The organism is Streptomyces sp. H27-H5, from assembly GCF_026627505.1.
In the GTDB taxonomy this organism is placed as follows: Bacteria; Actinomycetota; Actinomycetes; order Streptomycetales; family Streptomycetaceae; genus Streptomyces.
Genome location: NZ_JAPNLK010000067.1, coordinates 1 through 46,051, shown reverse-complemented (window position 1 = coordinate 46,051; position 46,051 = coordinate 1). Strand labels below are relative to the sequence as shown.

Annotated in this window: 40 protein-coding genes and 3 pseudogenes; 24 read left to right on the top strand and 19 right to left on the bottom strand. The window is 73.5% G+C overall.

Annotated elements, in window-relative coordinates; translation table 11 throughout:
* Positions 1 to 122 precede the first annotated feature (122 nt).
* The 9 genes and pseudogenes from OTB19_RS28900 to OTB19_RS28860 form a co-directional block, all read right to left on the bottom strand.
* Complete coding sequence (locus OTB19_RS28900) at positions 123 to 1,877, bottom strand: carbohydrate binding domain-containing protein (protein ID WP_267801467.1); 1,755 nt, start codon at positions 1,875 to 1,877, stop codon at positions 123 to 125.
* A 151-nt stretch (positions 1,878 to 2,028) separates the two neighbouring features.
* Positions 2,029 to 3,441, bottom strand: coding sequence for a VWA domain-containing protein (locus tag OTB19_RS28895; protein ID WP_267801466.1), 1,413 nt, complete (start codon positions 3,439 to 3,441; stop codon positions 2,029 to 2,031).
* A gap of 62 nt (positions 3,442 to 3,503) precedes the next feature.
* Positions 3,504 to 4,334, bottom strand: coding sequence for a hypothetical protein (locus OTB19_RS28890; protein ID WP_267801465.1), 831 nt, complete (start codon positions 4,332 to 4,334; stop codon positions 3,504 to 3,506).
* A 242-nt stretch (positions 4,335 to 4,576) separates the two neighbouring features.
* Positions 4,577 to 4,807: pseudogene (locus tag OTB19_RS28885) on the bottom strand (SCO5918 family protein); the annotation flags it as partial.
* A gap of 55 nt (positions 4,808 to 4,862) precedes the next feature.
* Positions 4,863 to 5,198 carry a hypothetical protein gene (locus OTB19_RS28880; protein ID WP_385641667.1) on the bottom strand — a complete coding sequence of 112 codons (336 nt, stop codon included), beginning with the start codon at positions 5,196 to 5,198 and terminating at the stop codon, positions 4,863 to 4,865.
* A 57-nt stretch (positions 5,199 to 5,255) separates the two neighbouring features.
* Positions 5,256 to 6,866, bottom strand: a complete 1,611-nt coding sequence (locus tag OTB19_RS28875; RefSeq protein WP_267801462.1) for a DEAD/DEAH box helicase — start codon at positions 6,864 to 6,866, stop codon at positions 5,256 to 5,258.
* 358 nt (positions 6,867 to 7,224) lie between these two features.
* On the bottom strand, positions 7,225 to 7,428 hold the full coding sequence (locus OTB19_RS28870; protein ID WP_030228921.1) for a cold-shock protein: 204 nt from the start codon (positions 7,426 to 7,428) through the stop codon (positions 7,225 to 7,227).
* Positions 7,429 to 7,726: 298 nt separating this feature from the next.
* Positions 7,727 to 8,065, bottom strand: a complete 339-nt coding sequence (locus tag OTB19_RS28865) for a MerR family transcriptional regulator (RefSeq protein ID WP_267801461.1) — start codon at positions 8,063 to 8,065, stop codon at positions 7,727 to 7,729.
* A 204-nt stretch (positions 8,066 to 8,269) separates the two neighbouring features.
* Positions 8,270 to 8,998: an NADPH-dependent F420 reductase gene (locus tag OTB19_RS28860; RefSeq protein WP_324289646.1), complete on the bottom strand. Its 729-nt coding sequence runs from the start codon at positions 8,996 to 8,998 to the stop codon at positions 8,270 to 8,272.
* A gap of 630 nt (positions 8,999 to 9,628) precedes the next feature.
* Between OTB19_RS28860 and OTB19_RS28855 the strand changes: the two genes are divergently transcribed.
* From OTB19_RS28855 to OTB19_RS28810, 10 genes are all read left to right on the top strand, one after another.
* Entirely contained in the window at positions 9,629 to 11,230 is a 1,602-nt protein-coding gene (locus OTB19_RS28855) for a BTAD domain-containing putative transcriptional regulator (RefSeq protein WP_420716929.1), read from the top strand.
* 113 nt (positions 11,231 to 11,343) lie between these two features.
* Complete coding sequence (locus OTB19_RS28850; RefSeq protein WP_267801457.1) at positions 11,344 to 13,566, top strand: TOMM precursor leader peptide-binding protein; 2,223 nt, start codon at positions 11,344 to 11,346, stop codon at positions 13,564 to 13,566.
* Positions 13,556 to 15,508 (top strand): TOMM precursor leader peptide-binding protein, encoded by a 1,953-nt coding sequence (locus OTB19_RS28845; protein WP_267801455.1) that lies wholly within the window; start codon positions 13,556 to 13,558, stop codon positions 15,506 to 15,508. Before OTB19_RS28850 ends, OTB19_RS28845 begins: the two co-directional genes overlap by 11 nt.
* A 57-nt stretch (positions 15,509 to 15,565) precedes the next feature.
* Positions 15,566 to 17,149 (top strand): SagB family peptide dehydrogenase, encoded by a 1,584-nt coding sequence (locus OTB19_RS28840; RefSeq protein WP_267801453.1) that lies wholly within the window; start codon positions 15,566 to 15,568, stop codon positions 17,147 to 17,149.
* Between the two features lie 55 nt (positions 17,150 to 17,204).
* Positions 17,205 to 20,018: a lantibiotic dehydratase gene (locus OTB19_RS28835; protein ID WP_267801451.1), complete on the top strand. Its 2,814-nt coding sequence runs from the start codon at positions 17,205 to 17,207 to the stop codon at positions 20,016 to 20,018.
* Positions 20,006 to 21,067, top strand: a complete 1,062-nt coding sequence (locus OTB19_RS28830) for a lantibiotic dehydratase C-terminal domain-containing protein (RefSeq protein WP_267801450.1) — start codon at positions 20,006 to 20,008, stop codon at positions 21,065 to 21,067. Before OTB19_RS28835 ends, OTB19_RS28830 begins: the two co-directional genes overlap by 13 nt.
* On the top strand, positions 21,064 to 22,188 hold the full coding sequence (locus OTB19_RS28825) for a peptidase M50 (RefSeq protein ID WP_267801449.1): 1,125 nt from the start codon (positions 21,064 to 21,066) through the stop codon (positions 22,186 to 22,188). Before OTB19_RS28830 ends, OTB19_RS28825 begins: the two co-directional genes overlap by 4 nt.
* 111 nt (positions 22,189 to 22,299) lie before the next feature.
* The gene (locus tag OTB19_RS28820) at positions 22,300 to 23,247 is read left to right on the top strand and encodes an ABC transporter ATP-binding protein (RefSeq protein WP_267801448.1); all 948 of its coding nucleotides are present in this window, start codon (positions 22,300 to 22,302) and stop codon (positions 23,245 to 23,247) included.
* Positions 23,244 to 23,999 carry an ABC transporter permease gene (locus OTB19_RS28815; protein WP_266953228.1) on the top strand — a complete coding sequence of 252 codons (756 nt, stop codon included), beginning with the start codon at positions 23,244 to 23,246 and terminating at the stop codon, positions 23,997 to 23,999. The genes OTB19_RS28820 and OTB19_RS28815 overlap by 4 nt, the downstream gene beginning before the upstream one ends.
* The gene (locus tag OTB19_RS28810; RefSeq protein ID WP_267801447.1) at positions 23,996 to 26,002 is read left to right on the top strand and encodes a TOMM precursor leader peptide-binding protein; all 2,007 of its coding nucleotides are present in this window, start codon (positions 23,996 to 23,998) and stop codon (positions 26,000 to 26,002) included. The genes OTB19_RS28815 and OTB19_RS28810 overlap by 4 nt, the downstream gene beginning before the upstream one ends.
* Before the next feature lie 100 nt (positions 26,003 to 26,102).
* Here the strand turns inward: OTB19_RS28810 and OTB19_RS28805 are convergent, their stop codons facing one another.
* On the bottom strand, positions 26,103 to 26,276 hold the full coding sequence (locus OTB19_RS28805; RefSeq protein WP_007268044.1) for a thiazolylpeptide-type bacteriocin: 174 nt from the start codon (positions 26,274 to 26,276) through the stop codon (positions 26,103 to 26,105).
* Between the two features lie 168 nt (positions 26,277 to 26,444).
* Here OTB19_RS28805 and OTB19_RS28800 point away from each other — a divergent pair, with 168 nt between their 5' ends.
* Positions 26,445 to 27,704, top strand: a complete 1,260-nt coding sequence (locus OTB19_RS28800) for an amidohydrolase (protein ID WP_267801441.1) — start codon at positions 26,445 to 26,447, stop codon at positions 27,702 to 27,704.
* Positions 27,705 to 27,841: 137 nt separating this feature from the next.
* A complete protein-coding gene (locus OTB19_RS28795; RefSeq protein WP_267801440.1) occupies positions 27,842 to 28,333 on the top strand; it encodes a hypothetical protein in 492 nt (163 codons plus the stop codon).
* Positions 28,334 to 28,392: 59 nt separating this feature from the next.
* Here OTB19_RS28795 and OTB19_RS28790 read toward each other — a convergent pair whose 3' ends face one another.
* The 3 genes and pseudogenes from OTB19_RS28790 to OTB19_RS28780 all read right to left on the bottom strand — a co-directional run bounded on the left by OTB19_RS28790 (position 28,393) and on the right by OTB19_RS28780 (position 30,783).
* Entirely contained in the window at positions 28,393 to 29,754 is a 1,362-nt protein-coding gene (locus tag OTB19_RS28790; RefSeq protein ID WP_267801439.1) for an FAD-dependent oxidoreductase, read from the bottom strand.
* Between the two features lie 162 nt (positions 29,755 to 29,916).
* Positions 29,917 to 30,246 (bottom strand): annotated as a pseudogene (locus OTB19_RS28785) (hypothetical protein); the annotation flags it as partial.
* 3 nt (positions 30,247 to 30,249) lie between these two features.
* Positions 30,250 to 30,783 (bottom strand): GNAT family N-acetyltransferase, encoded by a 534-nt coding sequence (locus OTB19_RS28780; RefSeq protein ID WP_267801438.1) that lies wholly within the window; start codon positions 30,781 to 30,783, stop codon positions 30,250 to 30,252.
* Between the two features lie 153 nt (positions 30,784 to 30,936).
* Between OTB19_RS28780 and OTB19_RS28775 the strand changes: the two are divergent.
* Positions 30,937 to 31,966, top strand: a pseudogene (locus tag OTB19_RS28775) (molybdopterin-dependent oxidoreductase).
* 19 nt (positions 31,967 to 31,985) lie between these two features.
* On the opposite strand, the gene OTB19_RS28770 reads toward OTB19_RS28775, so the two are convergent.
* Positions 31,986 to 33,149 carry an alpha/beta hydrolase family protein gene (locus tag OTB19_RS28770; RefSeq protein WP_267801436.1) on the bottom strand — a complete coding sequence of 388 codons (1,164 nt, stop codon included), beginning with the start codon at positions 33,147 to 33,149 and terminating at the stop codon, positions 31,986 to 31,988.
* Positions 33,150 to 33,262: 113 nt separating this feature from the next.
* On the bottom strand, positions 33,263 to 33,535 hold the full coding sequence (locus OTB19_RS28765) for a hypothetical protein (protein ID WP_267801434.1): 273 nt from the start codon (positions 33,533 to 33,535) through the stop codon (positions 33,263 to 33,265).
* A gap of 60 nt (positions 33,536 to 33,595) precedes the next feature.
* Between OTB19_RS28765 and OTB19_RS28760 the strand changes: the two genes are divergently transcribed.
* On the top strand, positions 33,596 to 33,784 hold the full coding sequence (locus OTB19_RS28760; RefSeq protein ID WP_267801432.1) for a hypothetical protein: 189 nt from the start codon (positions 33,596 to 33,598) through the stop codon (positions 33,782 to 33,784).
* A 146-nt stretch (positions 33,785 to 33,930) separates the two neighbouring features.
* Here OTB19_RS28760 and OTB19_RS28755 read toward each other — a convergent pair whose 3' ends face one another.
* Both OTB19_RS28755 and OTB19_RS28750 read right to left on the bottom strand, forming a co-directional pair.
* Positions 33,931 to 34,998 (bottom strand): GNAT family N-acetyltransferase, encoded by a 1,068-nt coding sequence (locus tag OTB19_RS28755; protein ID WP_267801431.1) that lies wholly within the window; start codon positions 34,996 to 34,998, stop codon positions 33,931 to 33,933.
* A gap of 56 nt (positions 34,999 to 35,054) precedes the next feature.
* Positions 35,055 to 35,567, bottom strand: coding sequence for a hypothetical protein (locus OTB19_RS28750; RefSeq protein ID WP_267801430.1), 513 nt, complete (start codon positions 35,565 to 35,567; stop codon positions 35,055 to 35,057).
* A 226-nt stretch (positions 35,568 to 35,793) separates the two neighbouring features.
* Between OTB19_RS28750 and OTB19_RS28745 the strand changes: the two genes are divergently transcribed.
* The 4 genes from OTB19_RS28745 to OTB19_RS28730 all read left to right on the top strand — a co-directional run bounded on the left by OTB19_RS28745 (position 35,794) and on the right by OTB19_RS28730 (position 39,838).
* Positions 35,794 to 36,363: an HPP family protein gene (locus OTB19_RS28745; RefSeq protein ID WP_267801428.1), complete on the top strand. Its 570-nt coding sequence runs from the start codon at positions 35,794 to 35,796 to the stop codon at positions 36,361 to 36,363.
* A 152-nt stretch (positions 36,364 to 36,515) separates the two neighbouring features.
* The gene (locus OTB19_RS28740) at positions 36,516 to 37,265 is read left to right on the top strand and encodes a VOC family protein (protein WP_267801469.1); all 750 of its coding nucleotides are present in this window, start codon (positions 36,516 to 36,518) and stop codon (positions 37,263 to 37,265) included.
* Positions 37,266 to 37,321: 56 nt separating this feature from the next.
* Complete coding sequence (locus OTB19_RS28735; RefSeq protein ID WP_267801427.1) at positions 37,322 to 38,365, top strand: PHP domain-containing protein; 1,044 nt, start codon at positions 37,322 to 37,324, stop codon at positions 38,363 to 38,365.
* A gap of 111 nt (positions 38,366 to 38,476) precedes the next feature.
* Complete coding sequence (locus OTB19_RS28730; RefSeq protein WP_267801426.1) at positions 38,477 to 39,838, top strand: NAD(P)/FAD-dependent oxidoreductase; 1,362 nt, start codon at positions 38,477 to 38,479, stop codon at positions 39,836 to 39,838.
* 5 nt (positions 39,839 to 39,843) lie between these two features.
* On the opposite strand, the gene OTB19_RS28725 is transcribed toward OTB19_RS28730, so the two are convergent.
* Positions 39,844 to 40,713 (bottom strand): UbiA family prenyltransferase, encoded by an 870-nt coding sequence (locus OTB19_RS28725; protein WP_267801425.1) that lies wholly within the window; start codon positions 40,711 to 40,713, stop codon positions 39,844 to 39,846.
* Between the two features lie 79 nt (positions 40,714 to 40,792).
* Here OTB19_RS28725 and OTB19_RS28720 point away from each other — a divergent pair, with 79 nt between their 5' ends.
* Genes OTB19_RS28720 through OTB19_RS28710 form a run of 3 tightly spaced genes read left to right on the top strand, consistent with a single transcriptional unit; the run spans position 40,793 to position 43,429 of the window.
* Positions 40,793 to 41,854, top strand: a complete 1,062-nt coding sequence (locus tag OTB19_RS28720) for a type III polyketide synthase (RefSeq protein ID WP_267801424.1) — start codon at positions 40,793 to 40,795, stop codon at positions 41,852 to 41,854.
* A gap of 13 nt (positions 41,855 to 41,867) precedes the next feature.
* A complete protein-coding gene (locus tag OTB19_RS28715) occupies positions 41,868 to 42,407 on the top strand; it encodes an isoprenylcysteine carboxyl methyltransferase family protein (protein ID WP_267801468.1) in 540 nt (179 codons plus the stop codon).
* Entirely contained in the window at positions 42,404 to 43,429 is a 1,026-nt protein-coding gene (locus tag OTB19_RS28710) for an NAD(P)/FAD-dependent oxidoreductase (RefSeq protein WP_267801423.1), read from the top strand. The genes OTB19_RS28715 and OTB19_RS28710 overlap by 4 nt, the downstream gene beginning before the upstream one ends.
* Before the next feature lie 231 nt (positions 43,430 to 43,660).
* On the opposite strand, the gene OTB19_RS28705 is transcribed toward OTB19_RS28710, so the two are convergent.
* On the bottom strand, positions 43,661 to 44,623 hold the full coding sequence (locus OTB19_RS28705; RefSeq protein ID WP_267801422.1) for a hypothetical protein: 963 nt from the start codon (positions 44,621 to 44,623) through the stop codon (positions 43,661 to 43,663).
* 183 nt (positions 44,624 to 44,806) lie between these two features.
* Between OTB19_RS28705 and OTB19_RS28700 the strand changes: the two genes are divergently transcribed.
* The 3 genes from OTB19_RS28700 to OTB19_RS28690 all read left to right on the top strand — a co-directional run bounded on the left by OTB19_RS28700 (position 44,807) and on the right by OTB19_RS28690 (position 45,928).
* Entirely contained in the window at positions 44,807 to 45,124 is a 318-nt protein-coding gene (locus OTB19_RS28700; protein WP_267801420.1) for a hypothetical protein, read from the top strand.
* Between the two features lie 89 nt (positions 45,125 to 45,213).
* Positions 45,214 to 45,402: a DUF6381 family protein gene (locus tag OTB19_RS28695; protein WP_266953183.1), complete on the top strand. Its 189-nt coding sequence runs from the start codon at positions 45,214 to 45,216 to the stop codon at positions 45,400 to 45,402.
* A gap of 16 nt (positions 45,403 to 45,418) precedes the next feature.
* Positions 45,419 to 45,928, top strand: coding sequence for a mycothiol transferase (locus tag OTB19_RS28690; RefSeq protein ID WP_267801418.1), 510 nt, complete (start codon positions 45,419 to 45,421; stop codon positions 45,926 to 45,928).
* Positions 45,929 to 46,051 lie beyond the last annotated feature (123 nt).

The following is a 46,051-nucleotide window of genomic DNA, read 5'->3' as shown; positions in this document are numbered from 1 at the left end:
CGCCAAGATGGACGACTACATGATCAAACGGAACGAGACCGCCCGCCCCTTCAAGTGGACCTACGCCGCCAGCCCCCTCCAGGAAGCCTGAACCCCCCTCCACGAACTTTCGCGGAGCAGCACTAGTAGACGGAGAGGTCGTCGCCGTACACCGCGCCCTGCCCGTACCAGCCGTGCAGGTAGACGGTCACGGTGCCGGACGCGCCGGTCGTGAAGGGGACGGTCAGCTTGGACCACCCGGCGGAGCCGGTCCACGCGCTGCCGGTGGCCCCGCCGCGTACGCCCAGGTAGGCGTAGCCGCCCTGGACCCACCCGCCGAGCGTGTACGCCGTGTTCGGCGCGAGGGTGAGGGTCTGCGCACACTCCCCCGTCTGCCCGGCGGTGGGCGAGGCCTTCAGCGCGTACGAGCCCCCGTGCGCGGGGACGTTGACCACCGCCCCGCCGCTCTGGCAGCTCCACGGCGCGAGCGCTCCGCTCTCGAAGCCGCCGTTGACCAACGCCCCCGCGCCACCGCCCGGCCCGGACACCGTGAGGGTGAAGGGGGCCGAGCGGGTGAGTCCGCCGCCGGTCGCGGTGACGGTCAGGGCGTACGTTCCGGGGGCCGCCGCGGCGGCGGCGGTGACCGTGACCACGGCCGATCCGCCTGTGGTGACGGAGCCCGGGGCGAGGGTGGCCGTCACCCCGGCGGGCGCTGCGGCGACCGTCAGCGCGAGGGGCCGCGCGGTTCCCGAGGTGAGGGTCGTGGCCACGGTCGCGGTGGTCGTGCCGCCGGGGGCGACCGAGGCCGAGCCCGGGGTCACCGAGACGGAGAAGTCGTCGACGACCGGCCCGCCGCCGCCGGTGAACGGGGCGAAGGTGTGGCTGAAGTACCAGGGGCCCTGGACGATGCCGGAGCAGGTGTCGGAGCCTCCCGTCCCGGGGCAGCCGCCGTTGTCGCGCTGGAGCGCCCAGAAGGACAGGGTGTTGAGGCCCTTCGCGGTCGCCCAGTCGTAGACCACCTTCGCGTCGGCGGTGGTGAAGGTCTCGGCGGGTCCGTAGTCGTCGATGCCGGGCATCTCGGTGACGCCGATCATGCCCCAAAGCTGGGCGGGGGTCTTGGTCGGGTACAGAGCGGCGAGTTGGCCCTGGAGACCGGTGGCGGCGGTCTTGGTGTCCTCGGCCATGGCGTGGCCGGCGCCGTCGTAGTAGTCGAAGGTCATCAGGTTGACCACGTCCACCCGGGCGCCGGCGGTCTTGGCGCTCTTGAGCACGGCCAGGCCGCTGCTCGCCAGTCCGCTCGTGGTGGTGGGCAGGGTGTACGAGACCTGGAGCGGGCGGCCGTTCGCGGCGGCCCAGTCCTGGAGTTTCCTGATCGCCTGGTTGCGGCGGTCGATGCCGGCCTTGTTGGTCAACGAGTTGTCCTCGATGTCCATGTCCAGGCGGGAGACGTCGTAGGTCGTGACGACCTTCTGGTAGGCGGCGGCGATCGCGTCCACGTCCGTGCAGCTGTCGGCGATCTCGGTGCCGCCGTTGTCGGCCGCGTACCCGCCGAAGGAGGGGATGACATCTCCGCCGCGGGAGCGGATCGTGGCGAAGTCGGCGCCGAAGACGGAGCCCGAGATCGGGCTGCCCGTGTCGCCGTTCCAGTACGGGGTGCAGGATCCCTTGGCCTCGGTCTGGACGAAGGCCATGGTCAGGTACCTGGCGCCGGACTTGAGCGCGAGGTCGGCGGGGCTGTCGGAGGAGTACGCCTCGAAGTACGGGGCGAAGACGTGCGCGGGCAGTGGGGTCGCGGCGTGGGCGGTGCCTTCGACCACCCCGACCACGAGTCCGGCGGAGGCGACCAGGGTGGTCAGGGCGGCCAGTAAGGAGTGAACGGGCCTGGAACGACGTCTCATCGATGCTCCCGGTGGGGCGCGAGCGAACGGGCGGACGCCTCATGATTGGTCTGGACCAACACCGGGTCAAGGGTCCAGACCATTTCTTGAACCGGACAACATACTTGCCGGCGAAGGGCTCATCCGAGTCGACCGGCCCGGTCCGCACGGGTCAGCGCAGGATGCCCGCCTGTCCGGCGGCCCGGATCCACGACGGGAACTCCGACAGCAACTTGTCGTACAGCTCGGCGTCCGAGATCGCGTCGATGTCGTCCACCGCGAAGAACCCGACGTTGTCGACCCGCCGGCCGGGCATGTCGTCGAAGCGCTCCAGCACGCCGAAGCCGGCCCGGCCCAGGCCGACGAACTGCCAGAACACCGGCTCCTCGACGGCCGCGCGCAGTTCCTGTTCGATCTCGTTGTTGCGGTACACGCCGCCGTCCGAGAAGAACAGCACGAGGGTGGGCACGGGCACCACGGTCGCGCGTACGTAGGCGCGCACCTCCGCGATGACCTTCTGCTCCTCGTTCTGGAACCCGACCGCGCGCATGTCGACCTGCCCGCCGGTCAGGCCCTTCGGGGGCTTCTTTCGGCCGAACAGGCTCATCTGGCCGACGCGGACGTGCAGGCGGATCCACTCCGGGAGTTCACCGATGGTCAGGTCGGGCAGCCGTGCGGGGTTGGTGGCGAAGGTCCACGCCTGCATCTCGCCGTCGTCGTCGAGCTGCGCGGCGACGGCGGCCATCCGCTCCACGACGCCGGCCACCGTGCCGCGCGAGTAGAGCGTGGACATCGAACCGGACGCGTCGAGGACGAGGATGACACGGGCGGTCACTCCCGCCGCCCCGTTCTTCGTCAGGCTGACGGCGACCTGCTGCTTGCGCAGCGACAGGAGCTTGCGCATCTCGACGGGGAGCCGCTCCTCGCCCTTGACCAACCGGACGGCGGGCGCGCCGGCGGAGGCCTGCACGGGAGCGGGGGCGGCGGCCGGCGCGGGTACGGGGGCCGGGGTGAAGGCGGGCGTGGGCGGCGCCGTCGACGCGGGTACCGGGGCCGGCACCGGGGCCGGGGTGTCGTCCACCGTGATGCCGTAGTCGGTCGCCAATCCCGCCAGGCCGCTCGCGTATCCCTGGCCCACGGCCCGGAACTTCCACGCGCCCGCCCGCCGGTACAGCTCGCCGCTCACGTACGCGGTCTCCGTGCCCGCCGTCATGTCGAAGCGGGCCAACTCCGCTCCGGACACGGCGTCGAGCAGCCGCAGGTGCAGCCCGGGCACCTGCCCGAAGCTGCCCCCGTCGGCGGAGGCGCACAGCACGACGCGCTCGATCCCCGGCTCCAGCGCGGCCAGGTCCACCTGGAGGGAGTCGGCGCCGGGTTGCTTGCCCAGGTGCCGGACGGCGTCCGAGGAGTGGCGCGGCTGGTTGTAGAAGACGAAGTCGCCGTCGGAGCGGACCCGCCCGTCGCCGGAGAGCAGCAGGGCGGACGCGTCGACGTCCGGGACCCCGGGACCGGCCGACCAGCAGAGCACGGCCCTGACGGACGACGCCGGGACCGGCAGATTGGCGCCTTTACTCAGTGAAGTCACAGCGGACAGTCTGCCCGCCGCTCCGGCGGTCCCGGAAGTACGTGCCCGGCGAGGCTCCCGGGTCAGGGGCGGCGGGTGGTGTGGGGAAGGGAGAAGTGCCCCGGCCGTTCACGGTCCCGCGAGGTGTCCGACGGGGCGTCCGTGTCGATGGCGTCGACCACGACCGGGGAGGAGCCGGTGGGGCCGGTGGCGGTGGCGCGCAGGCGGTAGTGCTCGGTGCGGACGGCGTCGCGGGCCAGCGGGGCGCCCCCCGAAAGGAGGGCGTAGGGCTTGAAGTCGTTCGCGACGCGCAGTTCCGCGGGGCGCCAGGTGCCGGTGGCGGGGTCCCGGTGCTCCAGGACGAAGGCCCGGGCGGGACCGGGGGTGTCCCCGGGCTCCGGCACGAGGCTCTCCATCTGGAAGGTGAGCAGCAGGTGCCGGTACGCCTGGGTGTTGCCGTTGTTCAGGGTGACCGTGAACTCCTGCGCGGGACCGCCGCGGACCAGGTCGAGGCGGCCGCCCCGGGTGGCCACGTCCATGGACAGCGGGGTCGCGGGAGCCGGGCGCGCGGGCGCCGCCGTGCGCGTCGGGGCGGGCACCGGGCTCGGGGACGAGGACGCCGGTGCGCCCGGCGCCGGGGCCCCGGTGGTCGAGGGCTCGGTGGTCGAGGGCTCGGCGGAGACGGAGGGAGAGGCGGAGGCAGCGGCGGACGGCGTGACGGCGCCGGCGGAGGGATCGGGGCGGGTCGAGGCGGCCGGGGCCGGCCCGCAGCCCGCGAGGGCCGCCGCCATCAGTACCGAGACGACGAGCGGGCGCGCCCGGGCGGCGGATCGGCGTCCGCCCTCGCGTCCACCCCGGCGTCCGTCCTCCCTGTCGTCGCTGTTCTCGCGCCTGTTGTCGCGTCCGGCGTGCATGGCGGCCCTCCTGCGGCTCCCGATTGAGGGAGGAACCTAGCAAGGTCGCGGACCGCCGCGGCCGGGCTGCGATGACGCTTCGGTCACGGTTGTGGTCCGGTCCGACGCCACCGGGCGGTACGAGCCGGACCCACCCGGACAGCGGGTGCCGAACCGGACGCGCCGGCCCGGCCCGGACACGACGATGTCCCGGACCCGGCGCGACGCCGGACCCGGGACATCTCGAGGATCTAAGCCGTTTCCACCGTGCGACAGACGAAGCCCAGGCGGGTCAGCGCGCGGGTCACCTCGTCCGCCGTGAAGTCGCGACGGTCCTGGCGGGTGATCATTTCGCCGACCTGCTTGACCGGGTACGTGCGGCGGCCGATGACCACGGCCTCCCCGGTGACGGGCTCGGCCTTGATCCCCTTCATGGACTCCAGGACCTCGGCCTTGGTGAGCTCGAAGGGGAAACGGGCGATGACGCAACGCATGATGCCTCCGCGGGGACGGGAAGGTGAACGCCGGACCGGACGGCCGCGAAGGCGGTCAGGACGTGAGGGCGAGGACGCCCAGGGTGTAACCGTGCTCGTCGATCACCGGCGACATGTCCAGGACGCGCCCGCGCATGGCGGTGCGGGCCTCGCCCACCCCGGCCGAGGACTCCGTGAAGGGTCCCCGGTCGAGCGGGATGTCGCGCAGCCGGGTGGGGGTCGTCCCCCAGGATCCGCCGCGGTGCGCGTCGAGCTGGGCCCGGGTGACCAGACCCGAGCACCGGCCCTCGTCGTCCTGGAGGACCAGGTGCCCCGCCCGGGCGCTGATCAGCACCGAGCGGGCCACGTCGACGTGCATGTCGTCGCCGACCCGGGGCCCGAGGTCGCCCATGACGTCCCGGGCCGTCAGGCCGGTTCCGTCGCCCGGTCGGGCGAGGGTGCGCACGCGTTACGCCGCGCTGTCGTACGAGCGTCGCCGGGCCTGCGCCGGGCGGCTGCGCCGACCGCGGGTGGAGGCGGCACTGCGCGTACGGCGCTCCGAGACCGGGGCCGTGATGGTGACGGGCACGCCGGAGGGGGCCTGAGAACCGGTGATGCGGTTCAGTTCGGCCTCGCCGGAGCGGACCTGGGTGGTCTGCGGGGTGATCCCGGCGGCGGCCATCAGGCGCACCATGTCGCGGCGCTGGTTCGGCAGGACCAGGGTGACCACGCTGCCGGACTCGCCGGCGCGCGCGGTGCGACCACCGCGGTGCAGGTAGTCCTTGTGGTCGGTCGGCGGGTCGACGTTGACGACCAGGTCGAGGTTGTCGACGTGGATGCCCCGGGCGGCGACGTTCGTTGCGACCAGCACGGTCACGTGGCCCGTCTTGAACTGGGCCAGCGTGCGCGTGCGCTGCGGCTGCGACTTCCCGCCGTGCAGCGCCGCGGCGCGCACCCCGCTGTTGAGCAGGTCCTGCGTGAGGCGGTCCACCGCGTGCTTGGTGTCCAGGAACATGATCACGCGGCCGTCGCGGGCGGCGATCTCGGTCGTGGCGGCCTGCTTGTCCTGGCCCTGGACGTGCAGCACATGGTGCTCCATCGTCGTCACGGCGCCGGCCGACGGGTCCACCGAGTGGACGACCGGGTCGGTCAGGTACCGGCGCACGAGCAGGTCCACGTTGCGGTCCAGGGTCGCCGAGAACAGCATCCGCTGCCCCTCGGGACGCACCTGGTCCAGCAGGGCGGTGACCTGCGGCATGAAGCCCATGTCGGCCATCTGGTCGGCCTCGTCCAGGACGGTGATGGCGACCTGGTTGAGCCTGCAGTCCCCGCGCTGGATGAGGTCCTTCAGCCGGCCGGGCGTCGCGACGACGACCTCGGCCCCGCCGCGCAGCGCGCCGGCCTGGCGGCCGATGGACATGCCGCCGACCACGGTGGCCATGCGCAGGCGCATCGCCTTGGCGTACGGCGTCAGCGCGTCGGTGACCTGCTGCGCGAGTTCACGGGTCGGTACGAGGATCAGCGCGAGCGGCTGCCCCGGCTCGGCGCGCTGACCGGCGGTGCGGGCCAGCAGCGCCAGGCCGAAGGCGAGCGTCTTGCCGGAGCCGGTGCGGCCGCGGCCCAGGACGTCGCGGCCCGCGAGCGTGTTGGGCAGGGTCGCGCCCTGGATCGGGAACGGTACCGAGACGCCCTGGGCGCCGAGGGCCGCGAGCAGCGCCTCGGGCATGTCCAGGTCGGCGAAGGCCTCGACGGCGGGCAGCGCCGGCGTCAACGTCACGGGCAGGGCGAACTCGCCCTGCGGGGCGGCGGAGCGACGGCCGTAGCCACCGGAGCGGTTCCCCCCGCCGGATCGGGAGCCGCTGCCGGAGCGGCTGGGCGCGGAGGAGCCGAAGCGGCTGCCGCGGCTGCCGCCGGAGGACCCGTAGGAGCCGCCGGAAGAGCCGTAGGAGCTGCCGGACCCGGACGATCCGTACGAGCTGCCGGACGAACCGTAGGAGCCGGACGAGCTGTAGGAGCCACCGGAAGAGGCCCCCGTACGGGAGCGGGACGAGCGGTCGTTGGTGCGAGCTGCGCGGTTCATGCAGAACCTTCCTCGATGCGGCGCGTATCGAGGAATTCCTGGCATTGGGGTGAGCCGCAGCGGATTCGCAAGAACGAGCCGAAGAAATGACACAACAGGGCCGTGCCGAACACGCGGAGCGGAACGGAACGGTTCACTGCTGAAAGGGGCGTCACCCTGCCCGGCGGCCGTGGCACAGGCCGGGCATCGGGGGCGACGGCCGGGCGGACTTCCACCCGGGCGGGTCGTGGGCGCTCCGGCAGACGATGCTGCCGCGCCGCTCACGCGGGCCGTGACGGCCGGCGGAGCTGGGAAAAAGCAACGAGCTGGGGCCCGCACCCCAAGGTGCGGGCCCCAGCTACGCAGTACCTGTCAACGCTTAGGCGGGAACGATGTTCTCGGCCTGGGGGCCCTTCTGGCCCTGCGTGACGTCGAAGTTCACCTTCTGGCCTTCCTGAAGCTCACGGAAGCCCTGGGTGGCGATGTTCGAGTAGTGGGCGAACACGTCAGCGCCGCCACCGTCCTGCTCGATGAAGCCGAAGCCCTTTTCCGCGTTGAACCACTTCACGGTGCCAGATGCCATATGATTTCTCCTTTGGGGCTGTACCCGGACCCACACTGTGCGGGCACCGGAGTCGAAGTAATGATTGCCCCGTCCGAAAAAACATCCGGAAATAAAAAGTGCACCCACCGAAATGAATCCGGGGGGAGCACTTGAAGTCTTTGGGAACCACAACTGCAACTGAGAAGAACAGTAGCACAGCGCTAGCCGGTGGCGCGGAAGGTTTTCACGTCTCGGCCTGTCGTCACATAAACCCTGCACGCGTATTCGCTGAATTTCTGCACCGGCGGCAACAGGTATGAGCTGGGCGGCCCGGCGTTCAGGGGGTCTCGTCCCCGGCGGAGCCGGACTCGCACATCCGGGCGTTGGCCCGCAGGGCCTCTTCCAGCTGGTCCTCCAGCGCGATGATCCGGCACGCGGCGTCCACCGCCGTGCCCGCGTCGACCAGCTCGCGGGCGCGCGCGGCAAGGTGCAGTTGGTGGCGGGAGTACCGGCGGTGGCCGCCCTCCGAGCGCAGCGGGGTGACCAGTCCGGCCTCTCCGATCACGCGCAGGAAGGCGGGCGTGGCGCCCAGTATCTCGGCGGCCCTGCCCATCGTGTAGGCGGGGTAGTAGTCATCGTCGAGACTGTCGGCGAGCGGGGACTTCTCGGGGGGCATGACACCTTCGTTTCACTGGCTCACTACGCCAGAAATACTAGGCCTCCCGCACTGCAATCACTACATTCGTGAGCATAGATTTACCTGACCGGGTGGGTGATCCCCCTCCGAGGCGGCGAAACGTGCCGCCAGGGCCCCACCTCGGCCGGGACGAGCGGCGGTCGCGCCCCTGGAGCGGGCCGCCGCTCGTCCGACCCGGGACGGTCAGCCGCGGAACTCGGCCGGGCGCTCCGGGGAGGCCTCGGCGAGGGCCTGGGTGACGGCCGTCACGCCGGCGCGCAGTCCGTAGACCGGGGTGTCGGGCTGCTGACGCCAGGACTCGTCGATGCCGCCGGCGTCGACGGTGTCGAAGCCGAGCTCGTCGATGAGGTCCCGGACGGCCTTCTTGGCCGTCTCGTCGTCTCCGGCGACCGGGACGGCGATCCGGCCGGGGGCGCCGGCCGGCAGCGGCTTGTCGAGGATGTCGTCGGCGTAGGTGCCGTTGAAGGCTTTGATCACCGGGTGGCCCAGGTGGTTCTGGGTCCAGCGGCTCTCGGTCAGGCCCTCGTCCTCGATGGCGGCGATGCGGCCGTCCCGCTGCTTCGGGTAGTAGTTGCCGGTGTCGATGACGGCGAAGCCGTCCGCCGCCCCGTCGAAGAGCCCCGCCGGCAGGTCCGGCACGTTCTTGAGCGGGACGGTGACCACGACGATCTCGGCGCCGCGGGCGGCGTCGGCGACCGTGACGGGGGTGGCTCCGGTTTCCTCGGCGAGGGCCGAAAGGGTTTCGGGGCCGCGGGAGTTCGCCACCGAGACCTCGTGGCCGAGTGAGGTGAGCCGACGGGTGAGGTTGCCGCCGATGTTGCCGGCGCCGATGATGCCGATCTTCATGAGCTCTCCAGTGCGTGCGGAGTTCGGGTGTCGCGCTTGTCCGAACCGCCGGGAGGCGCGCGGCATTCCGCTCCTCGGCCCTCGATTTCACGGTTCCCCCGTACGGGCGACTCCCCGACCCCGTGACGGGTGCTGTGCGGCCCCGGCGGCCCGCCTCGGGTGTCGGGCGTGACGCGCGTTCGACCTCCGATTCATCACGGCCACGATGGCCGGATTCGACCGTCGAGGATCAGTCATATCGCCGGCGGGATAACGATTCTCATTCATGCCGGGCAGGCCTCACACTCATGATTCGTTTACGCCTGAACCTTTTTGACGGGCCGCCGGTAACTCCACGGGGCGGCCATGTGACGGAAAGGAGAGGAACACCCGTCACGTCGGATTCGAGCCGGCACATGGCTCGACTTTCACAAGATCCGTTATGTAGTGTTCCATTTGTGCACCGCCCAACGGGGGGCGGAAGAGCAGCCACAGGCTTGGTATGGACCAGTTCCGTCCCGGGCCTCGCTCGCGGGCTCGGCCGACCACCGCCCCCGTCATTCGCCGTTCCGCTCCATACGTGACCCGACACGGGGGACCTTCATGCGGTTCCAGCTTCTGGGGCCCTTGAGTATTGCCCACGGCCCCGAAACCGTAGTTCTCAAACCATCCAAACCAACCAGCCTGCTCGCCGCTTTGCTCTTGCATCCGGGCACGGTGGTTTCCACCGACTATTTGTTGCGAGCCGTGTGGGACGAGGAACCCCCCGCCACCGCACGGGCCGCACTTCAGACATGTGTCCTGCGACTGCGCCGGCTATTCGCCAAGTACGGCATATCCGCGACCACCATTGAGGCCGTACCCGGCGGATACCGCATGGCCAATGACGTCGAGACACTCGATCTCGCACTGTTCCGATTTCTCGCGGGACAGGCGAGGGCCGCCGCCGACGAGGAAGAGGAGTTGTATCGACTCCGCGCGGCGCTCGCCCTGTGGCAGGGGCAGCCCTTGGCCAATGTGGCCTCGCGGATGCTCCAGCGGGACGCCGTACCCGCCCTGGAACAGGAACGGTTGCGGGTCCTGGAGCGCGTCTGCGATCTGGAACTCGCCGCCGGGAACTGCCACCAGGTGCTCGTCGACCTCTACGAGGGGGCCCGCCGACACCCGGTGCGCGAACGCTTCACCGAGCAACTCATCGAGGCGCTCTACCGGACCGGGAGACAGGCGGAGGCCCTGGCCGAGTACCGGGTGGTCAAGGACCGACTGCGCGACGAACTCGGAGTCGATCCCGGACCGGGACTGCGACGCCTGGAGCTGGCCATCCTGCGGGCCGAGGAACTCGGGCGGCCGACCCTCGTCGCCGCGCGAAGACCTTCGGTGGCGCCGGCGTTGACGTCCGCCGCCGGCGAGCGGGTGGCGCCCGTGACGGGTTTCACCGGGCGCGAGGCCGACCGCGGCGCCATCGCGGCACGGTTGACCGCCCCCGGCGGACCGCGGCTGGTCGTGGTGTCGGGTGCGCCCGGGATCGGCAAGTCGGCGCTGGTCCGGCAGAGCGCGTACGAGGTACAGGACGCCTTCCCCGGAGGGGTGTTCACGATCCCGTTGGCCCGGTCGGACGGAAGTCCCGTCGACGTCGAGGAGGCCCGCAAGCTGCTGCCCGAACCCGGCGACGGGAGAAGGCTGTTGATCCTCGACGACGCCGCCGGCGCCGGACAGGTACTGCCGTTGCTGCCGACCGCGGGCGACACCTCCGTGGTGGTCAGCAGCCGACGCGGGCTCGCGGCCGTCGTCGCGACGCGCGGCGGCTCCGTACACCGCCTGGACGTCCTCGGGGCGAGCGAGGGGTACGCGCTGCTCGCCGGACTCGTCGGGGAGGAACGGATCGCGGCCGAGGCGGAGGCGGCCCGCGACCTGGCCTCCGTCTGCGGGTACTTCCCTCTGGCACTGCGCATCGCCGCGGGCCGGCTCCTGACCCGTCCCGGGCTCTCGATCGCCGACTGCGCGGCGTGGCTCGCGGAGGATCCTCCCGCACGACTGGCCCTGGCGGAGGATCCACGGCTTTCCGTGCCCGAGGTGTTCGGCCAGGCCCTGGCCGCCCTCGGCCCGGAGCCACGCGAGGCGTTCCTGCGCCTCGGCTCGCTCGCCCCGGGGGCCGACCTCACCGACGCGGGGGCCTCGACCGTCCTGGAACAGCTGGTGGAGGCCGGGATGCTGGAGGACGGACCACCCGGCCATCCGTACCGTCTGCACGCTTTTCTGCACGGCTACGCGCGTCACATCGCCCGTGAACGTGCCACCGCCCCTCCCCCGGCGCACTGACACCCGACCCCACCCCCCGCCTCGCCCGCCCAGGGCCCGGCGTCCCCCCACCCCATCTCCCGACCCGTTCGCTCCGCTCCCCGTACCGCCCAGACCGCAATCAGGGGTGACCCATGTCCCAAGCCAGTTACGAAGCCGTCGCCACGACCCGGCCCCGGATCCGCCGGGACGTGCTCTTCACGCAGACGCCCGAGGGCGTGCTGTTCCACAACACCGACGGCGGGTTCCGGCTCAACGCCCGTACCGCGTACCGGTTCGCCACGCTCGTGGTCCCGCACCTCACCGGTGAGCACACCGTCGCCGCGTTGTGCGAGGGGCTCGGCGACGACCACCGGGCCATGTTCGGCGAGCTCGTCAAGACCCTCTACGAACGGGACTTCGCCCGCTCCGTCACCGAGCCGGCGACGGACGCGGCGCCGGTCCTCCCGCCCGACGTGGCACGGCGCTTCGCCCCGCAGATCGCGTACGCCGACCACTACGCCGACGACGCCGAGACGCGGTTCCTGCGGTTCCGCGACGCGCGGGTGGCGGTGCTGGGCGACGACGCGATCGCCCGCTGGTGCGCCCTGAGCCTGGTGCGCAACGGCTCCGCCCTCGTCGGCGTGCTGCCGGGCCCGGACCTCGGGGAGATCGAGCGGGAGGCGGCGGAGGCCACGGCCGACGGCGCCCCGGTGGAGGTGCGCCCGCTGCCCGACCTCGGGGCGGAACCCGGTTGGGCCGCGTTGGACGGTTTCGACACCGTGGTGGTCACGGGCGGGACGGCTGCGGCGGCCCGACTGCTGCCCCTGCTGCGCGCCGGCATACCCGAGGGCCGTACCCTCCTGCCGGCCTGGTCGTTCGGCACCGACGCCGTCGTCGGCCCGTTGATGGCCCACGGGACGACGGGGTGCTGGGCCTGCGCGGCCCTGCGGCTCGGCGCGAACGGGGACACCGCCGGCGCCGCGGCCGAGCTGTGGAGCGGGCTGGCCCTGCCGGGGGCGCCGGCGCCGGTCGGCCCGGTGCCGGGAGGGCCGCTGGCCGCGATGATCGGCAACCTGCTCGGATACGAGGTGTTCCGCACGGCCTCGGGCGCCCTGCCGGCGGAGACCTCCGGCCGGCTCCTGATCCAGGACGTGGAGTCGCTGGACGTCACCGCCGAGCCGCTGCCGCGCCATCCGCGATGTCCGTTCTGCGCGGAGTCCGCTCCCGGCGAGACGGAACCGGTGGACCTCGCCGCGGCCGGCGCGTCGGGTGCGGTGTCGCTGCCCACGGTGGAGACGGCCCGCGAGGCCGACGCCCTGGTGGAGGAACTGAACCGGCGCTCCACGCTGGTGCGGCCTCGCGCCGGGGTGTTCACCCGGTACGCCGACGAGGCCCTGACCCAACTGCCTTTGAAGATCGGCGTGGTCGAGTTGGGCATCGGTCACAGCGGCCGGCGCTCGGTGGCCGCCTTCGACGTCCACCACGTCGCCGGGGCGCGGATGCGCGCGCTGGACACGGCCGCGCTGGTGTACGCCGAACACGTGGTTCCGGCACGCGGACCCCTGGTCGACGACGGGTCGCTGCCCGTCGTCGAGGCGGCGGCGCTGGCCCTCGCGAGCGGGCTGCCGGGCGGGGTCCACGCCTACGAGCGGGCCGTGTCCCTACTGACGAAGGAACCCGCGCTGGTGCCCGCGGGCGCGGTCAGACCGTTCGGGCCGTACAACGCGGACCGGCTCTTCGAGCGGACCCGGGCCGGGGCGGGCGCCGGTCCCTCGACGGCCGACGCCGCCGCCGCCGGTCTGCTCTCCGCCCTGGGACACGCGGCGCTGCTGCGCGTGGTGCGGGGCGGGGGCGCCGCGCTCGCGCCGCTGCCCGACCCGGACGGGCCGGATGCCGAGGGGTCGGACGCCGAGCTGGTGTTCCTCGTACGGTCCGCGGACCGGCTGGGGCTGTCGGTGGAACTCCTGGACCTGGGCGAGGGCGCGCACAGCGGTGCGCAGGTGATGCTGGCCCGGGCCGGGGTGCGCTGGGCGGTCGGCGCCGGTCTGGATCGGCGTACGGCGGCGGTGGAGGCGCTGCGGGAACTGCTGGGCGCGGCGCAGTACGAGGCCGACGCGACGGTGGCGGGCGCCCCCGTTGACACCGGTGATCCGCTGCTGCGGGACCTGGACCCGCGCGCGCTCGCGGTGGCCGGCGAGGCCGCCCCCGTCGAGGGCGGGGCCACGACCGACTGGACCGCGGTGTCCGCGCGCCTTGAGGCGGCGGGACGGGACGCGTACGTGGTGGGGACCGGGTCGGCCGACGTGGCCGGCGTGGGCATCCACACCGTGCGGGTGCTGCTGACCGCGGCGCGGGAGCCCCGCGATGACGCGTAGCGCGCTCGTGGACGGGCTCGGGGCCGAGGCGGCCGGGCGGTTCGCCGGCCTGCTGCGACGGTCGCTGGACACCCTCGGCGCGCCGCCCGTGCGGTTGTCGACGCTCGGTGTGCGGGACGCGTTCGCCGGTCCCGGCGGCGGGTCCTCGCCCGGGGTGGACGCCGCCCCGGAGGGCGGGGTGGACGCCTCCCCGGAGGCCGTGCCCGTCTGGCTGTACGGCCATCAGGCCGTCGTCGGTCCGGTCGCACGACCGGCGGGCGGGGCGGGCTGCCGGCACTGTCTGGAGCGCCGGTGGCAGGGGGTCCGCTCGGTGGCGCTGCGGGACGCGCTGGAGTTGGGCGGCGGCACCCGGCCGGCGGGTGAGTGGCCGTACGCGCACGCCTTCGCCGCCGATGTCCTCGCGGCGCTGATCGCGGGGGTCGCATCCGGCGGGGGCCCGGTGTCCGGGCCGTTCCCCGAGGTGCGGGTGCTGGACCTGCGGACCGGCACGGTCCGACGCCATCCGCTGGTGCCCGACCCGGAGTGTCCGGTGTGCGCCGTTCCCGTCGTGGACGCGGCCCGGTCGCCGGAACCCGCGCCGGCGGTGAAGTACCGGCCGGGAGTGTTCCGTACCCGGCGCGTGGAGGAGTACGGCATCGACGTGGGGGCCTTCGCGAACCCGCTGTGCGGGGCGTTGGGGCCCTCCCTGGTCCAGGACGTCTCCTCCACCTCCACCTCCGCGACGATCGGCTGCTTCTCCATGCGGTCGGGCGAGTACCTGCGCGAGACGTTCTGGGGCGGCCACACGGAGTCGTTCGAACGCAGCGCACTGGTCGGGGTGCTGGAGGGGTTGGAGCGGTACGCGGGGATGCGCGCGCGGTCCCGTGTGACGAGCGTGCGCGGCTCCCTCACCGAGTTCGCGGGACGGGCCGTCGATCCGCGCGAGGTCGGCCTGTACGGCGCGGACTTCCACCGGGACAACCCGCGGGTGCGCCCCTTCGACCCCGATCGGGAGATTCCGTGGGTGTGGGGCTGGTCGCTGCGCGATCGGGAACCCCGACTGGTGCCGGAGATCCTGACCTATTACCACGCGCCGGGTCTGGAGAACCGGTTCGTACAGGAGAGCTCCAACGGGTGTGCCTCCGGCGGGAGTCTGGCCGAGGCCTGCTACTTCGGGCTGATGGAGGTCGTCGAGCGGGACGCGTTCCTGCTCGCCTGGTACGGGCGCCGCCGGCTGCCCGAGATCGACCCGGCGACCAGCACCCGGGCCTCGACGCGGGCCATGGTCGACCGGCTCGCCCTGTACGGGTACCGGGCGCGGTTCTTCGACACCCGGGTCGACTTCCCGATCCCGGTGGTGACCGCCGTCGCGGAACGCTTCGACGGGGGGCTCGGCCGGATGTGCTTCGGGGCGGGGGCCGGTCTGGACCCGGAGTCGGCCCTGGACTCCGCGCTGTGCGAGATCGCGACCGACGCCGTGAACCTGGCCGGACGGACGGAGCGGGACGAGGCCCGGTTGCGGGCCATGGCCGCGGACTTCGACCTGGTGACGGCGCTGCACGATCACCCGCTGGTGTACGGGGTGCCGGAGATGGGCCGACACGCCGATTTCCTGTTGCGCGGGCCGCGGGACCGGCCGCCGGCCCCGGTGTCGGACCTGTCCTGGTCGGACGCCTCGGGTGAGGGCGTGTCGACGGACGTGCGCGAGGACCTGGACCGGTGTGTCGGGGCCGTGACCGGCGCCGGGTTCGATGTCGTGGTGGTCGACCAGACCCTGCCCGAACAGCGGGCGCTCGGCCTGCACACGGTGAGCGTGCTGGTGCCGGGCCTGCTGCCGATCGACTTCGGGTGGTCGCGGCAGCGGGCGCTCGGGATGCCCCGGCTGCGGGAGTTCACGCGGCCGACCGGATCCCGTGATGGGGCGCCCGGCGACTTCAACCCGGCGCCACATCCCTTCCCTTGACGTTCCGTCCGTCGTTTCGACCGTATCCGCCGACCACCGACGACCGTAGGAGGACGTGTGGGCTTCGCCCATGACTATGCCGACGCCATCATGCACCGGGGCAGGGTGCCGATGGAGCCCGTCGACTTCGTGCCCGACTGGGCGGACCGCCCGCGCGACGCGAAGTTCTACCCGGGTGCCGAGACCCTGCCGCTACCCGAGCCGGAACCAGGGCCCGGGGAGGGCGTGTTCACCCTGCCGCTGCTGTCCGGGATGCTGCGGGACTCCTACGGTCTGACCGGCCGCCGGCTGGGCGTGCAGGCCAACACCGACCTGGCGGCGCTTCCGCACTACACGCACGCCAACTGGTCGCGGGGCACCGCGTCCGGGGGCGGCCTGTACCCGGTCGGCGTGTACTGGGTGGCGGGCGGGGGCGGCCCGCTCACGCCCGGCGTGTACCACTACGCGCCGCACCAGCACGGGCTGCGGCGGCTGTTGACCGGCGAGGTGGGCGCGGAGGTCGGCGCGGCGCTGGGAGGGGATCTCGCGGGATCCGGCCAGTACCTGGTCCTGAGCGTCAAGTACTGGCAGAACGCCTTCAAGTACAACAACTTCTCCTTCCACGCCGTGAGCATGGACGTGGGCACCGTGCTCCAGACCTGGCGGCTGTGGGCCCGGGAGCGCGGTCTGCGGATCGCGCCGGCCCTCTGGTTCGACGAGGAGCGGCTGGCCCGGCTGCTCGGTGTGGTCCCGCACGAGGAGGGGATCTTCGCGGTCGTGCCGCTGGAGTGGGAGGGCGCCGCGACGGCGCTGCCGCCGCCCTCGGCCGCCCGGCCGGCGGGTTCCGCCTCCGGGGCGAGCGCACCCCCCGCCCCGGCTCCCGCCGTCCGCCACCGGGACGCCGAGCGTTCGCGTACCGTCCTGACCTTCGAGACCGCCGGCCGGATCCACGCCGCGACGCTCGGGCACGCCGGGGACCGGCCCGCGCCCGGGGCGCTCGACGCCGCCGCCGCGCGGCCGCCGGTCGGCGGCGTCCCGGTGCCGCTGCCGCCGGCGGCGCCCCCCGTCAGGGACGTCACCGCGGCGTTGCGGGCACGGCGCAGCAGCTTCGGTCGGTTCGACGCGACCCGGGCGGTGGCCGCCGATCGGTTGGCCGCCGTGCTGGCCGACTGCGCCGCGGCCGCGGTGGGCAGCGAGGCGCAGGGGCCGGACGGGCCGCGGCTCACCGCGCTGTACGTCTTCGTCAACCACGTGGAGGGCGTCGAGCCGGGCGCGTACGCCTACGATCCGGACGGGCACGTCCTGCGGCTGGTGGTGCCCGGTCCCCCCGGGCCGTTCCTCCAGCGCAACTACTTCCTCTCCAACTACAACCTGGAGCAGGCGGGCGCCGTCCTGGTGCCGACCGTACGGACCGCCGCGGTGCTCGACGCGGTGGGAGACCGCGGGTACCGGCTCGTCGGCGCGACCGTCGGCGCGGTCGCCCAGACCTTCTACACCAGCGCCGCCGCGCACGACCTGGGGGCGGGGGTGGCCCTCGGCTTCGACAACATCTCGTACGCCGAGGAGTTGGGGCTGACGGGGACCGACGAGGCCGCTCTGCTGATCATGCTGCTCGGCCACGAGCGGCCCCGGCCCGCCGACTTCCGCCATGAGATCGCCTGAGCCGCACCGCGGCGCGCTCCTTCGGACCGACGACGAGAGAACCAGGACGTTCAGGATGAACACCACCACCGATTGGCACGCGGGCGACCGCTTCATGCTGCGCGTGGCCGGGCTGCCCCTGAGCTCGGTCGACGGGCTGCGCGGCGCGGACACCCTGCGCTGGGCCGCCGATGTGCTGAGCGCCGAGGGCGTGGTCCGCGCGGACGCGGAGCTCCTCGGTGACCTGCTGCACCGGGCGGTCGGCGCGACCGACCCCGCGCCCGGCGGGCCGGGCGCGGCCCTGCGCCGGGAACTGCTGCGGCTGCGGCGCCTGGTCCACAACGGGCGGGCGCCCGCCGATCCGGACGCGGCCGTGCGGGTGGTGGCCGGGCTGGACGGGGACGTCGGGCACCGGCTGGCCGGCTGGCTGGAGCGGCGCGCGGCGCTGGAGAAGCTGCGGGGTGACGGGGAGGCGCTGCTCGCCGCGGATCTGCGGCGCGGTCGTGACGCGCTGCGTCGGCTGCTCGCCGACGAGCGGGTGCGGCACGGGCTGCTCTTGGCCTCGCCGGTGTTGGAGGCGCAGCTCGACGCGTACGCGGCGGCGACCTCGGATGGCCGCGAGCCGGGCGGTCGCCTGCGCAAGGTGGAGCGGTCGGCGCTGTCGTACGTGTACCGCACCGCCTGCAAGACCAGCCCGTTCAGCACCTTCACCGCGGTGGCGACCGGCCGGTTCCGGGCCGACGGGGGCACCGAGGGCATCCGTGCCGAGGACCGGTGGAGCAGTCGTGTACGGCTGAACGTCGTGGTGCTCGCCCGGCTCGCCGAGCTGATCCTCGCCGACCCGGTGCGCCGCCTGGACCTGCCGCTGCGGCCGGCTTCCGGCTGGGGGCGCGAGGACGAGCGGATCCGGTACGTCCGCCGCTCGGTCACGCCCGGGGACGACACCGCGGCGGTCACCTTCGACGCCGTCCGGGACCGGTTGTTCTTCCTGCGGCGCAGCGGCACCCTGGACCGGCTGCTCGCCCTGTTCGCGGACCGGCCCGAGCTGCGCCGGCGCGAGCTCGCCGACTGGTTGGCGGCGGAGCACGGCGCGGCGCCGGCCGAGTGCGAGGCGTACGTGTCGGCCCTGATCGAGCTGGGCATGGTCCGTGTGCCGTGCCTGGACACCGAGGTTCACGACGGTGATCCGCTCGCCGCCTTCCGGCGGTCGCTGGCCGCCCTGGAGCGGCCGTGGGCCGACGACCTCGCCGCGCTCCTGGACGGGCCGGCGCGGGTGTTGGAGCGCTACCCGCTCGCCGGGCCGGCGGAGCGGGCCGCCCTGCTGCGGACCCTGCGCGCCGATCTGGGCTCCTTGGCACGGGAGTTGGGGGCCCCGCCGGACACGGCGCTGCCGCAGACCCTGTTGTACGAGGACGTGAGCGCGGGCCGTGACCTGTCGTGCCCGGCGCCCGACTGGACGGCGGACGGGGGCGCGCTGCGCTCCGTCGAGCGGATCCTGCCCGCCTTCGACCTCACGCTGGCGCAGCGGATCACCTTCGAGGGGTTCTTCACCGCCCGGTACGGTGCGGGCGGTCGTTGTGAGGACCTGCTGGGTCTGGTGCACGACTTCCACGAGGACTTCTTCGACCAGTACCTGTCGTTCACGGCCCGGCGCACCCCGTTCGACGCGCACGGGGAGTACGTGCCGGAGGAGAACTGGTTGGGCCTGTCGGGGCTCCGTGCGCTGGACGCGGCGCGGCGGGCGTTCGTGACGCGGATGCGGGCGCGCTGGTCGGCCCACGGGGAGGACGGCGGGGTCGGGCTGCGGCTCACCGAGGAGGACGTGGCGGCCGTCGCCGCCGAACTGGACGGCGTGACGCCCGGGTTCGCGCCGCGCTGCCACCATCTGCAGTTCGCCCGGGATCCCGCCACGGGCGAGCGGATGACCGTGCTGAACCGCTCGTACGGCGGTCTGTCGTTCCCCTTCAGCCGGTTCACGCACGTGTACGAGGAGGAGCCGGGCGGACGCCCGGACCTCGCCGGGGAGCTGCGCGCGACGGCCTCCCGGGTGACCCCCGGGGGCGCGGTGTTCGCGGAGGTGACCGGCGGGCCGGTGACGACCAACCTGAACCTGCACGACCCGCTGACCGACTACGAGATCGTCTGCCCGGGCGAGAGCGGGACCCTGCCCGAAGACCGCCGGCTGGACCTCGGCGACCTGTACGCCGAGCACGATCCGGGGACCGGGCGGGTGGCCCTGCGTTCGCACCGGTTGGGGTGCGAGGTGATCCCCGTCTACCTGGGGTACCTGGTCCCGTTGGCCCTTCCCGCGATCCCGCGCACCCTGCTGCTGCTGTCCCCGTCGTCGATGTCGCCGCTGGACGTGTGGGCGGGGGTGCCGGAGGGTCCGGCGCGTGACGGGGTGACCTCACGGCCCCGGGTCGCCCACGGGGACCTGGTGCTCAGTCGGCGTTCGTGGAGCACGACGGCCGGTGCGCTGCCGGTGTCGGGAGCGCGGGAGGCCGCGCACTTCGTGGAGTGGCAGCGCTGGCGCCGGACGCACGGGCTGCCCGAGCGGGTGTTCGCGACCGTGTCGGCAGGGTCGTCGGCGCTCGGGGCGAAACCTCAGTACGTCGACTTCGCGTCGCTGCTCTCCCTGTCCGTCTTCGAGTCGCTGTTGCGGGATCCGGGGCACCGGGTCGTCTTCCGCGAGATGCTGCCCGACCCCGACGGGCTGCACACGTACACCTCGGCGGGCGCCCACGTGGCGGAACTGGCCGTGGAGACCTTCACCGTCCCGACCCCCTCGAACCTCCCGGGTCCACCGGATCTCCCGGATCCCTCGGAGCCCTCGCAGTCGCCCCTCTCCCCCGACCGACGCCCGGAAGGCGGTTCCCGATGTCAGAGCTGACCGAGACGCGCGGTGAATGGCAGGCGCTGCACGTCTTCTACGCCGCCAACCCGCAGCCGTTGCTGGTGCGGTGCGTGCGGCCGTTGATCGCCTCGCTCACCGAGGACGGGCTGCTCGCCGGCCACTTCTTCATCAACTACTGGCTGGAGGGCCCGCACGTGCGGTTGCGCCTGCGGCCCGTGACCCCGCAGGCCGCCCCGGAGGTGCGGCGCCGCACCGAGGAGGCCGTCGCCGCGTTCCTCAAGGCCCGCCCGGCGCTGTACGAGGTGGACTCGGGCTTCCTCAACGAGTTCTACAACACGCTCTTCGACATCGAGTTCCCCGAGGGCGACCGCGCCGGTTTCATGGGGCCGGACGGGCGGATGAACCTGCGGCCCAACAACTCGTACGCGTACGAGCCGTACGAGCCCGAGTACGGGAAGTACGGCGGCCCGGCCGGGGTCGAGCTGGCCGAATGGCACTTCGCGCACTCCAGTGATCTCGTCATGGACGCGCTGGGCACGATGAACCTGCACCTGCGGACCGTGCTGTTGGGCACATCGGCGCAGCTGATGATGGTGATGGCCGGGGTCTTCCTGCCCGATCGGGAGGAGCTCGGCGGCTATCTGGACCGCTACTACGAGTTCTGGCACCGGGCGTTCCCGGGGACCGGCTTCATCGGTTCGGCCGAGTACGACCGCACGTACGGGCAGAGCGCGCCGGGGATCGCCCGCAGGTTCGCGGCCGTCCGAGAGGCGCTCGGGTCGGGGGAGACCGGACGGCTGCCCGCGTTCCTGGCCGGGTGGGCCGAGCACTGCCGGGAGCTGCGCGAGCGGGCGGGGGCGCTGGCGGCCTCCGGGGAGTTGGTGTTCCGTTCCTGGGACGGGACCCGGGACGAGCGGGTGACGGATCCGGCGGTGGCGCTGCCGCTGCTGCTGTCCCCGTACATGCACATGACCAACAACCGGCTGCACGTGACGATCCGGGACGAGGCCTACCTCGCCCACCTGTTGGGTCGGGTGCTGCGGGAGGGCGTGGGCAGCGGGGCGGCCGAGGCGGCCCGGCCGTGACCGCCCCCACCCCCGCGCCCTCGGGGATGCTGGCCCACCGGCCCGCGCTGCGGCCCGGGATCCTGCTGTCGCCGCCGCTGCTCAACGGCCCGGCGACCGTCCATCTGGTCAAGGACCCCGTGTCCGGTGCCTCGTTCGAGATCGGGCCCAAGGAGTTCTTCCTCGTCTCGCGGCTCGACGGGCGGCGCAGCCTCGCGGAGATCGGCGAGGCCTACGCCCAGGCCTTCGGGCGCAGGCTCGGCGAACGCAACTGGCAGCAGTTGCTGGGCCTGCTCGGTACGCGGCGGCTGCTCGCCGGCGGGCCACCGCCCGAGCCGGCGGCCGGCCCGGGGCCGCAACGCACGGGAACCCTGCTGCGGGGCACGCTGCGGCTGGTCTCCGACGCGGACGCCACGACCGCCCGGCTGCACCGGTTCCTGCGGCCCGTGTTGCGTCCGGTGGTGCTGGTCGCGCTGCTGGTGGTCTGTCTCGCCATGGAAGGAGTGCTCGCCGCGTCGGCGGGCCGGCTCGTGGGCGACCTGTGGTGGTTGCTCTCGCGTCCGGTGCCGCTGCTGGCCGTCGCCACGCTCATGTGGCTCAGCACCGCCCTGCACGAGTTCGCGCACGGGGTGGCCGCCCGCCACGTCGGGGGGAGCGTCGGCGAGATCGGGCTGCGGTGGCGGCTGCCCGCCGCCCTCATGTACTGCACCGTCGACAACTACCGCTACCTGCGCCGCCGTCGTCACCAACTGGCCGTCGCCGGGGCGGGGGCCTTCGCCAACCTGTTGTTCCTGCTGCCCTTCCTCGGGTGGTGGGCCGCCCTGCCGGTCGGCGACCCCACCGGCCGGGTGCTGGGGGCGCTGCTGCTCCTCGGCAGTGTCCAGGCGCTGGTCAACCTCCTTCCGCTGCCGCCGCTCGACGGCTACACGATGCTCGGCCACGGCCTGCGGGTGACCCGGCTGGCTCCGGCCGGTTCGACGTACCTGCGGCTGCGGCTGCGCGACCGGACCGCCGCGGCCGCGTACCCCGTGCGGGCGCGCCGGATCTACCTCGCGTACGGCATCGGTTCGGCCGTCCTCGTGCTGCTGCTCCTCTGCGGCGCGGCGGCCGCCTGTTGGTACGCCGTGGCCACCGCGACCTGACCCCGATCCGTGTCCGTCCCCGACCGCGACCCCGAAACCGAACTGACCGATTCCACTCCTCGCACGACCCGCACCGATTCCGATCCCGACACCGAGGGAACCGCACATCCCATGACAACTGACAGCAACCGGCCGGCCGACGAGTCCGCCGTCACCATCGAGGACGTCCACAAGCGCTACGGCGACCGGCAGGCCGTGGACGGGATATCCCTCGACGTGCGCCGCGGCGAGTTCTTCGGCCTGCTCGGCCCGAACGGCGCGGGCAAGACCACCCTCATCGAGATCATGGAAGGACTGCGCCAGGCCGACTCGGGCACCGTCCGGGTCCTCGGCCAGAGCCCCTGGCCGCGCAACACCGCGCTGCTGCCCCGCATCGGCGTGCAGACCCAGGCGTCGGCCTTCTTCGTACGACAGACCGCCCTCGAACACCTCTCCACCGTCGCGGGTCTCTACCGCTGCGATCGGGCCGCCGCCGCCCGCACGTTGGAGACGGTCGCGCTGACCGAACAGGGCGGGGTGCTGGTCGAGAACCTCTCCGGGGGGCAGCGCCAGCGCCTGGCCATCGCCTCGGCCCTGGTCCACGACCCCGAGTTGATCTTCCTGGACGAGCCGACCGCCGCCCTCGACCCACAGGCCCGCCGTGACCTCTGGGAGGTGCTGCGCACCCTCAAGGGCGAGGGCCGCACCATCGTCTACACCACCCACCACCTCGACGAGGCCGAGGCGTTGTGCGACCGGGTGGCGATCCTGGTCGCCGGCAAGGTGGCCGCCCTGGACTCGCCGCACCGGCTCGTCACGGCGGCCGGGGCCCCGGCCCGGCTGCTGCTGCCCCTCGGCAGGATCGGCGTCGAGGAGGCCTCGGCGCTGCCCGGGGTGGACCGGGCCGACCTCCAGGGCGGCTCGCTGGTCCTGGAGACCGCCGTGCCCGGCAAGGTCCTCCAGGCCCTGGACGGGCTCACCGGGCTCGACGGGGTCATGACCCGGACGGCCACCCTGGAGGACGTCTACCTCGAACTGACCGGCGCAGCACACCACCACCCGACGGAGTCCCAGGCATGAGCGCGTACACGGCCCTGACCGCAGCCGGCTACCGGGCGCAGGTCCGGGACAAGGCCACCCTCTTCTTCACCTTCGCCTTCCCGCTCCTCTTCCTGGTCGTCTTCGGGCTGATCTTCAGCGGGCAGGACGTCGAGGAGAGCGGCCGCCCCTACATCTCGTACATCGCCCCCGGCGTGATGTCGTGGGGCGTCGCCAACGCCGCGGTGTTCGGCATCGCCTTCACCCTCATGCAGTGGCGGCGCGACGACCTGCTGCGGCTGATCCGGCTGACGCCGACCCCGTTGACCACGGTGCTCGCCTCCCGGTACGTCCTGGCGCTGGTCGTCGGCGTGGTGCAGGCCGCCGTGTTCGTCGCGGTGGCGATGCTGCCCGGCTTCGGGCTGGAATTGGACGGGCGCTGGCCGTTGGTGCTGCCCGCGCTGGTGTTGGGCATCACCGCCTTCATGGCGATCGGGGTGATCGTCGGCACCTACGCGAACACTCCCGAGGCGGTCGCGGCCATCGCCAACTGCATGATGGTGCCGATGGCCTTCCTGTCCGGCTCGTTCCTGCCGCTGGACATGATGCCGTCCTGGCTCCGGTCGGTCTCCCGGGTGTTGCCGTTGCGGTACCTCAACGACGCCGCGACCGGCTCGCTGACCGGATCGGGCTCGCTCGCGACGATCGGTGTCGGGTGCGCGGCCCTGGCCGGGTTCGCCCTCCTGTTCGGGGCCATCGGTCTGAAGACCTTCCGGTGGAGCAACCAGGCATGACCGGGACCCTCGCGGGCGGGACGACCCCGCAGTCGACGGGCCCGGAGCCGACGTGCCCGGGATCCGGGGCGCCCCGGTCGACGGCGCCCTCGGCCCCCGACGGGGCCCCGCTGGAGCGGGTCCGCCGGGAGCTGGCGGGGGCCCTCGCCGGGCTCGGTGCGACGGTGGTCACCCTCGGGGTCCACGACGCCCTCGGACCGCGCGCCGCCGACCCCTTCGCCGGGGTCCGGCCGGCGGCCACGGTGCACCTGACCGCGCGGGACGTGCTGGTGGGCCCCTGGGGCGGCGACGGTACGGCCCCGGCCTGCGGTCAGTGTCTGGCGATGCGGCGGCAGCGGTTGCGCAGCCGCAGCGAGCGGGACGCGCTGGAGACCGGCGTCGGCACGCCGGTCCCGGCGGCCCGGGAGCGGCCCTGGCTGACCGCGTTCGCGCGGGATGCCGTTCACGCCCTGCACCGCGCGGTCTTCGGCGGGGAGGTGGCCGAGGTCGGCCCGTCGGCGGCGGACCGGGCGCTGCCGCGCGTGTCCCGGTTGGACCTGGAGACGCTGGCGGTCACCCACCATCCCCTGGCCGCCGACCCGCTGTGTCCGGACTGCGGACCGCGCGGTACCGACGAGCCCCGGCCGTTCGTCGCGCGGTCGCGCCCCAAACCCCACCCGGGCGCGCAACGGCTGCGCGCGGCCTCCTCGTACCCGATGCCGCGGGAGGCGCTGGCCAATCCGGTGACCGGGGTGCTGGGCGGGGCCACCTGGATCAACGTCACCTCCCCCACCACCGCGCCGGTGGCGGGCAGCGTGTTCATGCGCGGTTACGCCGGCCTGACGGACGTCACCTGGAGCGGTCAGGCCAACAGTTTCGAGGCGAGCCGCGACCTCGCGTTCCTGGAGGGGCTGGAGCGGTACGCGGGGACCCATCGCAGGACGGGAAGCTCCCTGCTGATCGCCTCCTACGCGGAGCTGGGTGATCGGGCGCTGGATCCGGCGCGGTGCGGTTTCTACGCGCCCGCCACCTACCGGGACGACCCGCTGGTCTCCCCGTTCGATCCGCGGCGCCCCATCCCGTGGGTGTACGGGCACGCGCTCGGTGCGGACCGGCCCGTGCTGGTGCCGGCCCGGCTGGTGCACTACAGCGCGGGGGTGGAGGCCGACAACTTCGTCTTCGAGTGCTCCAACGGCTGCGCCATCGGCGGAAGCGTGGAGGAGGCGCTGCTCGGGGCGCTGCTCGAACTGATCGAGCGCGACGCCTTCCTGTTGGCCTGGTACGGCGGGCAGCGGCTGCCGGAGATCGACCTGGCGTCGGTACCGGGCGCCGCGGTCCGCATGATGGTGGATCGGGCGGCCCTCCAGGGCTACGACGTGCACGCCTTCGACAACCGGATCGACATGGCGGTCCCGGTGGTGACCGCGCTGGCGGTGCGTCGCGACGGCGGGCCGGGCCTGTTCTCCTTCGGCGCGGGCGCGGCCCTGGAACCGGCGGCGGCGGTGGAGGCCGCCCTGTCGGAGGTGCTCACCTACATTCCGCACCTGCCCGGCCAGGTGGCGGAGCGGCTGGGCGAACTGCGTTCCATGGCGGCGGACTTCAATCGGGTGCAGCACCTGAAGGACCACGCGCAGTTGTACGGTCTGCCCGAGATGGCCCCGCACGTGGGGACCTACCTGGACCCGCCGGCCGTTCGCCCCCTGGCGGATCTCGACCCGACCGCGGGGCGTCGCGGCCGGACCGCGTCGGGGGACCTTCGCGACGATCTGCTGTGGGTCGTCGGGGAGTTGGCGCGCGCCGGGCACGAGGTGATCGTGGTGGACCAGACGACGCCGGAGCAACTGCGGGCGGAACTGCACACGGTGTGCGCGATCGTGCCGGGACTGCTGCCGATCGATTTCGGCTGGTCGCGGCAACGGGCCCCGTACGCGCCCCGGTTGAGGACGGCGGCCCGGCGGGCGGGACTGCGCGGGACGGACCTGACGGACGCCGACATCCGGATGGTGCCGCACCCGTTCCCCTGACATCCCGGCGTCCCCGGGCGCGCCCGGCATCCGCCGGCACCCCGGCGACGAACGACGCCCCGGCCCCCGCGTGGGGGGCCGGGGCGTTCCCGCGCTCGGGTCAGGCGCTGCAGGAGGTGGTGCTGGTCGTCGAGGAACAGGTCGACGTGGAGCTGCAGCTCGTGGAACCGGCGAGCACGACCTCACTGGCGTCCGAGTAGTCGGAGATCTCGAAGGTCTCGGACTCCAGCTCCAGGATCTCGTCGGCGAGCGAGGCGAGGGGGGACTTCTCCATGGTGACTCCTTCGGTCGAGGGCGGTGGTTGTGGTGCCCTTGTCGTGGTGCCCTTCCATCAGAACCGGTCGCGCCGTCACCTCACCCGGCCTCCCGCTGTCATCTCCCTGACAGGAAGTGTCAGCGCCCTGTCTCCCCCGATCCGGCCCGATCGGTCGATCATGGGGGAATGACCAGTGGCGCCGTCCTCGCCGGACTTCCCGACCTGCTCAGGCCGTTGACCGTGTTCTACCTCGATCTGCACCGGCATCCGGAGCTGTCGGGCGACGAGCGGCGCACGGCCGCGCGGTTCGCCGACCGCCTGGAGGCCGCCGGGTACCGGACCGTGCGCGGGATCGGCGGGCACGGCGTGGCCGGGGTGTTGCGGCGCGGTGAGGGGCCGGTGGTGTTGCTGCGCGCCGAGTTGGACGCGCTGCCCGTGCGGGAGACCACCGGGCTGGCGTACGCGAGCGAGGGCGAGGCGGCCCACGCCTGTGGCCACGACCTCCACCTGGCCGCGGCGGCCGGGGCGGCCGAACTGCTGGCCCGCGCGGATGCGGGGGCCTGGCGCGGGACGCTGGTGGTCGTCGGGCAGCCCGCCGAGGAGACCCTGGAGGGCGCGCGGGCGATGCTCGCCGACGGGCTCTACGAGCGCGTCGGGGTCCCGGACGTGGCACTGGCCCAGCACGCGGCCCCGCTGCCGGCGGGGATGGTGGCGCACGGCTACGGTCCGATGACCGCCGGGAGCATCACGTTCCGGGTCGTGGTGCACGGTCGGGGCGGGCACGCCGGCGCCCCGCACTTGACAGTCGATCCGGTGGTGACGGCCGCGCACATCGTGACGCGGCTCCAGACGGTGGTGGCCCGTGAGGCGGCCCCCTCCGAGCAGGTGGCCGTCACGGTCGGGTCGCTGCGGGCGGGTGAACGGGCCAACGTCGTGCCGGACCGGGCCGAGCTGGGGATCACCGTGCGGGCGGCGGGCGACGCCGCCCTGGCCCGGGCGGCCGGGGCGGTCGAGCGGATCGTGCGCGCCGAGTGCGCGGCGTCGGGGTGCCCCCGGGACCCGGAGATCGAGCGGGTGTCGACCTCGCCCGTCACGCATCCCGACCCGGCGACGACCGCGGCGGTACGCGGTGCCCACGCGGCGGAGTTCGGCGCGGAGCGGGTGGCGATGTGGCCGCCGACCCTGGCCGCGGAGGACTTCGGGCTGTTCGGTGACGCCGGCCGGGAGTGGCACGGGGCCTCGGGGGTGCGGCTCGCCTATTGGATGTTCGGGGTGGTGGGGCCCGGCGCCTGGGCGGCGGCGCCCGGCGGGGACGCGGCGGCCAAGTTGGCCGCGCTGCCGGCGAACCACGCGCCGGACTTCGCGCCGGACGCGCGCACGGCGCTGCCGGCGGGGGTGCGGGCACTGACCGCGGCGGCCCTGCGCTGTCTCGGGTCACCCGCGTAGTGCCCGGTCCGCCACGCATGTCCTCTTTTCGGCCATTTTCGCTCGATCGAAGAACCACCGCGGGGCCCGTGACGTCGATCAGGGCAGTGCCGGGGATGCCACCGGCACGCATCGGACCACGGGGAAAGGCACCAACGATGTCCAAGCACGTGAGCAGGCGCACCGCCATCGCGATCACCACCACGGCCGCCGCGGCCGTGGCGACCCTCTCCCTCGCCTTCGTCTCCGCGGCGTCCGCGGACGGGGCAGCTCCGCGCGCCGGGCAGGCCGCCGCGGCGCTGCCGTCGGTGTCGGGCAGCCCGGAGGGCGCGTTCACCCGTATCGCGGACTTCTACGGTTCGTACATCGACGCGGTCTACGACCACGACGGCAAGACGGCCGACCAGTTGCGTTCCTTCTACCTCTCCGCGCCCCTGCGGGCCGAGCTGAAGAAGTGGGAGGAGACCAACCACGCGAACGGGGTGCTGCGCGCCCAGAACGTGCCGGCGCAGTGGAAGGTCGACTCCACCGGCAGCGGCGCGGGCAAGACCAACGCCACGGTGACCCTCACGTGGGGCGGCGGGGACACGACGCGGATCCACGTCCAGGCCGACCTGAAGACGAAGAAGATCACGTCCATCACGGACTGATCCGTCGCCGCGACGCGTGAGGGGGGCCCACCGGCGGTGGGCCCCCCTCACGCGTTCGGTTACGCGCCGCTCGCGTCGAGCATCTCCTCGCGCTCGACGATCTTCACTCGCTCGCGGCCCTGCGGCTCGCCGAGCGCCTTCTCGGCAGCGTCCAGGCGGTACCAGCCCTCCCACGTCGTGAAGCGGACCTCCCGCTCGACGAGGAAGGCCTCGACGGCCTCCGGGGCGGGAGTGGCCGGGGTGAGCAGCCGGCCTTCGGCGTGGTCGGCCAGGAGGTTCGCGACGGTCTCGTTCGCGTCTCCCTTGGTGTGGCCGATGAGGCCGACGGGGCCGCGGCGGATCCAGCCGGTGACGTAGGTGGACGCGAGGTGCTCGCCGGCCTCGATCACCCGGCCGCCCTCGTCCGGGACGGTGCCGGACTCGACGTCCCAGGGGAGCTTGGGCAGCTCGTCCGAGAGGTAGCCGACGGCGCGGTAGACGGACTGGACGTCCCAGTCGGTGAAGGCGCCGGTGCCCTTGACGTTGCCGGTGCCGTCGAGTTCGGTGCGCTCGGTGCGCAGGCCCACGACCTTGCCGTCCTCGCCGAGCACCTCGACGGGCGACTCGAAGAAGTGCAGGAAGAGCTTGTGGGGGCGGTCGCCGATGTCGCGGATCGCCCAGTTCTCCAGGGTCTTGGCGACCATGTCCGCCTGCTTGTTGGAGCGGCGGGTGGCGATCGAGCCCTCGTCGTAGTCGATGTCCTCGGGGTTGACGATGACCTCGATGGTCGGCGAGTGGTCGAGCTCGCGCAGCTCCATGGGGCTGAACTTGGCCTGGGCCGGGCCGCGACGACCGAAGACGTGCACCTCCAGCGCCTTGTTCGCCTTGAGGCCCTCGTACACGTTGGCGGGGATCTCGGTCGGGAGGAGTTCGTCGCCGGTCTTGGCGAGGACGCGCGCCACGTCGAGCGCGACGTTGCCGACGCCGAGGACGGCGACCTTCTCCGCCTCCAGCGGCCAGGTGCGCGGGACGTCCGGGTGGCCGTCGTACCAGGACACGAAGTCGGCGGCGCCGTAGGAGCCGTCGAGCTCGACACCGGGGATGCGCAGGTCGCGGTCGGCGGTGGCGCCCGTGGAGAAGACGACGGCGTCGTAGAACGCGTGCAGCTCGTCGAGGGAGATGTCGTTCGGGTAGTCGACGTTGCCGAAGAGACGGACCTGCGGCTTGTCGAGCACCTGGTGCAGCGCGGTGATGATGCCCTTGATGCGGGGGTGGTCGGGGGCGACGCCGTACCGGATCAGGCCGAAGGGCGCGGGCATCCGCTCGAAGAGGTCGATGGACACGCCCGGCTCGGCGGCTGCCTCGGACTTCAGCAGCGCGTCTGCCGCGTAGATGCCGGCGGGGCCGGCGCCGACGATTGCTACCCGCAGAGGGCGAGGCATGTGTGGGTTCCCTTCGACCGAAAAACAGACTGATCAAAGGAACCCTAAACTAAGGCCACCCTAACCCGGCACCCGCCCCCTGGTTATGACCCCATAAACAGAACTTATGACTTCCCCAAGTCCAACTTTGACCCCTCGGGCATGCGGCCCGCCGGGGGGGCGTCAGAGGACGGCGATGCCCAGCGGACGCGACCCCGCCGGGAGCCGGTGGGTCCAGCCGCTGTCCAGGTCGACGACCGTGATGCCGCTCCAGTACCCGTCGCGCGTGAAACCGCCGGTCACATGGGCCGTACGGCCGTCGCGGGAGACGGCCACGCCCTCGTGCGGGCCCTCCAGCGGATGGACCCGCTCGGTGCCGTCCGGGGCCCGGACGGTGAGGGACGGGCCCTCGCCGTCGGAGGGCTCCACGGCGCCCGTGCCGACCACCAGGAGCCGGCCGTCGGCGGTGGTCGTCGCCCCGTGCTGGTGGGTGTCGGCAGTCATCCGCTCCACGGGTCAGGCCTCGTACTCGGTCAGGTCGATGCTGTAGAGGGTCAGCATCGAGGCGTACTCGGGGTGGCTCGTGTCGCGGTCCCGCTCCATGTCGAGCTTGCGCAGCACGTTCTCGGATTCCTCGTTGCCCGCCCGGTTGACGGCGATGACGCGGTCCAGGCCCCGGTCCTGGAGTGCGAACTCCAAGGTGGCCTGGGCGGCCTCGGAGGCGTAGCCCTGGCCCCAGTAGGAGCGCCCGAGCCGCCAGGTGATCTCGACGGCGGGCATCACCTCGGGCAGCCACTCGGGCACCGACAGGCCGACGGCGCCGATCAGCTCACCGGAGGCCAGCAGCTCGACCGCGAAGAGGCCGAAGCCCTCCTCGTCCCACTCGTCCTCCCAGCGCTCGATGGCGTCGGCGGTCTCCTCCAGGTCGAGGGTGGAACCGTCGCCGATCCAGCGCATCACCTCGGGGTCGGCGTTGATCTCCGACAGGGGAACGAGGTCGTCGTCGGTCCAGCGGCGGAGGAGGAGGCGGGGGGTACGGATCTCGGTCATGCCCCACATCCTGCCGAACGTGTCCGGCCAGGGGTAATCGGCCCCCTCGTTGCCGCAGCATTGCAGGTTCATGACCAATGCGGCGGTGCGGTTCCCGGCGGCGGACGGGAGCCCTACCGTCCGTCGGTACCCCACCGAGAAGGAGTTCCGCCCATGTCCCTCGACCCTTCCGACGAGAGCCGGTACGACCGCACGCGCCTGCGGCAGTGGGCGCGCGGCCGGGCCCGTTCCGCCGGGGTGGACCGGCGGGACCTGCTCCGGCTGTTCGCCGCGGGAGCCGCCGGCGCGGCCGTCGCGGGGCCGCTCGGCGTCGGTGTCGGGGCGGCGTCGGCCGCCGCCCTGCCGGGTGTCGTGAAACCGTTTCATCGAGTGCGCGGGCAACGGTCGCAGCTTCTACACGACCCAGCAGGGGCAGCAGGTCACGGGCACCGCGTGGACGCTCGGCGCGATCGGTGTCGCGCGGTGGCGCGGCGCGCGCCTGTCGGACGTGTTGCGGCGGGCGGGGCTGAGCCGCGACGCCGTGGACGTCCTGCCGCGCGGGCTGGACGACGAGGTGGTCACCAACGGCGTGAACCTGGGGCGGGTGCGGCGACCGCTGCCCGTCTCGAAGGCGCTGGACGACGTGATCCTCGCGCACGAGATGAACGGCGAGCCGCTGCCGCCCGACCACGGCGGTCCGGTGCGGGTCGTCGTACCGGACTGGGTGGGGATCTCCTCGATCAAGTGGGTAGGGGACATCGAGGTGTCCGCCTCCGCGCTGTACACCCCGTGGAACACCGACCTGTACCGGCTGTTCGGACCCGATCAGCCGCCGCAGGGCAGTGCCCCGCTGACCCGGCAGACGCTCAAGAGCGCTTTCGAGCTGGAACTCGGCGCCCGGGTGCCGGTGCACCGGACGCGGCTGCTGACCGGGAGGTCCTGGTCGGGCGCGGCGCCGGTGCACCGGGTGGAGGTCAGCACGGACGGCGGCCGGCGCTGGCAGCGGGCCCGACTGCACGACACCCCGCGCCGGGGCGGGTGGGTGCGCTGGTCGGCGCCGTGGACCCCGCGCGAGACGGGGGCGACGGCCCTGCTGGCGCGGGCCACCGACGCCACGGGGCGGACGCAGCCGGAGACCACCCCCCTCAACACGCAGGGGTACCTCTTCGACGCGGTCGTCCGTCACCCGGTGACGGTGGTCTGACGTTCGCGGGCCGTGGCGCCTACGGGTTGATGAAGGACACCTCCGGGGCGTCGGCGGACGGGCCGTCCAGCACGGGCCGGGGCTTGCCCTTGAGGTGCTGGTCGAAGAAGGCGGCGACGTAGCGGCGGGTCAGCTCGACGGAACGGTTCCCGGGCAGCGGGGTCTGCGGGTCGGGGAGCCCGAGCTGATCCCCGATGACGGGCACGTCGGTGAAGGTGAAGTGACCGGAGCCGGCGAAGCCGATCCAGCGTTTCCAGCCGTCGAGTCGCTGCCAGTCGCGCTCCCAGGTGGGGTCGGTGCCGGGGCCGTGGTCCTGGGCTCCCATCAGCAGGAACGGCCGCCCGCCGAGACCGGTTTCGGGGACGGGGGTGAACAGCGTCCCGTCCATGTCGACGCCCGCCTTCACCCGGGGATCGGCCACCATGGCGGCGGCGGCCGAGGCCCCGCCGATGGAGTGGCCCGCCATCGCGATCCGGTCCCGGTCGATCAGGCCCGAACGGTTCCAGGCCGGGTGTCGGCCGGTGAGGCGGTCGAGCAGGAAGGACACGTCACGGGCCCGGTTGTCGCTGACGCGCTTGTAGCCCGCCTCGTCGCCGACCTTCTCGCAGGCCAGGCAGGTCGTCACCCGGCCGCCGGGGAAGGCGGTGCCCGAGCTCTCGTAGGCGTGGTCCACCGCGGCGACCACGTAGCCGCGCGAGGCGAGATCCTCGGCGAGGGCGGTCAGGGTGGCACGCGGCACCGTGAAGCCGGGCGACAGGACGATCAGCGGGTAGCGGCCCTCGACCGGGCGGGCACCCGAGCGCGCGAAGGACTTCGTGCCGGCGAGGGTCCGCGCCGGGATCACCTTGTCGAGCCCGCGGGCCACGAGGAGGAGCCGGGCCTCCTCCTCGGTGAGGTAGCGCACGGGCCCGCCGGTCCCGGGCCGGGCCGGATAGCGCAGGGTGACCATCAGCTCGCGCGGCCCCGAGCCCGCCCACGGGTCGGTGCGGCTTCGGTCCACCAGGTGCAGGGTGTCCTGCCCGACGGCGAACCGTCCGGTGGGGCGAGGCAGTTCGGGCAGCGTCCGGAGCGTGTCGGACGCGGCCGGCGTCTCGGCGGCGACGGAGGTCCCCGCGGCGGTGAGCGGGAGGGGGAGCAGCAGCGCGCACAGGGCTGCGACGGTGACGGTGCGGCGACGAGTCATGGTCTCGAAGCTACGCAGCGTGTCGTGACGGATCATCACCTCTCAGGAGGAGCGACCCGTCCGACCGCGGAGGGGCACCCGTCCTCCTCAAGTAGCAGACCGGCGAGGGCGGATCAGCGGCGCTCCAGGCCGCTGCACGGTGGGGCGTAGTCCAGGTAGGGCATGTAGGTGGTCCACTGCTTGCGGCTGATCCGCGGTCCGGTGTGCGCGCAGGCTCCCGCGGCGGCCCGGTCCCGGTCGGTGCCCGCGAGTCGGAGGGTGTCGTCGTAGCCGCCGGACGCCAGGACGCTCCCGTCGGGGCTGAACGCGACGGAGCCGACGGCGGTGACGTGCCCGGTGAGGGTGGTCGACAGGGCCGGGTGGGCGGGCCGGGCAACGTCCCACACCCGTACGGTGCGGTCGTCGCCGGCGACTGGCGCACCTGTGGCAGCAGCGGCACCTACAACATGAACGACCGGGCCTCGTCCTGGTGGAACAACGGCTACGCCGGTTCCCTGGGCGACGTCCGCGTCTACGAGAACATCGGCTACACGGGGGCCTCGACCTGTGCCCCGAACGGTTCCGCGGGCAACATCCCGTGGGAGTGGAACGACCGGATCTCCTCGCACAAGTGGGTGACCAACTGCGGCTTCTGACAGCCGTGGAGCGGTCGGCGGGTGCTCGTCCGACCGCTCTCGGGCCGTTCTCCGGCCGTTCTCCGTCAGATGTCCGTCGGGTCTTCCGGGCTGCGACCGCCCGGGAGGCCCGCGGGCCGTCCACGGGCAGGTCTGGGGGAGACGGCCTACAGGGGGCTCAGGCGGTACCGGACGACGCCGTCGTCGGTGCCGGACTCCTGGAACCCGGCCCGCCGCACCACGGCCTGGGAGGCGACGTTGTCCTCGTCGACCCTGGCGTGCAGCCCGGTCAGGCCGGGCTGTGCGAACGCCCAGCCGGCCAGCGCGCGGAGCGCCTCGGTGGCGTGGCCCTGGCGGCGGGCCGAGGCGACGAGGTCGTAGCCGATCTCGGCCTGGCCGTCGGGGTCGGGGGCTCCGTGGAAGCCGATCCCGCCGATCGCGCGGTGGTCGCGGGCCCGGACGATGGCGTACGGACCCCAGCCCGGCCGGTACTCGCCCACCTCGTCGGCGAGCCCCACCATCCCGGCGCCGATACGGGTGCCCTCGGCCGGCCCGTCCTCGGTCCAGGCGAAGCCCCCGGTGCCGCCGGCGTGCAGGTCGGCGGCGGCCGCCGGGCCGATCTCGCACAGGATCACGCCGACCCCGCGGATCGGGTCGTTGTACCAGCGCCAGTTCTCCTGGGGGGCGAGGTCGGGGAGGTCGACCCGGCCGGTGGCCGCGAGCAGCGAGTCCCAGGGGTCGCCGGTCGTGGACAGCGGTGCGTGCGGGAAGAGCCGTTCGAGGACGAGGGCGGCCGTCCGCTCGGAGCCCCGCCAGTGCGTGGCGCCCAGACCGCCCAGGATGTCGTGGCAGTGCAGCAGGGTCTCGGCGGCGCCCATCGCGGCGAAGCCGTCGGGGCCCGCCGAGCCGGCCGGGTGCCAGGCGCGGACGTCCGGGCCGGCGGTGTGGACGGCGGCCACGAGCAGGCGCCCGCTCGCCTCCACGAGGTCGACGACCCCGCTCGGGGAGGTGTCGGGGGCGGCCGTGACCCGCAGGGGCAACCAGGACTCGGTGACCCGGCCGGCGAGCTGCGCGGCGAATCCGGTCAGGTCCCCGGCCAGGTGGACGGCGGTGTCGTGGCAGCTCCACTCCAGGCCGCCCGCCGGGGCGGACCAGTCGAGGTGCGCGACACCCCGCAGGGCCCGGACGGCGTCGGAGACGGCGTGGTCGAGGTCGTGCGGGCCCATGATCGTCATGTCTTCAGACTAGACCCGCCCGGTGTCGACCCGCAGGGCCGTTTCGACGCGCGGGGTCAGTCCGGGAGCGGACTCGCGCAGCGGGAGCAGTACCGGGCGTCCCGGTCGGTGGCGATTCGACCGCAGTCGGGGCAGACGCGGTGGAGCAGACAGGCCGTTTCACCGCCCTCGGCGGGGTCGGGGGCGGGCGGAGCGCCGGCGGGGCCCGGGCCGATGCCGAGGCCGGGGCGGCGGGTGTGGACGGTCAGGTACGCCACCCCGTCCGGGCCCGCGGTGAGCGTGCGGCGGCTGTTCCTCGGCAGCAGGACGGCGACGTGGGGGCGCAGGTCGTGCGAGCGGCCCCCGGTGTCGAGCCGGCCGGTCCCAGCGACGACGACCAGCAGTACGTCGAGGACGGGTTCGGCATGCTCGGCGATGACCGCTGCGGGGCGCAGGCGCACCAGGTTGGAGTCGAGTCCGCGGGTGGCGCCGGTCAGCCGCCACAGCGCCCCGGCGGCGTCCGCGGGCGCGTCGGCGATCACCGCGTCGAGGTCGGTGGGCACCTCGGTGGGGTGCGAGTGGGTCGTCATGCTCGTCCTTCCCTGTGTCCTCGGCGGGACCGTGCCGGTGCCATGGCAGTCATACACGATCCGCCGGGACGGGCCGGGCCCGATGGCCCCTTTGCCCCACCCCGCGCAGGTCGTCTTACGGGCGAACGATAAGGTCGGGGCACCCCCTGCCCTCGCGTCACCGCCTGCCGCCCTGCCCCCGTACGGCCCCTGCCGGCCGCCCGCACCCGAAACACCCCTGCCGCTCATGACCACAGACACCGCGCCGTACCCCGGCACGCCCCCGACCCCCGCGGCCGATGCCGCGCCCGCGCCGCGCGCGCCGCGGATCATCACCGGGAAGGCGCCGGCCCGCCCGACCGCGGCGGCCGCCGTCCACAGCGTCAGCGCGGCGACGACCGTGCTCCTCGGCCTGGTGGGGATCGGCGCGATGCTTCACGAACCGGTGCTGATCCCGCCGCTGGCCGCGAGCGCCGCCCTGGTGCACAGCGCGCCCACCCTGCCGCTGGCCCAGCCGCGCGGGGTGCTGCTCGGCCACCTGCTGGGCGCCGCGGTCGGGTACGGGGTCCTCGCGGCGGCGGGCGGCAGCGCGTGGGCGGCCGCCGTGGCGGCGGGCCTCACCCTGGCCCTCCTGATCACGGCGCGGACCCCGCACTCCCCCGCCTGTGCCACGGCCGTCGTGGTGGTGCTCCAGGGCCCGGATCCCGTCCGGTTCGTGCCGCTGCTGTTCGGTTCGACCGTGCTCCTCGTCCTCACCGGATACGCCGGATCCCGGATCCGGCGCAAGGCCCCGAGGTACCCCGCCTACTGGTGGTGACCCCGCCGGTAGGCGCGCCTACGCGTCACCCGGGGTGCCGGGGCGCTACTTCTTGTGGTCGGACGGCGCGATCACGGTGGCGGTGAAGGGCGGAGCGAGCGGTGAAGATCTCGACGAAGGACGTGTTCGGAGCACCCTGCTGGGTGAGCCTGATGGCCCGGGACCTGGTGGGGTCCCAGCGCTTCTACGGGGCGGTCGTGGGGTGGACCTTCCGCCCGGCCCGGCCCGGCGAGTCGTTCTCGCTGGCCCGGCTGGACGGTGTGCCGGTGGCGGGCATCGGTGCCCTCGCCGCTGATCTGGCGGTGCCGGTGGCGTGGACCCCGTACTTCGCCGTGGACGACGTCGACGTGGCGGTGAGCCGGATCCGGGAGCGCAGCGGCACGATCGCGGTCGGCCCGGTGTCCTTCCCCAACGGCGGCAGGGCCGCGTTGGCGGCCGACCTGGACGGTGCGGTGTTCGGGATCTGGGAGGGGGTCGTCTCCACCGACTGGCGGTCCGACGAGGGGCGGGCCCCGGCCTGGCTCGAACTGAGGACCCGCAATGCCTTCGACGCCGCGATCTTCTACGGCGGGGTACTGGAGTGGGCCAACGGCCGGCCCGGCTGCTGCGAGGTGTCGTACGAGGAGGACCAGGTCGTGTTGCGACACGGCGGGGAGGCGGTGGCCCGGCTGAACAGCGGCCCGGTGGAGGTGGCCTCGTACAGCCCGTATGCCAGGCCCCGCTGGCACGTCCACTTCCGGGTGCCGCTGCTGGAGCCGGCGATCGAGGCGGCGGTCGAGTTGGGCGGGCGGGCCGTCACGGAGGTCATGTCGAACACGCGGGAGCGGTGGGTCGCGCTCCGCGACCCGGACGGGGCGCTGTTCACCCTCACCGCCTCCCTCGCGCCGCCGACCGCGCCCTGATCCTCCGATGTGCCCGCTCCGCCGTCCCTTGCCACACTGGGCTCAGGAGGTGCCCGATGGACCCGGTCGCCGCGCTGAACCGGATCGCCTTCCTGTTGGAGCGCGGTCAGGCCCCCACCTACCGCGTACGGGCGTTCCGCACGGCCGCCGCCGCGGTGGAGCACCTGGGCGGCCCCGAGGTGGCCGAGCGGGTCGCTTCCGGGTCGCTGGAGTCGGTGAAGGGCCTGGGCCCGAAGACCGGGACGGTCGTGCGGGAGGCTCTCGGCGGGGAGATCCCGCAGTACTTGCAAAAGCTGGAGGACGAGGTCGCGGCGCATCCCGACGGGCCGCCGGCCAGTCCGGGGGCCCGGGCGCTGCGGGCGGCCCTGCGCGGGGACTGTCACCTGCACTCGGAGTGGTCCGACGGCGGGAGTCCGATCGAGGCGATGGGCCGGGCGGCGGCGGAGCTGGGGCACGAGTGGGCGGTGCTGACGGACCATTCGCCGAGTCTGAAGGTGGCCCGCGGGTTGTCGCCGGGGCGGCTGCGGGAGCAACTGGCGGTGGTGGCGGAGCTGAACGCGGGCTGGAAGCCGTTTCGGCTGCTCACGGGCATCGAATGCGACATCCTGGCGGACGGTTCGCTCGACCAGGAGCAGGAGTTGTTGGATCGGGTCGACCTGGTGGTGGGTTCCGTCCACTCGAAGCTGCGGATGGAGTCCGCGGCGATGACACGGCGCCTGTTGGCAGCCGTGCGCAATCCGTCGATGGACGTGCTGGGTCACTGCACCGGCCGACTGGTGACGGGCCGGACCCGGCCGGAGTCGGAGTTCGACGCCGCCGCCGTCTTCGCCGCGTGCGCGGAGTCCGGTACGGCGGTGGAGATCAACAGCAGGCCCGAACGGCTGGACCCGCCGCGCCGGTTGCTGCGGCTGGCCGCGGAGAGCGGCACGCTGTTCGCGATCGACACGGACGCGCACGCCCCGGGCCAGCTGGACTGGCAGCCGACCGGCTGTGAGCGGGCCGTGGAGTGCGGGGTGGCGACGGAGCGTGTCGTGAACACCTGGAGCGCGGAGGGCCTGCTGGAGTGGACCCGTACCCGCCGGCCGCCCGAACCCGTCTGACCTCGGAACCCGCCGTCGCGACCGCACCGTCCGGAAACGGATGTGCATGGACCGCGCGCGCGGGGCAGACGACCGGGCACGGAACCACCGCACTGCGAAGGGACGTACACCGTGTCGCGATCGAGGATCCTCGTTGTGGGCGCCGGCTTCGCCGGGGTCGCGTGCGTACGGCGGCTGGAGCGCCGTCTGTCCCCGGCCGAGGCGGAGATCTCACTGGTCACGCCCGCCTCCTACCAGTTGTACCTGCCCCTGCTCCCCCAGGTCGCCGCCGGCGTGCTGACCCCGCAGTCGGTCGCCGTCTCCCTGCGGCGCAGCAACAAGCACCGGACGCGGATCATCCCGGGCGGGGCGATCGGCGTGGACACCAGGGCCAAGGTCTGCGTCATCCGGAAGATCACGGGTGAGACCGTGGACCAGCCCTACGACCTCCTCGTGCTGGCCCCCGGCAGCATCACCCGCACCTTCGACATCCCCGGGCTGGTGGACCACGCCCGGGGCATGAAGACCCTCGCGGAGGCCGTGTACCTGCGCGACCACGTGATCGCCCAGCTCGACCTGGCGGACGCCAGCCAGGACGAGGCCGAACGCGCCTCCCGGCTCCAGTTCGTGGTGGTGGGCGGCGGGTACGCGGGCACGGAGACGGCCGCCTGCCTCAACCGCCTCACACGGCACGCGGCCACCCGCTACCCGCGGCTGGATCCCCGGCAGATCAAGTGGCACCTGGTCGACCTCGCGCCGAAGCTGATGCCGGAACTCGGCGACAAGCTCGGCACGGTCGCCCTGGACATCCTGCGCCGGCGCGGGATCGAGGTGTCCCTCGGCGTCTCGGTGAGCGAGGTGAACGCCGAGAAGGTGACGCTCACCGACGGCCGGGTGCTGCCCAGTCGGACCCTGATCTGGACGGCCGGCGTCGCCGCGAGCCCGCTCATGGCGACCCTGGGCGCGGAGACGCTCAAGGGCCGGCTGGTCGTGCGCCCGGAGTTGACGGTGCCCGGGGTCGACGGCGTGTTCGCCCTCGGGGACGCGGCGGCCGTACCGGACGTGACGAAGGGCGGCGACGCGCTGTGCCCGCCGACCGCGCAGCACGCCATGCGCCAGGGCAAGGCCGTCGCGGACAGTGTCATCGCCACGCTGCGCAACCAACCCCTTCGTCCCTACGTGCACAAGGACCTGGGGCTGGTGGTGGACCTCGGCGGCCGGGACGCGGTCTCCAAGCCGCTCGGCATCGAACTGCACGGCCTGCCCGCGCAGGCGGTGGCCCGCGGCTACCACTGGTCGGCGCTGCGGACCAACGTGGCCAAGACCCGGGTGCTGACGAACTGGCTGATCAACGCGGTCGCTGGGGACGACTTCGTGCGCACCGGCTTCCTGGACCAGCGGGCCGCCACCCTGAAGGACTTCGAGCACACCGACGCCTACCTCTCCCCCGAGCAGGTCCGCAAGCACACGGAGTCCCTGCGGGCCAAGGGCTGAGCGGTTCAGCCGAGGCCGGCGCCCCGCACCAACAGCAGCGCCACGTCGGCGGCGGCGACCGCCAGCGCGCCGAGGAACGGCACGCGGCCGCCGGCCCGGCAGGTGCCGGCCACCAGCAGGACCGTGAGCGCGAGCAGCCCCCGGCCGTACGCGCTCACCGGCCCCGGCGGGCCGGTGACCAGGGCCGTGGTCGCACCGAGCAGGAGCAGCCCGGCGACCGCCGCCGAGGCCCGGGCGCCGAGCCGTTGGGGCAGTCCCGTGACGCCGGTGGCGAGGTCGTCGGCGATGTCGGGCAGCACGTTCGCGAAGTGCGCCCCGGCGCCGAGCAGCGCGGCGGCGCCGGTGAGCCAGACCGGCGGCCACGGTGATCCCGGCAGGCCGAGCGTGACGAAGGCCGGAAGCAGGCCGAAGGCGAGGGCGTACGGCGCCCAGGACACGACCGTGCTCTTGAGCCGCAGGTTGTAGCCCCAGGCGGCGGCGACCGCGACCAGGTGCACGACGCCGGCGAGGACGCCCGAGGCCAGGGACAACGGAACGCACACCAGCAGCGCCACGAACGCGGCGACGGACACCGAGGAGGGCCGTACGGAGCCCGCGACCAGCGGCTTGTCCCGCCGCCCCGTGGTCAGGTCGCGGCGCAGGTCGGCGCGGTCGTTGCTCCAGCCCACGGAGAGTTGACCCGCCGCGACCGCGCCGGCCGCGACCGCGCAGCCGGCGGGCCCCCGCCCGGCGGCCAGGGCGAGGGCGGCCGTGAAGAGGGTCACGGCGGCCGCCGGCACGGGGTGGCAGGCCGCCAGGAGGCCGACCGTCCGGGCCGCGGCGCGCGGCCGCGCGGGGGTTCGTACGGCGGGCGGGGTCGCTCGGGTGACGGTCACGACGACACGCTATGCGGCCACGGCACGCCCGGTTAGCCTGATTCCTTACGAAATGTCAGTTGTTCCCTATGTTGGGTCAATGACACGTGTCCTGGCAGTGAGCAGCGTGTTCCCGCCCCATCGGTACCGGCAGTCGGAGATCACCGAGGCCTTGGCCCGTTTCCTTCCGCCGGGCGCGGACACGGCGCTGCTGCGCCGCGTCCACGAGTCGGTTCGGGTGGACAGCCGCCATCTCGCGCTCCCCCTGGAGCGCTACGGGCCGTCGAACGACTTCGGCACCACGAACGCCGCCTTCCTCGTCGCCGCGCTCGAACTCGGCACACGTGCCCTCGAACTCGTTCTCGCCGAGGGCGGTCTGCCGGCCGGGGACCTCGATCTGGTGATGTCCACGACGGTGACCGGACTGGCGACGCCCTCGCTGGAGGCCCGGATCGCCGGCCGGAGCGGGTTGCGCCCCGACGTGAAACGGATGCCGCTGTTCGGCCTGGGCTGCGCGGCGGGCGCCGCCGGGCTCGGCCACCTGCACGACCAGCTGACCGGCCGGCCCGCGGACGCGGGCGTGTTGCTGTCGACCGAGCTGTGCTCCCTCACCCTCCAGCCCACCGACACCTCGATGGCGAACCTCGTCGCGGGGGCCCTCTTCGGGGACGGCGCCGGGGCGCTGCTGGCGGTGGGCCGCGACCATCCGCTGTACGAGACCGGCGCCGGGCCCTCGGTGGTGGCCTCCCGCAGCCGCCTGTATCCGGGGACCGAGGACCTGCTGGGCTGGGACATCGGTCACTGGGGCTTCCGGATGGTGCTGGGGCGGGAACTCCCCGATCTGGTCCGGCTGCACGTGGTGGAGGAGGTCGAGACCTTCCTCGCCGGGCACGACCTGAAGCCGTCCGACGTCGACGCCTGGATCTGCCACCCGGGAGGTCCGCGGATCCTCGACGTCCTCGCCGAGACGTTGGGCCTGCCGGACGCCGCCCTCGCGGCGAGCCGGGGGTCCCTGGCCGAGGCGGGCAACCTCTCCTCCGCCTCGGTCCTGCACATCCTCGGCGGGATCCAGGCCGCCGGGCCGCCCCCGCCGGGATCCACCGGGCTCATGATCGCCTTCGGCCCGGGCTTCGCCTCCGAACTCGTCCTCCTGCGCTGGTGATCCCCTCATGACGATGAACCTGTACCTGTCGATCCTCGCCCTGGTCGCCGTCGAACGGCTCGCCGAGCTGCTCGTGGCCCGGCGCAACGCCGCCTGGAGCCTGGCGCGCGGCGCCCGGGAGTACGGCCGCGGCCACTATCCGGCCATGGTCGCCCTGCACACCGCGCTGCTGGTCGGGTGCGCGGTCGAACCGTGGGCGGCCGACCGGCCGTTCCTGCCCGCGGTGGGCTGGCCGGCGCTCGCACTGGTGGTGGCCGCGCAGGGCCTGCGCTGGTGGTGCATCGCCACCCTCGGCCCCCGCTGGAACACCAGGGTGCTCGTCGTTCCCGGCCTGCCCCTGGTCGCGGCGGGGGCGTACCGGGTGTTGAGCCACCCCAACTACGTGGCCGTGGTGGTCGAGGGACTCGCGCTGCCGCTGGTGCACTGCGCCTGGCTGACCGCTGCCGGTTTCACCGTGCTCAACGCGCTGCTGCTGCGGGTGCGGATCCGCTGCGAGGACACGGCGCTCACCCGGGCCCGTACGACGACCCCGCTCGTGGGCTCCGCGTCGTGATCGACCTGCTCGTGGCGGGCGGTGGTCCGGCGGGGCTGGCGACGGCCATCCACGGGGCGCTGGCCGGGCTGGAGGTGGTGGTGCTGGAGCCCCGGCCCACGCCGATCGACAAGGCGTGCGGGGAGGGGCTGATGCCCACCGCGGTGCGGCGACTGGAGGAGCTGGGCGTACCGGTGGCGGGCCGGCCGTTCCGGGGGATCCGGTACGTGGACGGCGTCAGCGGGCTCCGCGCGGAAGGGCTGTTCCGCGCCGGCCCCGGGCGCGGGGCCCGGCGTACCGACCTCCAGGCGGCCCTCGCCGAACGGGCCGCCGCCCTGGGCGTGCGGGTGCTCCCCCGGCGGGTGACCGAGGTGCGCCAGGACGCACACCGGGTCAGCGCGGCGGGGCTGACCGCCCGCTACCTGGTGGCCGCCGACGGACTGCACTCGCCCGTCCGGCGCGGGCTGGGCCTGTCCGCGCCGGTCGTGCCCGGCCGGCCGGTCCGGTACGGACTGCGGCGCCACTACGCGGTGGAGCCGTGGAGCGACCTGGTGGAAGTGCACTGGTCGGCCCGGTCCGAGGCGTACGTGACCCCGCTCGGGCCCGATCGGGTGGGGGTGGCGGTACTGACCTCGGAACAGGCGCCGTTCGACGTCCAGCTCGCGCGGTTCCCGGTCCTGTCGGCGCGGTTGCCGCAGGCGCCCGAGGCGCCGGTCCGGGGAGCGGGGCCGTTGCGGCAGGGCGCCCTCACCCGGGTCGCCGGGCGGGTGCTGTTCGTCGGGGACGCCGCCGGGTACGTGGACGCGCTCACCGGGGAGGGACTCACCCTGGCGGTGACGGCGGCCGGGGAACTCGTGCGGTGCGTGTCCGCCGGCCGGCCCCAGGAGTACGAGCGGGCCTGGCGGGATCTGTCGCGGAGCTACCGCGCGCTCACCGGGTCCCTGGTGTGGGCCCGGGCGCGGCCGGGGCTGGCCCGGCGGATCGTGCCGCTGGCCGCCCGCCTGCCCGGGGTGTTCACCCGCGGGGTGAACCTGCTCGCGTAGGTCGTCTCTTTCGGATCTTGTCGGTCCGGGCCGCGGTGTCCGGTGCCGTGCCTGGCAAGGCGGAGGGGCGCCCGTTTACCGGCCGTACTCGTGTGCCCCGACAACGCCGGCAGGGGCGGTACCGGGCGCCGCGGCCCCGGCAAGATCCGAAAGAGCCGGCCTAGGCCGGGCCGGGGGCCGTGCACGCGGGAGGGCCCCGGCGGTGGTCCGCCGGGGCCCCGCTTCCTCGGGTCAGACCCCGTCGACCCGCTTGGGCCGGTACATCAGCGCCACGCCCGCGAGCACCGCGCCGGCGCCCGCGCAGAGCACCGTGGTGACGCCCGCCCAGGCGTGCAGGCCGCCGAGCGAGCCCTCCAGGGGGTCGACGAGCGCGATCCCCGCGACCACGTGCAGCGCCACGACCGCGAGGGCCGTCACGGCCCCGGTCCGCCACACCGCCGGGGTGTCACGCGCCATCAGCAGTCCCCCGGCCACCAGGCAGAGGAACGCGACCGCGAGGGGCGGTACGTCGCCCGGTCCGAGGACGGACAGGGCCCCCGGGTCCCCCGGCAGGTGCAGGACGCCGCACAGGAGCAGCGCGGCGGCCACCGGCCAGCGCAGCACGTGGCGCAGCGCGCCCCCGGCGCGCGGGGCGGGGGGGCGGGGCTCGGGCCGGGTCACCGGCGGCCGCTCCCGGTGAGGTGCCGGGTGGTGGTCGGCCGGAGGTTGGGCGGCCGGGGGTCGGGCGTGCGGCGTGGGGCCGGCAGGGGCCTCGGCCCGGTCGCCCCGGTCGGTGTCGAGGTAGCCGGCCAGCAGGGCCACGTCCTCGATGGACCGGCCGACGGCGGCGGCGCGCAGCGTGACGTCGGCGTCGACGTCACCGTGCGGGGGTTCGCCGAGCAGGGCGACCATCCGCCCCACCTCGTCGACCGGCCGGGAGACCGCGGCCGCCCGAAGTGCCGCGTGTCCGACGTCGGGTTGCTGTCCGGTCCGCTTCAGGAGGCTCACCAGCTCGGTGACCTCCTCCACGGGCCTGCACGTCGCCGCCGTCTCCAGCAGGGTCTGTACGGGTTCCGTGTGCGGCTCCTCGGCGGGGACGGCCGGGGCGGGCGGGGGGTGTCCGGGACCGGTCGAATCGTCGTGCCGGTCCTGGGTGTCGGGGACCTCGTGGCGGTCTTCGTGGTCGGTGGCCGCGAGGGTTATGGGGTCATTCATGGAAAGCTCCGTTCGCCGACACGCGGGTCTACACCTCGCGAGCCGGTCATCGTGCGTCATGGGCTGCGCACGCCTGGTCACATTCACCGGCACATCGGCGCACTGCGCCATTCGGGGCCGGCAAACGGGGGGCCGGCGCGCCGGTGACGATTCCCCCGGCGAGTCGCGGGCAAGCGCTGTGACATGACCGTCTACGTCGTCACCATTCCCGGCACCCTGCTCACGGAGCTGTCGCCCGAGGCCCGCACCCGACTGGTGCGCGCGCTGCGACCGGCGGATCCGCGCGGCACCGATCTCGGCGTCAAGGAGGATCTGGACATCCTGTCGTTCTACTCGGGCTCGTCCGCGTTCAGCCTGCACTTGGAGGTCGAGGCCGCCACGACCAAGGAGGCCCAGGCCGCGGCGCGGGAGCTCGCCTCGTCGGCGCTGAGCGGAGTCGGCCTGAACCAGGAGACCGCGCCGTTGGGCGATCCCGTGATCACCGGCATCGCGGGCGAGTAGAACGGCGCCGCGACCCTTCGAGATGCGTGCGCGCCGGACTGCTGATTGCCTGGTTGCGCCCGCTCTCCCCACAGAGTCAAGGAGCGATCATGAGCGTTGCAGGTGAGTCCGGCAGGTCCCGGCAGTTGCGGGACAAGGCCCAGGAGATGAAGGCGGCGGCCGAGAAGTCGACCGACCCCCAGGAGCGCACGCGCCTCCAGGACAAGGCGCGCCGGCTCCAGGAGCAGAGCGAGATGGAGGGTCGCATGATGGACGACCCCGGCATGGACCTCCGCTAGTGGAACGGCTCGCCCCGTGAAGGGGACCGACATCCTCGTCGACGGGTTCGGGCGGGTCCGGGAGGTGGTCCACGAGGTGGTGGACGGGCTCTCGGCCGATGAGCTGAACGCGCGGGTGGATCCGGCCGCGAACTCCGTGGCGTGGTTGGTCTGGCACCTGACCCGGGTGCAGGACGACCACGTGGCGGACGCGGCGGGCGGGGAACAGGTGTGGCACACGGGCGGCTGGGCGGATCGGTTCGCCCTGCCGCTGCCCGCCGACGCCACCGGCTACGGGCAGACTCCGAGCCAGGTGGGCAAGGTCAGGGTCGAGTCGGGCGGGGCCCTGTTGGGTTACCACGACGCGGTGCACGAACGGACCCTGGAGTTCGTGCGCTCCCTCGCGGCAGCCGACCTGGACCGGGTCGTCGACGAGGGCTGGGACCCACCGGTCACCCTGGCGGTGCGGCTCGTCAGCGTGCTCTCCGACGACCTCCAGCACGCGGGACAGGCCGCGTTCGTCCGCGGTCTGGTGGAACGGCGCTAGTGCTGCACCGCGAAAGTTCGTGGAGGGGTGTTGGTCAGGTCGGCTGGTCGCCGAGGTAGAGGTAGCAGGCGCAGTCGAGGCAGTCCTCGGGACTGCCGAAGGGCAGGCCTGAGGGCAGGAAGT

Excerpts from the sequence above, each read along its gene's own strand:
- OTB19_RS28900 (WP_267801467.1), bottom strand. The coding sequence starts at position 1,877 with ATGAGACGTCGTTCCAGGCCCGTTCACTCCTTACTGGCCGCCCTGACC.
- OTB19_RS28700 (WP_267801420.1), top strand. The coding sequence starts at position 44,807 with ATGACCGTCTACGTCGTCACCATTCCCGGCACCCTGCTCACGGAGCTG.
- OTB19_RS28715 (WP_267801468.1), top strand. The coding sequence starts at position 41,868 with ATGAACCTGTACCTGTCGATCCTCGCCCTGGTCGCCGTCGAACGGCTC.
- OTB19_RS28760 (WP_267801432.1), top strand. The coding sequence starts at position 33,596 with ATGAACGACCGGGCCTCGTCCTGGTGGAACAACGGCTACGCCGGTTCC.
- OTB19_RS28735 (WP_267801427.1), top strand. The coding sequence starts at position 37,322 with ATGGACCCGGTCGCCGCGCTGAACCGGATCGCCTTCCTGTTGGAGCGC.
- OTB19_RS28860 (WP_324289646.1), bottom strand. The coding sequence starts at position 8,998 with ATGCCGCGCGCCTCCCGGCGGTTCGGACAAGCGCGACACCCGAACTCC.
- OTB19_RS28835 (WP_267801451.1), top strand. The coding sequence starts at position 17,205 with ATGAACACCACCACCGATTGGCACGCGGGCGACCGCTTCATGCTGCGC.
- OTB19_RS28695 (WP_266953183.1), top strand. The coding sequence starts at position 45,214 with ATGAGCGTTGCAGGTGAGTCCGGCAGGTCCCGGCAGTTGCGGGACAAG.
- OTB19_RS28755 (WP_267801431.1), bottom strand. The coding sequence starts at position 34,998 with ATGACGATCATGGGCCCGCACGACCTCGACCACGCCGTCTCCGACGCC.
- OTB19_RS28865 (WP_267801461.1), bottom strand. The coding sequence starts at position 8,065 with ATGCCCCCCGAGAAGTCCCCGCTCGCCGACAGTCTCGACGATGACTAC.
- OTB19_RS28770 (WP_267801436.1), bottom strand. The coding sequence starts at position 33,149 with ATGACTCGTCGCCGCACCGTCACCGTCGCAGCCCTGTGCGCGCTGCTG.
- OTB19_RS28745 (WP_267801428.1), top strand. The coding sequence starts at position 35,794 with ATGACCACAGACACCGCGCCGTACCCCGGCACGCCCCCGACCCCCGCG.
- OTB19_RS28720 (WP_267801424.1), top strand. The coding sequence starts at position 40,793 with ATGACACGTGTCCTGGCAGTGAGCAGCGTGTTCCCGCCCCATCGGTAC.
- OTB19_RS28780 (WP_267801438.1), bottom strand. The coding sequence starts at position 30,783 with ATGACCGAGATCCGTACCCCCCGCCTCCTCCTCCGCCGCTGGACCGAC.
- OTB19_RS28810 (WP_267801447.1), top strand. The coding sequence starts at position 23,996 with ATGACCGGGACCCTCGCGGGCGGGACGACCCCGCAGTCGACGGGCCCG.
- OTB19_RS28845 (WP_267801455.1), top strand. The coding sequence starts at position 13,556 with ATGACGCGTAGCGCGCTCGTGGACGGGCTCGGGGCCGAGGCGGCCGGG.
- OTB19_RS28870 (WP_030228921.1), bottom strand. The coding sequence starts at position 7,428 with ATGGCATCTGGCACCGTGAAGTGGTTCAACGCGGAAAAGGGCTTCGGC.
- OTB19_RS28705 (WP_267801422.1), bottom strand. The coding sequence starts at position 44,623 with ATGAATGACCCCATAACCCTCGCGGCCACCGACCACGAAGACCGCCAC.
- OTB19_RS28740 (WP_267801469.1), top strand. The coding sequence starts at position 36,516 with ATGGCCCGGGACCTGGTGGGGTCCCAGCGCTTCTACGGGGCGGTCGTG.
- OTB19_RS28795 (WP_267801440.1), top strand. The coding sequence starts at position 27,842 with ATGTCCAAGCACGTGAGCAGGCGCACCGCCATCGCGATCACCACCACG.
- OTB19_RS28890 (WP_267801465.1), bottom strand. The coding sequence starts at position 4,334 with ATGCACGCCGGACGCGACAACAGGCGCGAGAACAGCGACGACAGGGAG.
- OTB19_RS28850 (WP_267801457.1), top strand. The coding sequence starts at position 11,344 with ATGTCCCAAGCCAGTTACGAAGCCGTCGCCACGACCCGGCCCCGGATC.
- OTB19_RS28880 (WP_385641667.1), bottom strand. The coding sequence starts at position 5,198 with ATGGGCGACCTCGGGCCCCGGGTCGGCGACGACATGCACGTCGACGTG.
- OTB19_RS28790 (WP_267801439.1), bottom strand. The coding sequence starts at position 29,754 with ATGCCTCGCCCTCTGCGGGTAGCAATCGTCGGCGCCGGCCCCGCCGGC.
- OTB19_RS28875 (WP_267801462.1), bottom strand. The coding sequence starts at position 6,866 with ATGAACCGCGCAGCTCGCACCAACGACCGCTCGTCCCGCTCCCGTACG.
- OTB19_RS28800 (WP_267801441.1), top strand. The coding sequence starts at position 26,445 with ATGACCAGTGGCGCCGTCCTCGCCGGACTTCCCGACCTGCTCAGGCCG.
- OTB19_RS28815 (WP_266953228.1), top strand. The coding sequence starts at position 23,244 with ATGAGCGCGTACACGGCCCTGACCGCAGCCGGCTACCGGGCGCAGGTC.
- OTB19_RS28830 (WP_267801450.1), top strand. The coding sequence starts at position 20,006 with ATGTCAGAGCTGACCGAGACGCGCGGTGAATGGCAGGCGCTGCACGTC.
- OTB19_RS28820 (WP_267801448.1), top strand. The coding sequence starts at position 22,300 with ATGACAACTGACAGCAACCGGCCGGCCGACGAGTCCGCCGTCACCATC.
- OTB19_RS28805 (WP_007268044.1), bottom strand. The coding sequence starts at position 26,276 with ATGGAGAAGTCCCCCCTCGCCTCGCTCGCCGACGAGATCCTGGAGCTG.
- OTB19_RS28750 (WP_267801430.1), bottom strand. The coding sequence starts at position 35,567 with ATGACGACCCACTCGCACCCCACCGAGGTGCCCACCGACCTCGACGCG.